Source organism: Acidovorax sp. A1169 (assembly GCF_030704685.1).
Taxonomy (GTDB): domain Bacteria; phylum Pseudomonadota; class Gammaproteobacteria; order Burkholderiales; family Burkholderiaceae_C; genus Acidovorax.
On sequence record NZ_JAUZDX010000002.1, the window covers coordinates 557,424 to 601,244 of the forward strand.

A 43,821-nucleotide genomic window follows, 5' to 3' on the forward strand; every position below is an offset into this window, starting at 1 on the left:
AGGTAGCGCTGGTCCTGCGAGGTGAGGATGCCCACGAGCTGGTCCACGTCGCAGTCGAGCTCCACCACGCGCGGCGTGCTGTTGGCAAAGACGATGCAGGGTTTGCGGCCATGCACTTCGCGAAAGTACAGCGTGGCGTAGTGGTTCATGAACTGCTGGCGGTTGATCAACGCCACGGGGCGCGTGCCGTCCACCACGGCCAGCGCATGCAGGTCCACGCGCTCCTGCAGCAGGGCGGCCACCTCGTCGTTGCTGGTGGCCGGTGTCACAGTGGGAGCCTGCACCACCATCAGGCTGCGCAGAATGCCCGGGCGCGCCGTCTGGCCCAGGTGCGGCAGCACGGCGACGCGCCGGTCCTGCAGCACGTCGAGCGCCGGGCCGTCGATGGCCTCGCGCGGGGTGCGCGCCGGGCGCCCCAGCACCCAGCCCTGGCCGTAGGGGATGGCCAGGTCGCGCAGGGCGCGCAGGTCGTCGCGCGTTTCGATGCCCTCGGCGATCAGCGTGGTGCCGAAAACGTCGGCAATGCCTTTGATGGCCTGCAGCATCTGCAGGTTCTCGGGGTGCTCGCTGATGTCGTGGATGAAATAGCGGTCGATCTTCACGAAGTCGGGCTTGACCTCGGACCACAGGCGCAGGCTGGAGCGGCCGTCGCCAAAATCGTCGAGCGCCAGGCGTGCGCCGCAGGCATGCACCTCGCGGATGGCTTCGCGCAGCGCGGGCATGTCGGTAACGCGCTCGTGCTCGGTGATCTCGAACACCAGCATGCGTGCGCTCACGCCGAAGCCGCGCACCGCCTCGCCCAGGCGGCGCTCGCCGCACAGGGCCACCGCATGCACCAGCGCATCGGCGCTGATGTTCACGAACAGACGGCCGGGCGCACCATGGTCGCCCCAGTCGCGCAGCGCCGTGAAAACGCACACCAGCTCGAAATCCAGCAGCAGGCCCTCGCGCCGCGCCAGGTCCAGCAGCACGTCGGGCGTGTGCAGGGCCGAGCCCTCGGGGCCGCGGATCAGGGCCTCATGGGCGAAGATGCTGCCCTCGCGCAGGTCCCCGAGCGGCTGGAACACGCAGTACAGGCCGCCATCGCGCATCAGCCGCGCCAGCGGTCCCGACCCCAGCCGTGCGGCGGGCGACAGCAGCGCGAGCATGCGGTCGAGACGTTCTTGCTTGGGATGCGCCATGGTTGCAATTTGTCACTTCTAGGGGGTTCACCATACCGGGCGGGTGTGACAGTTGTGTTACAGCGGCCCCAGGTTTACACCGGCCCGCCCGAGGCCACGCACAATGTGCACCATGCCCGATATCTCTCTTCCCCAACCCGGTCTGTTGCCTGACTTTCACACCGATCCCCGCGGCTTTCTGCGGGGCCTGTTCGACGTTGCCGTGCGCAGCGCCCAGCCCCTGCACGGCATGCGCGCCTGGCTGCCCGCGCCCCCGCGTAGCCGCACCCTGGTGCTGGGGGGCGGCAAGGCCGGTGGCGCCATGGCCCAGGCGCTCGAAGCCCTGTGGCCGAACGACGCGCCGCTGTCGGGCCTGGTGGTCACGCGCTACGGGCACATCCCGCCCCGGCCCGAAGGCCTGGTGCAGCGCATTGAGGTGGTCGAGGCCGCGCACCCCGTGCCCGACGCCGCCGGCGAGGCGGCCGCACAGCGCCTGCTGGCGCTGACCGAGGGCCTGACCGCCGACGACCTGGTGCTGTGCCTGATCTCGGGCGGGGGCTCTTCGCTGCTGACCCTGCCGGGCGAGGGCCTGACGCTCGATGACAAGCAGCGCATCAACCGCGCGCTGCTGGAGAGCGGGGCCGACATCGCCGAGATGAACTGCGTGCGCAAGCACCTCTCGCGCATCAAGGGCGGGCGGCTGGCGGCGGCCTGCGGGCCGGCGCGCGTGGTCACGCTGACCATCAGCGACGTGCCGGGCGACGACCCTTCGGTCATCGCCAGCGGCCCCACCGTGCCCGACGCCACGACCTGCGCCGATGCGCTGGCCATCCTGGTGCGCTACGGCATCGAGGTGCCGCACCAGACCCTGCAGGCCCTGCGCGACGGTGCGCTGGAAACCCCCAAGCCCGGCGACGCCGTGTTCGAAGGCCATGCCGTGCACCTGGTGGCCACGCCCTGGCAGGCGCTGGAGGCAGCAGCCGCAGCGGCGCGCGCGGCGGGCGTGGACGCCGTCATTCTCTCGGACGAGATCGAAGGCGAGTCGCGCGACGTGGGCAAGGTGCATGCGGCCATGGCGCGCTCGGTGGCGCGCCGGGGCCAGCCGTTCACGAAGCCCTGCGTCATCCTCTCGGGTGGCGAAACCACGGTCACGGTGCGCCCGCGCGCGCCCGATGCCCCGCGTGGTCGCGGCGGCCGCGCCGGGGAGTTCTGCCTGGGGCTGGCCAAGGCGCTGCAGGGGGAGCCGTCGGTCTGGGCGCTGGCTGCCGATACCGACGGCATCGACGGCGTGGAGAACAACGCGGGCGCCTTCGTGGTACCCGACACCTTGCACCGCGCCCACACGGCGGGTGCCGACATCGAAGACGCCCTGCAGCGCAACGACGCCTGGGGCTACTTCGCGGCCCTGGGTGACCTGCTGGTCACCGGGCCCACGCACACCAATGTGAACGACTTCCGGGCCATCCTGGTGCTGTAGTCAGCCAGGCAGCCCAGACCGTGGGCCGCCGCTGAGACGTCTTCTGTGCACAACTGCTTACAGAAGCCGGACGGATTGCCCCGTCACCTTGTGCGGGGTCTTTCCGGGCCTGGCAGGCCGCGTGCATGGCGCTGGTTTGATCTTGCTCAATGTGCCCGCTGCCCCGGCGCGGCACAGTTCGGGCCATGCTGCCCTCTTCGCTTCTTTCCCTGCCTGCACAGTTCCAGGTCGCTGCGGCCGGTGACGTGCTGCGTCACCGCCACCAGACGTTGGACACCGCCGTGCACCTGGAGCGCGGGCGTGTGCTGCTGGGGGTGTGCGAGCGCGGCCAGATGCGCCACCAACTGGGTGTGGTGGAGGCGCCGTTCTGGCTTGACGCCGCCTCGGCGCTGCTGGGGGAGCCCTGCGCGGTGGACATGGTGGCGCAGACCCAGGTGCAACTGCGCCATCTGCCGGTGGAGGTGTTTCGCAGCCACTGCGAAGCGCTGCCGCCTGCCGCGCAGGCCCTGTTGCGCGACATGGCCACGGGCTACCTGCAGCAGTCGGGCCTGGCGGTGAGCCGCCTCGCGCAGGACGCCCAGGCGCGCTGCGCGCAGTGGCTGCTGCAGAACGCCGAGCCGGACACGGGCGGCGCCATGAGCGTGACGCTGCACCAGCGCAAGCGGCTCATCGCCGCCCAACTGGGCATCGCCCCCGAGACCTTCTCGCGCGTGATGCGCCACTTGCGCGAGCACGGCCTGGTGGCCGGCACCGGCAACGTGCTCAGGCTGCCCCAGCCGATGGCGCTGCAGTCGGTCGCAGGCGGCTGAGCCGGTACGACCAGCCTTCTGCGGGCAGGCAGCGGTGCGGGCAGCCCGCAGCGCATGAAACTGGCGAGAGGGATGAAGGCGCGAAGCGCCTCAGGGGGAGCACCACCACTAGGGTTTTTCCTTGGGGGCATGTGAGGGTTCCACCCAAGCCCCTGTGGGCGGGTGCTGCGTATATTCGTTGGAAGCCCTGTTGTTTCCCACAGTTCCCATGCCCGCCTCCCTCATCGTCCGCACCTGCAGCCCTCCTCACCGGGACAGCGCATGACGCCACCCGCGAACCCCGTCGCTGCTGCGCAAGAGCCGGCCTTGAGCCTGCCGGGCTCCCTGGTGCTGCGGCTGATGGCGGTGGCCGCGCTGGTGGTGGTGCTGGCGAGCGCGGCGTCGGTGTGGCTGGTCTCGCGTGCCGCAGGCCAGGAGGCCATGCGCCGCGTGGTCGGCCAGCAGACCGACGAGGTGGAGGTGGTGGCGCGGCTCTTGGCCAGCAAGATCGAGCAGAGCCAGAAGGTGCTGCGCACGGTGGCACAAGGCATTACCCCGGCCATGCTCGAATCACCGTCGTCGCTGGACTGGCTGCTGCAGCAGGGCCTGCCTGCGGTGGGCTTTTTCGACGCGCTGCAGGTGGCCCGCAAGGATGGCGAGCTCCGACTCAACATCCGTGGAGGCCAGTTGATCAAGGCCGCCGATCTGGACCCGGCGGAGCGCGATGCCCTGCGCCGCACGCTGATCGATGGCAAACCCCAGGTGTCTGAGCTGATTGCCGGGCGCACCAGCAATGCGCGCATCCTGTTCACGCTGCCGCTGCACAGCGAAGAGGGCGCCGTGCTGGGTGTGGTGGCCGGGGCGCTCAGGCTGCAGTCGCAGGGCCTGCTGCCGCAGTCCATGGCGCTGCCGGCGCGCGATGACTCGCGCCTGGTGGTCTTCACCCGCGACGGCACCATCCTCTCGCACACCGACCCCGCGCGCATCATGGGCCAGGTGCGTGACGAGCCGGGCCTGGCCCCCGTGTTCGCCGAGTGGCTGCGCCGCGCGCAGCCCGTGGTCGGGCGCGGTGTCACCGAGGTGCAGCCCGACCACATCGTGAGCGTGGCCGGCATGCCGCTGCCGCAGTGGTTCGTGGCCCGGGTCAGCAATTCGCAGGCGCTGCTGGCGCCGTTGCAGGGAGCCCAGCGCGATGCGTGGTGGCTGGCCGCTGCCGTGATTGCCCTGGGCGTGCTGCTGCTGGCCACGGCCATGGCCTGGATGGCACAGCCCCTGGCCCAGCTGTGCCGGGGCGCGCAGCAACTGCTGCGCCACGATGCTCGGGGCGCCATCGAGTGGCCCGGTGGCAGGGGCGAGGTGGGCGCGCTGGTGCGGGTGTTCGACGGGCTGGCGCAGCAAAGGCGCCAGCAGGACCACCTGCACGCGCTGCTGCACGGGCAGTTCCAGGCCATCCTGGAGAACGCCTCGGTGGGCATTGTCATCACGCGCCATGGCGTGCTCGAAGTGGTGGGGCGGCAGGCCTGCCTGACCCTGGGCTACGCCGAGGGTGAACTGCAGGGCCGGCCGGCACGCACGCTGTATGGCTCTGACGCCGACTATGCCCGCCTGGGTGAGCGCGTGCAGTCGGCCTTCGCGGCGCATGGCACCTTCGATGGGGACGTGTGCTTCGTGCGCAAGGACGGCAGCCCCGTCTGGGCGCGCGTGCAGGGCCGCAAGGTGAATTCGGAGGCCCTCGGCGGAGGTACCGTGTGGATGCTGGAGGACATCACCGCCGCGCGCGAGGCCCAGTACCAGCAGGCCTGGGAGCTCACGCACGATGCCCTGACCCAGTTGCACAACCGCTCGGCCTTCGACCACCGACTGGCCCTGCTGCTGGCCGAGCGCTCGGCACGCACGCGAGCCACCGGTGCGGCGGGCACGGCGGTGGACGATGCACCCGACGACGGGGTGATGCTGTTCCTGGACCTTGACCATTTCACGCTGGTCAACGACGTGGCGGGCCACGATGCGGGCGACGACGTGCTGCGCCACGTGGCCCGGCTCATCGAGACCCAGGTGCGCCAGGTGGGCTGGTCTGCGCGCCTGGGCGGCGACGAGTTCGCCGTGGTGCTGCCCGGCTGCCCGCTGGCGCGCGGCCAGGCCGTGGCCGAACAGCTGCGCGCCACGGTGCAGGCCTGGGAGCCGTCCTACCAGGGGCGCAGCTTCACACTGGGTGTGAGCATCGGCCTGGTGGTGCTCGACGCCCACCTGCACGACGTGGCCTCGGTGCTGAATGCAGCCGACATGGCCTGCTACGACGCCAAGCGCGCCGGACGCAACCGGGTCGAAACCAGGCATGCGCGCGACATGACCTCATCGGGCCGGATGGCCCTGGGACCGTATTGATACCCCTCAGCCGCTGAGCTTTCCGAGCGCGCGCAGCACGTTCTCGGCCGTGGCGGGCGCGGTCAGCTGCACCGGCGCGCGGTCGTCATCGCCCGCGCCGCGCGCAGCCGCCACGGCATTGCGCAGCGCCTCGTAGACGCTGATGGCCAGCATGAAGGGCGGTTCGCCCACGGCCTTGCTGCCGCCCACGTTGTCCTCGCGGTTGGCCTCGGGCCACAGGTTCACGCGGAAATGCGCCGGGATGTCGCCCGTGGCCGGGATCTTGTAGGTGCTGGGGGCGTGCGTGGCCAGGTAGCCCTTGTCGTTCCACACCAGCTGTTCGGTGGTGAGCCAGCCCATGCCCTGCACGAAGCCGCCCTCGATCTGCCCGATGTCGATGGCCGGGTTGATGCTGTGGCCCACGTCGTGCAATATGTCCACGGCGATCACGCGGCTCTCGCCGGTCAGCGTGTCGATCACCACCTCGGTGCAGGCCGCGCCGTACGAGAAGTAGTAGAACGGCCGGCCCGTGAGCGTGGTCTTGTCGTAGTGGATCTTGGGCGTGCGGTAGAAGCCGTCGCTCCACAGCTGGATGCGGTTGGCGTAGGCCTCCTTAACCACGTCGTCGAAGGCGCGCACCTTCTTGGGCGAGATCACCTGCCCGCCCGCGAACTGGATGGCGCCCGCGCCGCAGCCATCGAGCCCGCAGACATAGGCCGCCAGGTTGTCGCGCACATGGCGCGCGGCGAACTGGGCCGCGCGGCCGTTCAGGTCGGTGCCGCTCGAAGCTGCGGTGGCACTGGCGTTGGGCACCTTGCTGGTGTCGCTGGCCGTCACCAGCACGCGCTGCAGCGGCACGCCCAGCTCGTCGGCCACGATCTGCGCCACCTTGGTGTGCAGGCCCTGGCCCATTTCGGTGCCGCCGTGGTTCACCTGCACGCTGCCGTCGGTGTACACGTGTACCAGCGCGCCAGCCTGGTTGAACAGGGTGGCCGTGAAGCTGATGCCGAACTTGACCGGCGTGATCGCCAGCCCGCGCTTGAGCACCGGGTTGGTGGCGTTCCATGCCGCAATCGCTGCCTGCCGCTGGCGGTAGTTGGCGTCGCGCTCCAGCTGGGGCATGAGCTCGTGCAGGATGTTGTCCTCCACGGTCATCTGGTAGTGGGTGACGTTGCGGGCTTCGCTCGCGTCGCGGCCGTAGAGGTTGCGCAGGCGCACGTCCTGCGCGTCCAGACCCAGGGCGCGCGCGATGTCGCCCAGGATGGCCTCGATCACGATCACGCCCTGCGGGCCGCCGAAGCCGCGGAACGCCGTGTGGCTCTGGGTGTTGGTCTTGCAGCGGTAGGAGGCGATCTCCACGTCGCTCAGGTAGTAGGCGTTGTCGCTGTGGAACACGGCGCGGTCGGCCACGGGGCCCGACAGGTCGGCCGAGAAGCCGCAGTTGGCCGCCATGTGCAGGTTCAGCCCGGTGATGCGGCCCGTGCCGTCAAAGCCCACGTCGTAGCGGTAGGCGAACGGGTGGCGCTTGCCGGTGACCATGAAGTCCTCGTCCCGGTCCAGGCGCAGCTTGATGGGGCGGCCCAGCTTGTTTGCGGCCACGGCGGCCCACACGGCCAGGTGCCCGGCCTGCGTCTCCTTGCCGCCAAAGCCCCCGCCCATGCGCCGGCACTCCACGCGCACCGCGTGGTTGTCGATGCCCAGGGCATGCGCCACCCAGTGCTGCACCTCGCCCGGGTGCTGGGTGCTCGAATAGACCCACCACTGCTTCTGCTCCAGCGGCATGGCGTAGGCGATCTGGCCTTCGAGGTAGAAGTGCTCCTGCCCACCGACGTCGAAGGTGCCTTGCAGGCGGTGTTCTGAGCCGGCCAGGCCGGCCGCCGCATCGCCCCGGCGCACGAACACCGGGGGCAGCACATAGCTTTCGGCCGCCAGCGCGTCCTGCACCGTAAGCACGGCCGGCAGCGGCGTGATGTCGAGCTTCACGGCGCGCACGGCGCGGCGCGCCTGCATCACCGTGTCGGCCACCACCAGGCCGATGACCTGGCCGATGTGCTGCACCGTGTCCATGGCAAACACCGGCTCGTCGTGCGCAAAGGCGGCCAGCATTTTGTCGCCCGGCACGTCGGCCGACAGCACCACGCCGCGCACGCCGGGCAGGGCCAGGGCGGCGCTCGCGTCCACGCCGTTCAGGCGTCCGTGGGCCACGGTGGAGAGGATGGGCGAGGCGTACAGCGTGCCCTTGATCTCGGGCAGGTCGTCGATGTAGTGGGCTGCACCGGCCACCTGGGCGCGTGCGCTTTCATGGATGTGCGAATGGCCCATGGCCCGCAGGGTTGCGGGGGGCGTGGGCGCCAGGGGAGCCGCCACGGGCTGGTCGGCGTGCGCATCGGCCTGCACCACCACCGGGTCGTCCACCGCGTCGCGGCTCACGGGAGAGGGGTCACGCTGGTTCATACGCTGGCCTCCATCCGGAAGTTTTCCACGCTCACCGCGTCCTGGCCCTGGCTTTCGAGCCAGAAGCGCTGCAGCAGGCTGCCCAGCACGGTGCGCCGGTAGGCGCCGCTGGCACGCATGTCGGAGATGGGGCTGAACTCGGCCTGCAGGGCAGCGGCGGCGTGCTTCACCGTCTCGGCGCTCCAGGGCTGGCCGGTGAGGGCGGCTTCGGTCTGCCGCGCGCGCGCCGGGGTGGCGGCCACGCCGCCCGCGCCGATGCTGGCTCGGCGCACCACGCCGGCCTCGATGTCGAGATTCATCACCAGGCACACGGCCGAGATGTCGTCGTCGAAGCGCTTCGATATCTTGTAGGCCCTCAAGGCCTCAGTCACGCCCGGGCGAGGCACCACGATGCGCACCAGCAACTCGTCGGGCGCCATCACGTTCTGGCGGTAGCCGGTGTACAGGTCTTCCAGCGCCAGCGTGCGCTCGCCGCGCGTGCTGGCCAGCACGATCTGGGCGCGCAGGGCGATCAGCAGCGGCATGGAGTCGCCGATGGGCGAGCCATTGGCCACGTTGCCGCCCAGCGTGCCCGAGTTGCGCACCGGCAGGCCCGCGAAGCGCGTGGCAAAGGTGTGCAGCTGCGGCCACTGGCGGGTGAGGGCGGCAAAGGCATCGGTCAGCGATACCGCTGCGCCGATGGTGATGCGTTGCGTGTCTTCATCGAGCTGCAGCAGCTCGGCAGTGCGCGTCACGTCCAGGATCTGCGCGTACTGCTTGTGCATCTTGGTGACCCACAGGCCTACGTCGGTGCAGCCGGCCACCACCTGGGCACCGGGGTGCGCAGCGCGTGCGGCGAGCAGGGCGGGCAGGGTGGTCGGGGCCAGGTAGGCCGTGCCGTCCGCCGCAGGCGGCTGCAGCAGTGCCAGCTGGCGCAGCAACTGCGCTTCGTCCACGGCCACGGGGGGCAGGGCGGCCATCTGCTGGGCCGCGTCGAGGATGGGGCGGTAGCCCGTGCAGCGGCACAGGTTGCCCGAGAGTTCCTCCTGCGCCAGCTCGCGCGTGATGGGCTGGCCCTGGCACACATGGTTCTGGTACATGCCGAACAGGCTCATCACGAAGCCCGGCGTGCAAAAGCCGCACTGCGAGCCGTGGCACTGCACCATGGCCTCCTGCGCGGGGTGCAGGGTGATGGGCTTTTCCACCGGCGCGGCCGGGCCGGCGGGGCGGATCAGCGGGTCCTCGGCCAGGTCTTCTACCGTCCACAGTGCCATGCCGTCCACCGAGTGGGCCAGGCGGATGCAGCTGTTCACGGCGCTGTAGTGCAGCTTGCCATTGCGCTCTTCACCCAGCACCACCGTGCAGGCTCCGCAGTCGCCCTCGCCGCAGCCTTCCTTGGTGCCCGTGCAGCCCAGGTCCTCGCGCAGCACTTCCAGCAAGGTGCGGTCGGGCGGTACGTCGTGCAGCGCCGCAGGCTGGCCGCGGCGGATGAAGCGGAGAGGTCGGGGGGTCATCGTCATGCGTGGGGTGCTCAAAAACGGGCAAATCGGTCAGAACCAGAGCGTATGCGCGCCTGCAACAGACCGCATATGCCAGAGCGTATAACGAGGATGCCTGTCGCGCTATGACTGCGCGCCCACCGGGGGCAAAAAAAGGCCGCTGCCCCACACCCCGTGGGCGCCGGTCGGCTGCCCTGGCACCGTGGCGGCTGGCTACACTGGCGCGCACACCGCACCATTGCAGCTTTCCACCGTCGCACGCCACCGCGCCCCCTTTCTGCCCATGCCCGCCGCAACGCCTTCCCGTCCACCCGCCGCCACGCTGGACCAGCCGGTGTACGAGGCCGTGCTCGACGCCGTCATGCACGGCCGGCTGCGCCCCGGCGAGCGCCTGGGCGAGCCCGCGCTGTGCGAGCGCTTTGGCGTGAGCCGCACGGTGGTGCGCCAGGCCCTGCACCGGCTGGCCGAGCTGCGCATCCTGGACATCGTGCCCAACAAGGGCGCGACGGTGGCCCGCCCCGGCCCGAAGGAAACGCGCGACATCTTCGCCGCGCGCCGCGTGGTCGAGGCCGGCATCGTGCGCATGGTGGCTGCGCGCATCACGCACGGCGAGCTGCAGCGCCTCAAGCAGCGCATGCGCGCCGAGCACGAGGCCCTGCACCAGCAGGACCATGCGCGCTGGGTGGCGCTGGCGGGGGGCTTTCACCTGGCGCTGGCGGAACTGTCGGGCAATGCCGAGCTGCAGCGCATCCTGACCGAACTGATGACGCGCTGCTCGCTCATCGTGGCGCTGTACGAGGCGCCCGGGGAATCCACCTGCGAGCATGCAGAGCATGAGCAACTCGTGGAGCACCTTGCCCTGCGCGATGGCAGCGCCGCCGCCGCCGCCATGGACCGCCACCTGCTGGCGCTGGAGGCCCGGCTGCGCCTGCCGGACGAGGGCATGCCGCCGATCTTGTGAAAATCGTATACGTCTCTTGGATGGATGAGCGTTGATTTGATAAATTGGTTAAAATTTCGTATACGATTTTTTTCTTGGCCATGGACATCGACTTTTCGAAGATAGACGCCTACCAGCGCTACAAGCTCATGGCCAGCCTGATCGTGCCGCGCCCCATCGCGCTGATCACCACGCTGGGCGAGGACGGCACGGTGAATGCCGCGCCGTTCAGCATGTTCAACATGCTGGGCGAGGACCCGCCGGTGGTCATGGTCAGCATCAACCGCCTGAAGGACGGCCTGCTCAAGGACACGGCGGCCAACATCCTGCGCACCGGCGAGTTCGTGGTGCACATCACCGACGAGGCCATGGCTGCGCAGATGCACGCCTGCGGCGACAGCCTGCCGCCACACCAGAGCGAACTTGTGCACGCCGGCCTCACACCCGTGCCCTCGCGCAGCGTGGCGCCGCCGCGCATCGCCGAGGCACCCGTGGCCTTCGAGTGCGTGCTGCACGAAACGCTGGAGACCGCCAGCCGCTACGTCTTCATCGGCCGCGTACAGTGGCTGGGCGTGCGCGAAGGCCTGGTGGACACCGAACGCTGGCGCGTGCGCCTGCAGGACTTCCATCCCGTGGGGCGCTTTGGCGCCAGCTTCTACGTGAAGACCGGCGAGCGCTTCGCCATCGGTGCGGACACCCCAGCGCAGGCGCGCACCACCGCGATCGACGAGATATGAGTCCGACCGCTTTCCGTGAGCAGGACCACGCCGCCATGCGCCTGGCCATCGAGGCCTCGCGCCAGGCGTTGGCTTCGGGCGACAACCCCTTCGGCGCCACACTGGCTTCGCCCGAAGGGCAGGTGCTCCATACCGCCCGCAACAACCAGAACACCACGCGCGACTGCACCGGCCACGCCGAAATGGTGCTGGTGCGCGAGGCCTCTGCGGCGCTCGGCCCCGAGGCCCTGCGCGGCGCCACCGTGTTCGCGAGCGGTGAGCCCTGTGCGATGTGCGCCGGTGCCATGTTCTGGGCCGGCATCGCACGCGTGGTCTATGCCGCAAGCCAGCAGGACATCGCCCAGGCGCTGGGCGGGCCGCAACTGGCCACCCCGTGTGCCGATCTGCTGGCGCAGGCGTGCCCACCCGTGGCCGTGCAAGGCGGCCTGCTGCGCGCAGAGGCGGCAGCCGCATTGCGCGGGGCTTGACCCCGGGCCTGCGGGCCTGCACAGGGATTTCCAGGGGCACGGCGCAGCGGTTGTGCGGTGTACAGTGCGCCGACACTTTTTGCCCACCCCGAAACGCCCCCACTCCCCACACCGCGCGGCGCAGCGCATCCATCGTGCGCAGCGGCATACGTGATGGCGTATGACAAGAATGCAGGCCCCTGTATGCGAGACCACGCCCTTTTCGACAAGATAGACCTCCATCTCATAAGGGTCTTGCACACCGTGTTGACTGAACGCAGCGTATCGAGGGCCGCCGTCCGCCTGGGCATGCACCAGCCGGCGGTGTCGGCCGCGCTCAAGCGGCTGCGCGACCTGGCGGGCGATCCGCTGCTGGTGCGCTCGGGTGCCAGCATGATGCCCACCGACGCGGCGCTGCGCATGGTGGAGCCTGCAGGCGCCATTCTGCGCTCGGCCGAGGCCCTGTTCTCCGATGCGCGCGGCTTCGATCCGCGCACCGCCACGCGCACCTTCCGCGTGGCCGCCAGCGACTACCTCGACCCCTACTTCCTGCCGCAGCTGGTGGCGCGCATCAAGGTCGAGGCGCCGATGTGCCCCATCGAAATCCTGCCGCTGTCGGGCGACACGCACTACCACGCCCACCTGGCGCAGGGCGACGTGGATGTGGTCATCGGCAACTGGCCCCAGCCCCCGGACGACCTGCACATGGGCCGCCTGTTCGGCGATGAGGTGGTGTGTCTCGTGAACCGCGACCACCCCGCCGTGCGCCGCGGCTGGGACGCCGAGAGCTGGCTGGCCGCCGAGCACATCGCCCCCACGCCCACCCACCCCGGCGCGCGCGGCGTGATCGACGTGCACCTCGACGGCCTGGGCCTGGCGCGCAACATCACCGCGCGCTGCGCGCACTTCAGCGCCATACCGCCCATCGTGGCATCGAGCTTGCTTGTGCTGACCACCGGGCGCCAGTACTGCGAGCGCTATGTGGACCACCTGCCTCTGGCCATACTGCCAGCCCCCGTGGAGTTTCCGCGCCTCATGTACTACCAGCTGTGGCATGCCCGCACGCACCATTCCGCCGCCGCCGTGTGGCTGCGCGACTGCGTGAAGGCGGTGGCTGCCTCGCTACGAAAAAAATAGCTTTACGGTCATGCTGAACAAGCGATGGCAGGCAGTTTTATCCCTATAACGACCCACCAAACTGAGAGACAATCCACCGCATGAGTTCACCACCTCTTTCCAATGCCCCGGGCTTGGCGCCCCGGCTGCAGCTCACGGGCATCACCAAGCGCTATCCCGCAGTGGTGGCCAACAACGGTGTCTCCCTCACGGTGCAGCCCGGTGAGATCCATGCCGTGCTCGGCGAGAACGGCGCGGGCAAGTCCACGCTGATGAAGATCATCTACGGCTCGGTCAAACCCGACGAAGGCAGCGTGCACTTCAACGGCCAGGCCGTGCAGGTGCGCAACCCGCAGGAGGCACGGGCCCTGGGCATCGCCATGGTGTTCCAGCACTTCAGCCTGTTCGATACGCTGACCGTGGCCGAGAACGTCTGGCTGGGCCTGGACAAGAGCCAGGACCTGGCCGAGGTGACTCAGCGCATCACCGCCAAGGCGGCCGAGTACGGCCTTGACATCGACCCCCTGCGCCCCGTGCACACGCTGAGCGTGGGCGAAATGCAGCGCGTGGAGATCATCCGTGCGCTGCTCACCAACCCCAAGGTGCTGATCCTCGATGAGCCCACCTCGGTGCTCACGCCCCAGGCGGTGGAAAAGCTCTTCGTGGTGCTGCGCAAGCTCGCGGCCGAGGGCTGCAGCATCCTCTACATCAGCCACAAGCTGCACGAGATCCGGGCGCTGTGTACCGCCTGCACCGTGCTGCGCGGCGGCAAGGTCACCGGCGTGTGCAACCCGGCCGAGGAATCGAATGCCTCGCTCTCGCGCCTGATGATCGGTGCCGAGCCGCCGGCGCTGGAACACCGCGAGGTGCAGACCGGCGCCACCGTGCTCAACGTGCAAGGCCTGTCGCTGCCGCGCGCCGACCAGTTCGGCGTGGACCTGGTGGACCTGGCCTTCGAGGTCAAGGCCGGTGAGGTGGTCGGCATTGCCGGGGTCTCCGGCAACGGGCAGAAGGAATTGCTCTACGCGCTGTCGGGTGAAGACCAGCGCGCCGAGCCGGCCAGCATCCAGGTGTCCGGCCAGAACGCCGGCCGCATGGGCCCGAGCCGCCGCCGCGCTCTGGGCCTGCATTTCGTGCCCGAGGAGCGCCTGGGCCGCGGCGCCGTGCCCACCATGGGCCTGGCGCACAACCTGCTGCTCACGCGCACCAATTCGGTGGCGGGCAGCGGCTGGATCAAGGTGGGTGCGCTCGAATCGCATGCGCGCGCCATCATCGAGCGCTTCCACGTCAAGGCCGGTGGCCCGCATGCGGCCGCCAAGTCGCTGTCGGGCGGCAACCTGCAGAAATTCATCGTGGGCCGCGAGATCGACGCCAAGCCCCGGCTGCTCATCGTCTCGCAACCCACCTGGGGTGTGGACGTGGGCGCGGCCGCGCAGATCCGCGGCGAAATCCTGGCGCTGCGCGATGCCGGTTGCGCCGTGCTGGTGGTCAGTGAGGAGCTGGACGAATTGTTTGAAATCTGCGACCGCCTGCATGTCGTGGCCAAGGGCCACCTATCGCCCTCGGTGCCGCGCGCCGAGGCCACCGTGGAGCGCATCGGCGAGTGGATGAGCGGGCTGTGGCATGCCGACGTGCAGGGTCACCTAGCGCAGGCCGCAGTGGCCGCTGGCGGGGAGCACCACCATGCTTAAGCTAGAACCACGCCCCCAGGCCTCGCGGCTGTGGACCTTCGGCTCGCCGCTGCTGGCGCTGGCCATTACCGTACTGATCGGCGTGGTGCTGTTCGCCGCGCTGGGCAAAGACCCCGTGCGTGCGCTGCAGATCTTCTTCTGGGAGCCGATCAAGACGCCCTACGCCATCGGCGAGTTGATGGTCAAGGCCACGCCGCTGCTGCTCATCGCGCTCGGCCTGGCCGTGTGCTTTCGCTCCAACGTCTGGAACATCGGCGCCGAGGGCCAGTTCGTCATCGGCGCCGTGGCGGCCGGCGGCGTGGCGCTGCTGGCCGAGAAGACCACCGGGCCCTGGATCGTGCCGGCCATTTTGCTGGCCGGTGTGCTCGGCGGCATGGCCTGGGCGGGGCTCACGGCGCTGCTGCGCGACAAGTTCAACGCCAGCGAGATCCTGGTCAGCCTGATGCTGGTCTACGTGGCCACGCTGGTGCTCGGCTACCTGGTCTACGGCCCGTGGAAGGACCCCATGGGCTACAACTTTCCACAAACCAAGACCTTCGAGCGCGTGACGCAGATCCCGCGCCTGATGCAGGGCTCGCGCATGTCCATCGGCCTGCTGCTGGCCCTGGCCGGTGCTGCCGCGCTGTGGGTGTTTCTGTTCCGCACCCGCGCGGGCTTTGCCCAGCAGGTGGGCGGGCTGGCGCCGGCGGCGGCGCGCTACGCGGGCTTCTCGTCGCGCCGTGCGCTGTGGGTGGCGCTGCTGATCTCGGGCGGCGCTGCCGGTCTGGCGGGCGCGCTCGAAGTGGCCGGCCCCATCGGCCAGCTCACGCCCTATGTGCCGGCGGGCTACGGCTTCGCGGCCATCATCGTCGCCTTCGTCGGGCGGCTGCACCCGGTGGGCATGATCCTCTCGGCGATTTTGATGAGCATGTTCTATATCGGCGGCGAGCTGGCGCAGTCGCGCATGGGCCTGCCCAAGTCGCTCACGGGCGTGTTCCAGGGCCTGCTGCTGTTCACGCTGCTGGCCTGCGACACGCTGATTGCCTATCGCGTGCGCTGGGTCGGCACGAAAGGGGTGAAGGCATGAACCACCACCACCGCCTCTGCGTGAATCTCTCGGTCAGGAAGGAAGCTTGATATGGAATCCTATGCACTGCTCATAGGCGCCACGCTGAGTGCGGGCACCGTCCTGGCCATCGCGGCGCTGGGCCTGTTGATCAACGAGAAGGCCGGCATCGTCAACCTCGGCGCCGAGGGCATGATGCTGTGCGCCGCCATCGCCGGCTTCGCCACCGTGGTACACACCGGCAACAGCTGGCTGGGCTTCGCGGCCGGCATGGCCGCCGGGGCCTTGCTGGCCGCCATCTTCGGCGTGCTGGTGATCTGGCTCAACACCAACCAGTACGCCACGGGGCTGGCGCTCAGCCTGTTCGGCGTGGGCTTCTCGGCCTTCCTGGGCATCAGCTACGTGCAGGCCAAGCTGCCCGAGATGCCCAAGTACGCCATCCCCGGTCTGTCCGAGGTGCCGCTGCTCGGGCCGGCGCTGTTCCAGCAGCACCCGGTGGTCTATCTCACCATGGTGCTGGTGGCAGCCCTCATCTGGTTCCTGTACCGCTCGCGCGCCGGACTGGTGCTGCGCTCGGTGGGCGAGTCGCCCGAGTCGGCCCACGCGCTGGGCTACCCGGTGCGCCGCATCCGCCTGGCGGCCGTGGTGGCCGGCGGCGCGCTGTGCGGCCTGTCGGGGGCCTACATCTCCACCGTCTACACCCCGCTGTGGGTGGAGGGCATGGTGGCTGGCCGCGGCTGGATCGCGCTGGCGCTGACCACCTTCGCCACCTGGCGCCCGGCGCGCGTGCTGCTCGGGGCCTACCTGTTCGGCGGCGTGACCATGCTGCAGTTCCATCTGCAGGCCACGGGCGTGCAGGTGGCCAGCCAGTTGCTGAGCATGCTGCCCTACGTGGCCACCATCGTGGTGCTGGCCCTGATTTCGCGCAACCCGGCGTGGATCCGCATCAACATGCCCGCCTCGCTGGGCAAACCTTTCTACCCGGGTTCGTGAATACGGACGAATGCCTTCCCGTGGGGCACGTGCTCGGCTTGGATCTTGCATCCTGCCGGGCGCTGAAGCCTTTCGGGCTGCATGTCCCCCAAAAACCTTTGGTTACCGCCCGGTAGATCACCCCATAATCGCTGTTTTCGTTCCCCCGCTGTTGCAACACTTTCTTTCTTCTCTTCAAAAGGAACCGACATGACTGATCTGCAGAAACGCTCCCTGCTCAAGGTGGCTGCGCTCTCCGCTGTAGCCGCTGCCGCACTGGTGGGCTGTGGCAAGAAGGAAGAGCCGGCCGCTGCGGCGCCTGCGCCCGCCCCGGCGCCCGTGGCCTCTGCGCCCGCGCCCAAGCCCGAGCCACTGAAGATCGCGTTCGCCTATGTCGGCCCCGTGGGCGACGGCGGCTGGTCGTTTGCCCATGACAATGGCCGCAAGGCCATCGAGAAGGAATTCGGCGACAAGGTGGTCACCAGCTTCGTCGAGAGCGTGCCCGAATCGGCCGATGCCGAGCGCGTGCTGCGCGACCTGGCCGGCCAGGGCAACAAGCTGATCTTCGGCACCACCTTCGGCTACATGGAGTCCATCCAGAAGATCGCCCCCGACTTCAAGGACGTGAAGTTCGAGCACGCCACCGGCTACAAGACCGCCGACAACGTGCGCACCTACGACAGCCGCACCTACGAAGGCGCCTACATGGCCGGCGTGATCGCCGGTGCCATGACCAAGACCAACACGCTTGGCGTGGTGGGCTCGGTGCCGATCCCTGAAGTGATCCGCAACATCAACAGCTTCACGCTGGGTGCGCAGTCGGTCAACCCCAAGATCAAGACCAAGGTGGTGTGGGTCAACGAATGGTTCAGCCCGCCCAAGGAAACCGAAGCCGCCACCTCGCTGATCAACGGCGGCGCCGACGTGCTGTTCCAGAACACCGACTCGCCCGCCGTGCTCAAGACCGCCCAGGAAAAGGGCAAGCGCGCCTTCGGCTGGGACAGCGACATGACCGCCTACGGCCCCAAGGCCCACCTGGCATCGGCCGTGATCAACTGGGGCCCGTACTACATCAAGGCCACCAAGGACGCGCTGGAAGGCAAGTGGGCCACGGGCCAGAGCTGGTGGGGCGTTAAGGAAGGAGCGATCGACATCGTTTCCATCGCCGAAGACGTGCCCGCCGACACCAAGACCAAGGTCGAAGCCATCAAGAAGGGCCTGGCCGACGGCAGCTTCCAGATCTGGAAGGGCCCCATCGTAGGCCAGGACGGCAAGGAAGTGGTCGCCAAGGACGCCGTCGCCGACGACAAGTTCCTGAGCGGCGTGAACTTCTACGTCAAGGGCGTGGAAGGCAAGATCCCCGGCGGCGACAAGAAGTAAGCAGCCCCGTCACCAGGCCCTGGCGGCCTGGTCCAGGAAAGGGAACGTGCGCGGCACGTTCCCTTTTTCGTTGGGGCCGTACAGAATGTCCACAGGGCTGCACGCCGAGCCCTTGAAAAACAAAAAGCATTCCCATGATCGAAACCACCCTCTGGCACCCCGTGGCCCTGTCGCACGCAGTGGAGCAGGCGCCCCTGGCTGTGCAATTGCTGCAGCATGCCCTCGTGCTCTGGCGCGATGCCCAGGGCCAGGTGCAGGCCTTCACGGACCGCTGCCCGCACCGGGGCGCGCGCCTGTCTTTGGGCCGGGTGCAGGGTGGCCGCCTGGAGTGCCCCTACCATGGCTGGCAGTTCGCGGCCAACGGGCAGTGCGTCCATGTGCCGGCCCTTCCGCAGTTCACGCCGCCCGCCGCGCACTGTGCCCTGCGCCATGGCGTGCTGGAGGCCAACGGCCTGGTCTGGGTGCAGCTCGCAGCGGGCGATGCCGTGCCGCCCGCCTTCGAGGCCGAGGGCGATGCCCGCCTGCGCAAGCTCAACTGCGGCCCCTACGACGTGGCGACCAGCGCCCCGCGCATCGTCGAGAACTTCCTGGACATGGCGCACTTTGGCTTCGTGCACGACGGCTGGCTGGGCACGCGCGAGGCCACGGCCATCGACGACTACCGCGTCGAGCCCACGCCCACCGGCCTGCGCGCCACGGGTTGCAAGGCCTGGCAGCCGCAGTCCAACCTGCACTCGATGGCGCCAGCCCAGGTGGAGTACACCTACGAGGTCACGGGCCCCTACACCGCAGTGCTGACCAAGGTGCCTGAAGCCGGCACCACGGCCGTGGCCGACTGGCGCGAGTCCATCGCGCTGTTCGTGTGCCCGCTCACGCCCGAGACCAGCCGCGTGTGGTTCCGCCTGGCCGTGGCCGATTTCGAATCGCCCGACGAGAAGCTGCAGGCCTTCCAGCACACCATCTTCACCCAGGACCAGCCGGTGCTGGAGTCCCAGACACCGCAACGCCTGCCGCTGGACCTGCGCGCAGAGTTGCATACCGCCGCCGACAAGGCATCATCCGCCTACCGCCGCTACCTGCGCGCGAGCGGCATCACCTTTGGAGTTTGCTGATGTTCAAGGTTCCCCCCATTCCCGCCGCGCGCATCCCCGAGCTGCTGCGCGCCATGCCCAAGGCCGAGCTGCACATCCACATCGAGGGCTCGCTGGAGCCCGAGCTGATCTTCGCGCTGGCGCAGCGCAACGGCCTGTCGCTGCCCTACGCCGATGTGCAAGCGCTGCGCAGCGCCTATGCCTTCACCAACCTGCAGAGCTTCCTCGATATCTACTACGCGGGCGCCAGCGTGCTGCTGCATGAGCAGGATTTTTACGACATGGCGCGCGCCTACCTGGTGCGCGCCGCAGCCGACAACGTGCTGCACGCCGAGCTGTTTTTCGACCCGCAGACGCACACCGAACGCGGCGTGGCCATGGAAACCGTGATCAACGGCCTGCACCACGCCTGCGTGGATGCGCGCAAGGACCTGGGCATCAGCGCCACGCTGATCCTGTGCTTCCTGCGCCACCTGAGCGAGGAGTCGGCCTTCGAGACGCTGGAGCAGGCCCAGCCCTTTCTGGACAAGATCGTCGGCGTGGGCCTCGATAGCAGCGAGGTCGGCAACCCGCCCGAGAAGTTCGCGCGCGTGTTCGCCCGCTGCCGCGAGCTGGGTCTGCACCTGGTGGCCCATGCGGGCGAGGAGGGGCCGCCGGCCTACATCTGGAGCGCGCTCGACGTGCTCAAGGTCGAGCGCATCGACCACGGCGTGCAGGCCGTGCACGACGCCGCGCTGATGCAGCGCCTGGCGCAAGACCGCATCGCCCTCACCGTGTGCCCGCTGTCCAACCAGAAGCTGTGCGTGTTCCCCAACCTGGGCGACCACAACCTGGCGAAGCTGCTCGATGCCGGCCTGGCCGCCACGGTCAATTCGGACGACCCGGCCTACTTCGGCGGCTACATCAACGACAACTTCACCGAGGTGTTCGCCGCCACCGGCATGACGGTGCGCCATGCCTACCAATTGGCATTCAACAGTTTTGAAGCCAGCTTTGCGGGCAACGCCGACAAGCGCGTGTGGGAGCACAAGCTCAAGGAGCGCTTCGAGCGCTTCATGGAGCACGACTACTGAGAGACCCGGCGGCAAGGCCCAGAGAGGCCGAAACCGGGTGCCGCGGCCTGCAGAAACCCAGGGTAAATCCTATAATTCAATTTTCTGTAAGCATTTGTTGGCTCCCATGAAGGTGCTGGCATTGCTGAATGCGGCCCCTGGGGGCCGTATTTTTTTTGTGCAACCCACGCCCGTTCCTGACCGGAGTCTTCCCCATGTTTCTCAATCAGCTGTCCATCGGCAAGCGCCTGACCCTGGTGCTCGGTGCGATCCTTGCCCTGTTCCTGCTCAGTTCCATCGTGGCCGTGCTCCGGCTGGGCCAGCTCGGCACCGAGATCGACACCATGGTCGACGACAACATCAAGACCGAGCGTGCCGGTGCCGACTGGCTGCGCCACACCACCTCGGGCGTGCAGCGCGCAGCGGCCATCGCCAAGAGCAGCGACGCGGCCCTGATCCCGTATTTCGCACCGGCCACTGCGGCGTCGATCAGCCAGACCAACGAGCTGCAGAAGTTCATCGAATCGAAGATGGACACGGCCGAGGAAAAGCAGCTCTTCACCAAGGTGGGTGAGCTGCGCAAGAGCTACCTCGCTGCGCGGGAAGAGGTGAGCAAGTTCAAGCAGGCCGGCGATGCGGAGAACGCCAGCAAGGTGTTCACCGAGCGCTTCGAGCCCACCTCGCGCGACTACCTGGCCGGTGTGCAGCAGATGGTGGACGCGCAACGCGCCCAACTGGATGCCGCAGGCAAGCGCGCCGAGGGACTGCGCGCCCAGACCACCCTGCTGCTGCAGGTGTGCACCGCCATCTCGCTGCTGCTCGGTGCCCTGCTGGCCTGGCTGCTGGCCATCAGCATCACCCGCCCCCTGCGCCAGGCCGAAGCCATTGCCGAAGCCATCGCCGGCATGGACCTGACCGGTGCTCCCCAGGCCAGCTACGCCAACGACGAGACCGGCCATCTGCTGCGCTCGCTGGACGTGATGCGCAGTGCGCTGCACGGCTCGCTGCAGCAGGTGCGCGGCGTGGTGGACAGCATCTCCACCGCCAGCACGCAGATCGCCATCGGCAACCAGGACCTGAGCGCGCGCACCGAGCAGACCGCCGCCAACCTGGAGGAGACGGCCAGCTCCATGGAAGAGCTCACCAGCACAGTGCGCCAGAGCGCCGACTCGGCCGTGCAGGCCAACCAGATGGCCGCGTCTGCCGCCCAGGTGGCGCAGCGCGGTGGCGAGGTCGTGGCCCAGGTGGTGAGCACCATGGACGCGATCAACGCCAGCAGCAAGAAGATCGCCGACATCATCGGCACCATCGACGGCATCGCCTTCCAGACCAACATCCTGGCGCTGAACGCCGCCGTGGAAGCCGCTCGGGCCGGTGAGCAGGGCCGAGGCTTTGCCGTAGTGGCCAGCGAAGTGCGCAGCCTGGCCGGGCGCAGCGCCGAAGCGGCCAAGGAGATCAAGACCCTGATCGGCCAGTCGGTCGAGAAGGTCGAATCGGGCGCTGCGCTGGTGCAGAACGCTGGCAGCACCATGGGCGAGATCGTGAGCTCCGTGCGCCGCGTGACCGATATCCTCGGCGAGATCAGCGCTGCCGCATCGGAGCAGAGCCAGGGCATCAGCCAGGTGAACGTGGCCGTCAGCCAGCTCGACCAGATGACGCAGCAGAACGCGGCGCTGGTGGAGGAATCCACAGCCGCTGCCGAGAGCCTCAAGGACCAGGCCGCGCGCCTGGCCGAGGTGGTGGGCGCCTTCCGCCTGGGGGCGCCATCGGGCGCCCTGCGACTGCGCTGAGGAAGCGTCGCGCCCGCGCTTGCGCGGCCCGCTGGCTACAATACTGCCCTTGCAAAGGCTGCTGTCCCGGCAGCCTTTTGCTTTTTCTGTCATCGGGACCATGTAGAGGACTACCATGTACAAAAACCTCGCCACCGCACTGCGTGCGGTCTGTGTGAGTGCGCTTTTCGGCGCCGTTTCCATCTCCCCCGCCTTTTCTCAATCCCTTGGCCAGCCAGCGGCCGCAGCGCCCAAAACCGGGCCGGTCAAGGCCGGCTTCGTCTATGTCTCGCCCATTACCGAGGCGGGCTGGACGAAGCAGCACGACGATGGCCGCAAGGCCGTGGAGGCGGCGCTGGGCAACCAGGTCAAGACGACTTTCGTCGAGAACGTGGCCGAGGGGGCCGACGCCGAGCGCGTGATCCGCGACCTGGCGGCCACGGGCCACCAGATCATCTTCACGCCCAGCTTTGGCTACATGGAGCCCACGCTCAAGGTGGCGCAGGACTATCCGAACGTGAAGTTCGAGTCCATCACCGGCTACAAGACGGCTGCCAACGTGGCCGTGGCCAATGCGCGCTACTACGAGGGCCGCTACCTGGCCGGCATCGCGGCGGGCCGCATGAGCAAGACCGGCGTGGCCGGCTATGTGGCGGGCTTTCCCATTCCCGAGGTGCTGCAGGGCATCAATGCCTTCACGCTGGGCATGCGCTCGGTGAACCCCAAGGCCACGGTCAAGGTGGTCTGGCTCAACGTCTGGTTCGACCCGCCCAGGGAGCGCGACGCCGCCATGGTGCTGTTCAACCAGGATGTCGACGTGATCGCCTTCCACACCGGCTCCACCGCCGTGATGGCCGCCGCGCAGGAGCGCGGCAAGATGGCCGTGGCCTACCACTCCGACATGCGCGGCGCGGGGCCCGACGCGCAGATCATCGCCGTCACCCACCAGTGGGGTCGGTACTACACCGAGCGAGTGCGCGCCGTGCAGGCCGGCACCTGGAAGAGCGGCACTGTCTGGGGTGGCGTGCGCGAGGGCATGATCCGCGTGGGCGACTTCGGCCCCAAGGTGCCTGCCGCCGTGCAGCAGGAGGTGCTGGCCGCGCAGAAGGCCGTGGGCGACGGTACCTTGCACCCTTTCCGTGCCGGCAAGGCGCCGGTGCGCGACAACGAGGGCAACGAGGTGATCGCCGCCGGCCATGTGCTCGGTGATGCGCAGATCCTCAAGATGAACTGGCTGGTCGACGGCGTACAGGGCAAGCTGGCCCACTGACCCCGCCTTGCCCAAGGGCGCATATCCACTATAGGCACACGCATATGCAGCGGCGCGCCGCTGCCGCTAAGCTTGCGCCCATGCGTGTCTACCGTTCTGCCCTTTTGCGTTTCGCCGACGATGGCTCGGCCCTGTATGACGAGGACGGCCTGCTGGCCATCGCCCCCGACGGCGCAGGCCGCCAGCGCGTCGTGGCCGCGGGTGCCTGGACGGCGCTGGCACCCACCTACGGGCAGGGTGCGGTCGAGCACCTGCCGGGCCGCATCATAGCGCCCGGCTTCGTGGACATGCACATCCACTTCCCCCAGACCGACGTGATCGGCGCGCCGGCAGACGGGCTGTTGCCCTGGCTGGAGAACTACACCTTTCCGCACGAGTCGCGCTTCGTCGACCCGGCCTATGGCGCGCAGGTCGCCGGCTTCTTCGTCGAAGAGCTGCTGCGCAACGGCGTGAGCACGGCGCTGACCTTCGCCACCTCGCACCCCGCCAGCGTGGACGCACTGTTCACCGAGGCGCAGCGCCAGCAGCTGCGCCTGATCACCGGCAAGGTGCTGCAGGACCGCCACTCGCCCGATGGCGTGCGCGACCTCACCGAGCAGAGCCTGATCGACACCGAGGCACTGATCCGGCGCTGGCACGGCGTGGGCCGGCTGGGCTATGCCATCACGCCGCGCTTTGCGCCCACCAGCACGCACGAGCAGCTCCAGGGCGCGGGCGAACTGGCGGCGCGCCACTCCGACGTGTGGATCCAGTCGCACGTGGCCGAGAACCTCGATGAGGTGCGCTGGGCGCGCGAGCTGTTCCCGGCCTCGCGCAGCTACCTTGCGGTGTACGGCGACTACGGGCTGATGCGCGAGCGCGCTGTGTATGCCCACTGCATCCATTTCGACGACGACGACCGGGCGCTGATGCGCGACACCGGCACCGTGGCAGCGGTCAGCCCCACCAGCAACCTGTTCCTGGGCAGCGGCTTCTTCGACTATGCAGGCGCCGACCGCGTGGGTTTCGGCTACGGCCTGGCCAGCGACGTGGGCGGGGGCACCAGCTTCAGCCCCTTTCGCACCATGCTGGCCGCCTACTACGTGGGCCGCGAGGGGCAGACCAAGCCCGGCCTGAGCCTGTCGCCCCAGCAGCTGTGGTGGCAGCACACGGCGGGCGCCGCAAAGGCCCTGGGCCTGGGTGGCGTGGTGGGCAACCTGCAGCCGGGCTGCGAGGGCGACTTCGTTGTCATCAACCCCGCCGCCACCCCGCTGCTGGCGCGCAAGACCGCCCAGGCGAACAACCTGGACGAACTGCTGTTCGCGATGATCGTGCTGGGCGACGACCGCCTGGTCGAGCGCACGGTGATCAGCCAGTCGTTGCCGGATGTGCAGGCTGCAGGCACCTGATCGGCGGCCCGGCGTCTGGGACCATGTTGCATAACCTGTCCTGCACCGCTTCCTTTCTTGTACTGGCGGTCGGCCTGCTGGCCAGCGGATCTGCCTGGGCCCAGTTGGCGAGCGACAGCACCGCTGCACAGCGGGCGCAGGAAGCCTGCCGCTCCGAGGTGTCGAAGTTCGAGGAGGCCATCGGTTTCATTCGCCGCTCGCAGGGCAACCAGGCGGCAGCGGACCTCAAGGAGAAGCTGCTGCCCGCCAAGCTGGAGAGCGAAATCCTCTTCAAGGAAGGCTACTGCGGCCTGGCGCGCCACATCCGCGAGAAAAAGCTGAGGTGAAGTGCCCGGCGTGCGGGGCAGTGGTGATGTGCTTCCTGGCAGGAAGCATGCAAAAACGCCCGTGTCCGTGGGGTGACGCGCGGGGCGGTGACAGTGTCCTGCCTAGAATACGGCGCAGGAGTTAACCCAATGAGCATCAAAAGCGACAAATGGATCCGCCGCATGGCGGCCGAGCACGGAATGATCGAGCCCTTTGAACCCGCGCAGGTGCGCGAGGCCGAAGGCCGCAAGATCATCAGCTATGGCACCAGCAGCTATGGCTACGACATCCGCTGCGCGCCCGAATTCAAGGTCTTCACCAACATCCACAGCACGGTGGTGGACCCGAAGAATTTCGATGAAAAGAGCTTCGTCGACTTCCATGGCGACAGCTGCATCATCCCGCCCAACAGCTTTGCGCTGGCGCGCACCATGGAGTATTTCCGCATTCCGCGCAATGTGCTCACCATCTGCCTGGGCAAGAGCACCTATGCGCGCTGCGGCATCATCGTCAACGTCACGCCGTTCGAGCCCGAATGGGAGGGCTACGTGACGCTGGAGTTCTCCAACACCACGCCGCTGCCGGCCCGCATCTATGCCGGGGAGGGCTGCGCGCAGGTGCTGTTCTTCGAAAGCGATCCGGACGACGTCTGCGAAGTCTCTTACAAGGACCGGGGCGGCAAGTACCAGGGCCAGGTCGGCGTGACCTTGCCGAAGGCCTGATCCCGGGGGCGGTGCCCGGCCGGGCCGCCGCCGGGTGGTCCCGTCCTACAGGGGCACTGCACTTCGGCTGAAGTGCAAGCGTTGGTAAGTTGCCTAACATGGATGCATGCCTGCGGATGTTCGCAGGGTCCGTGTGAAGGAGTCCAACATGATCGATTTTGTTGAACCGTCCGCACCCCGCGCCACGGCGGGTGCCGACCTGCCCAGCCTGCCCCATCTTGCACCAGCCCGCCATGCCGACCTGGGCGAGGCCGACATCCATTACTGGCCTTGCGAGGTGCTGGATGCCTTCATCCTGCACATGGCCAAGCGTGGCCACTGCGTCAACACGGCCATGATGCTGGGCCACCCGCCCTATGCGCAGGAGCAGTTGGCCATCGCGCGCCAGCACCATGACGGCGAACTCGATGGGCTTGCCGACCGCCTGGGGAGCTATTTCGGCGCCGGCCCGGCCTCGGGCTCCACGCACACCCTGTTGCGCCCCTGGCCCTTGGCCTCGTAGAGCGCCGCGTCGCTGCGGCGCAGCATCTCCTGGACATTGTCCTGCCCGTCGCGCAGGCTGGATATGCCGGCGCTCACCGTGATCCGCCCCACCAGAGGGTACTCCTGTGCCGCCATGGCGTCCACGATGGACTGGGCAATGGCGCGGGCGCCTTCCACGGCAGTGTCCGGCAGTACCACGGCAAACTCCTCGCCACCGAGCCGCGCGATCACATCCGACGCGCGCAGGCGCTGCTGCAGCGTCTGTGCGAGCCGGCGCAGCACTTCGTCGCCCGCGTCGTGCCCGAAGCTGTCGTTCACGCGCTTGAAGTGGTCCACGTCTACGCTGACCAGGCTCAGAGGCCTGCGGCTGCGGCGCGCCAGGGCCAGCGCGAACTCCATCTTGCTGTCAAAACCCCGGCGGTTGAGCAGGCCGGTGAGTGCGTCGGTGCGTGCCTGCAGGTCCAGCGCGCGGTTGGCCGCCTCCAGCTCCAGGGTGCGCATGCGCACCTGGTCTTCCATGGCTTCGTGGGCCACCATGAGGCGCTGCGTCATGCTGCTGAGCGCGGCGGACAACTGGTGCACGTCACGGTTGTGGGTTACCAGGGGAATGGTGGCTCCGGGCTTGCCCGATTCCACGAGGCTGGCGGCATCGGCCAGGGCGTAGAGGTCTTCGCTCAGGCGGCGGGCCGCGATCCAGGCGATGGCTGCGGCCAGCCCTGCGGTCAGCAGGCCGATTGCCAGTGCCATGCGCACCGCGCGGTCGGCGTCCGCAAACGCGATTTCCACCGGTTCCCGGGCCACGATGTGCCAGCCCAGGTCGCTTGCCGCGTTGCGCGCTTCCATGCGCACGCTGGCGGTCAGGTAATTCTTGCCATCGGCCCAGGGCACCACGGTCGCAGACAGCGCGCCCGATTCCCGCGTGGCCGCGGTCAGTGGCACGGGCAGATGCTGGCCGCCGGCTTCGAGCTGGCTGCGGTATTCCTGGGGCGAGAAAATGAGTTTGCCGGCGCGGTCAAAGACGAACAGGTCCACCGAGGCGCCCTGTATACCGATGGGGGCCAGGCTTTCAAGTACCTCGCGCGTCCACTCCCAGCTGCCGTGCATTCCCAGCACGCCCGCGGTGGCCCGCCCCGCGTGGATGGGGGCGGCGAAGTCCACGAAGCGGTAGGGCTCGCCCGAGGCGTTGGGCGGCAGCAACTGCTCCAGCAGCTTGGCCGGGTGCACGTCGCCCACGTGCATCTCCTGCAGGCCGGCGATGAACCAGGGGCGCTCGCGCACGCTCTGGCCTTCCAGAAGTCCCTTCGTGGCGGCCCGTACCACGCCCTGGGCATCGGCCACGCCGATCCACAGGCTGTGCGGATCGATGGCCTGGGTGCGCGCCAGCAGTTGGTGCACTTCGGGCGAATCGAGCCCCTTTTCCCATATGCCGGGCGCATCGGCCAGTACCTTCACGGCCCTGCTGCGCTCCAGCAGGCCGTTGGCAAGCTGGCGGCTGGCGTTATCGGCCACGGTGCGCAGGGCATGGCCGGCATCGCGTTGCACGCGCCGCTTGAGCAGTTCGCCGAAACCCAGGGAGAGCAGCACGGCCAGCCCGATCACCAGCAGTGCAAACACCAGTGAGATCTGGGTGCGCAGGCTCTGGCCACGAAAACGGGTGGGGGTGCTCATGGGGTGCCGCTCCCGGGCTGGGAATGTGTTCCTGATCGCGTGTTTTCGCCCATGTCCGAATGCGCGGTGCGGGTGGCGCGCAGCACCAGGCGGGCGGCCGCCAGGTCCCAGCCTGCCCAGCCGCAGCTCTTGAACAGCACGGGCCCGGTGCGGGGGCGCGCGCCTTGCCGCACCACGTCCTGCAGCGTGGGCAGGCGCGCCACGTCAAGTCCGGCCTGCAGCAGGTCGCCGGCCTCGTGCCCGGCATCGGCCGTATCGACCACCACCGTGCCATGCTGCGCCATCCACTGGCACAGCCCGGGCGACAGTTCTGCCATGGTGGGGGTGTAGGCGCCGACCGCCGCGATGAAGGCATCGGGCCGGGGCTGGGCGCTCAGGACCACGGCCGTGCCCGGGGTGCATGCGGCCACCAGCGGGCAATGTGCCAGGGCCGCGTCGGCGTCCTGCACCACCCGGGCCTGGGCACCGAGGGCGCGGGCCGCCTGTGCCAGGGCCTCGGCACTGGCCGCGCTGCGCGATGCCACCCAGACCTCGCGCACGCCGAGCACTTCCACAAAGGCCTGCACATGGGCCAGGCCTTGCACGCCGGCGCCCACCACCAGCAGCGGGCCCTGCGGCACCTGCGCCAGGCGCTGCGCTGCCAGCAGCGAGACGGCGGCCGTGCGGCGTGCCGTGACGGTGGGGCCGTCCAGCACCACGCGGCGCTGGCCGCTGGCCACGTCGAACACCACCACATCGCCCTGGATGGTGGGCTGGCCGCGCGCCGCATTGCCGGGGGTGAGGGTGATCAGCTTGGCCATGGCCACCGCGCGGTCGTTGGCCGGCATCACGAACAGGCTGGCGCCGCCTGCCAGTGCCAGCACGCTGCGGGGCGGCACCTGGATGCCGTCGTCCGCCACCAGGGCGGCTATTTCATCGGCCAGCGCTGTCCAGTCCAGCAGGTCGGCGGTGGCCTGGGGCCCCAGGGTGGCGGAGGGTTCAGAAAGCAGGGCGGGGCGCATACCTGGACTGTACACAGCATGCGCGGCCGGTGGCACAGGGCGTACCCGGCGGTCAGTGGGTGGCGCCTGCGCCCAGGACGATGTCCTGCCGGGCGAGGACGGCCGCCCACAGCGCGGCATGCAGGCCGCGCACCATGTCGCGCAGCGCCAGGTGGGGCGCGCCCTGTCCGGGCAGCCAGGGCACGTGCACGAAGCCACCGCGCATGCCGGCGACGCCTTCGCGCGCCAGGTGGTGCATCAGCCCGTAGAGCACATGGTTGCAGACGAAGGTGCCGGCCGTCTGCGATACCTCGCAGGGCACGCCGGTCTGCTGCACCGCGCGCAGCATGGCCTTGACGGGCAGGCTGGCAAAGTAGGCGGCCGGGCCTCCGGGGGCCACGGCCGTGTCGACGGGCTGCGCGCCCTGGTTGTCGGGGATGCGCGCATCGTCCACATTGATGCCGATGCGCTCGATCGACAGGGCCGCCCGTCCTCCCGCCTGCCCCAGGCACACGGTGAGCGCCGGCTGCAGTTGCCGGTGCAAGGCCGTCAGCCGCTGCAGCGCCAGCCCGAACACGGTGGGCAGTTGCGCAGCCACCACGGTGTGCCCGCCGATGCGCTGGCCCTGCAGGGCCTGGGCCAGCAGCCAGCTGGGATTGATGGCATCTGCGCCGAAAGGATCGAACCCCGTGAGCAGGATGACGGGATTGCTTGCGCCGTGCGGGGTGTGGGGGTGGTGCAGCATGGGGTGGGGCGCTCACGTACGAGAAACAGACTGCATGGTAGCGCGCTGCTCTCCTACTTGTGCTGGCCCCCGGGGAGGGCGCGCCGCGCGTAACATGCTGTCCATGCCCCCGTCCGTTGGGGGTGCTGGAGAACAACGATGAAATGGGAAGGCAATCGCGAGTCCGACAATGTGGAGGACCGCCGGGGTGGCGGGGGTGGTGGCGGTTCGCCTATCTTTGGCGGGCGCAGCATTGGCATCGGCACCATCGTCATCGCCCTGGTGGGCGGTTGGGTGCTGGGCATCAATCCGCTGACCATCCTGGGCATGCTCAGTGGCGGTGGCCCGCCCGCGCAGGTGCAGCAGCAACAGCAGGGGCCAGCCCAGCGCCCGCCGGCCGACGACACCATGGCGCGCTTCGTCTCCACCGTGCTGGCCGATACCGAGGACGTGTGGCAGGGCGTTTTCCGCCAGGGCGGGGGCACCTACCAGGAGCCCCGGCTGGTGCTGTTTCGCGGCTCTACGCCCACGGCTTGCGGCGCGGGCCAGGCGGCCATGGGGCCGTTCTACTGCCCGGCCGACCAGAAGGTGTACATCGATCTGGGTTTCTACGAAACCCTCAAGAACCGCCTGGGTGCGCCCGGCGATTTCGCGCAGGCCTACGTGATCGCGCACGAGGTCGGCCACCACGTGCAGAACCTGCTGGGCATCAGCGGCAAGATGGACCAGATGCGCGGCCGCGTGAGCAAGGCCGAGTACAACGCCCTGTCCGTGCGGCTGGAGCTGCAGGCGGACTGCTTTGCCGGCGTGTGGGCGCACCATGCGCAGGCGGCCCGCAAGATCCTGGAGCAGGGTGATGTGGAAGAGGCCATGAACGCGGCCGCCAAGATCGGCGACGACGCCCTGCAAGGTGCCGGCGGCGGCCGGGTGGTGCCCGAGAGCTTCACCCACGGCAGCAGCGCGCAGCGCCAGCGCTGGTTCAACGCCGGACTGCAGAACGGCAGCGTCAAGGGTTGCGACACCTTTGCCGCCCGCAATCTGTGATGGACATCGCTGCACAGGCCTGCGGTGAGGTTCGCGGGGGCTGAACGGTCCCTCCCTCTTTTTTTGCGTACGCCATGCCTCCCGAGTCGCTGTCCCATCCGCCTGTAGCCGGGCAGGGGCCCTCACCGGGCGCTGCCAGCCGCCCGCCCTCGGGCGCGGCGGCGGCATGGTCTGCCGCTGCCGTCACGGTGCCCCATGCGGTGGGCCTGGGCCTGCTGGCCTTCGCGCCGCTGGCAGGCGGCTACTCGCTGGCGGCCCTGGCCCTGTGGTCGGCCGCCTTGCCTGGGTTGCTGCTCACCGTGCTGGCGCCACGCCCGGGGGTCGTCTATGCGCCGACCACCGTGGTGGCCCTGCTGTTCGCCGCCGTGGTGGCCACGGCCTACGGCGCAGCCGGCACACTGGGCCTGACGGCGCGCCAGGTGCTTGCCGTGAGCGGTGCCACCGTGGCGCTGGCGTTCGGCTTTCAGTGGCTGCTGGGGGTGCTGCGCCTGGCCTCGGTGGCGCGCTTCCTGCCGATTTCGGTGACCCATGGCTTTGCGGCGGGCGTGGGCCTGTCCATGGTGGTGGGGCAGTTGCGCAATGGCCTGGGGGCGGGCGCCGGGTGGGGTTGGGACCTGCGTACCCTGTGGCACTCCGTGGCCGCCCTCGCGGTGGTGGGCCTGGCGGTGCTGCTGCGCCGGCGCTGGCCGCGCATGCCGGGCCTGCTCACGGCCGTGGTGCTGGTGGCACTGGCCGTGGCCGTGGCGGGCCTGTGGGGTGTGGGCATGGGCAACGTGTTCGCCCCGGCCGTCAGCCAGAGTGCCTTTGCCGGGCCGCTGTGGCCCGACTGGACGGGCATTCCCTGGCTGGAACTGGCGCACCGGCACGGCTCGGCGCTGGTGGTGCTGGCCCTGCTGATGGCCCTGGTCAACAGCCTGGAGATCCTGGTCTTCAACCAGGAGCTGGAGCTCGACCACGGCCTGCGCGGCAACCCCAACCAGGCGCTGCGGCGCGAGAGCCTGCTGGGCGTGCTGTGTGGCCTTGTGGGCATGATCCCCGCGTCCACCAGTGCCTCGCGCTCGCGCATCGTGCTGGCGCAGGCCGGTGCCTCGGCCAGCGCGCCGCGCTGGCATGCCGGCATCATGCTGGTGGTGGCCTTCACGGGCGCCTGGTGGCTGCACTGGGTGCCCATGGCCTGCCTGGCCGGCGGGCTGGTGCTGGCCGGGCTGATGCAGGTGCCCGGGCTGCTGTGGTCGCCAGGCTACGCGCGCCGCTCCAGCGTGACCTGGGCGCAAAGCTGGCTGGTGGCGCTGGTGTTCGCCGTGCTGGGCGGCGTGGGTGCCCTCGTGGCGGGGCTGGTGGTGGCCACCTTCGTGCTGCTGCGCGACTCGGCGTCCAAGGTGCTGCGCCACGTGCGGCTCGATGGGCAGTTGCGCTCGCGCCGCCTGCGCCGCGCGGGCTCCGACACCTGGCTGGCGCCGCGCATGAACCAGGTGGCGGTGTTCGAGCTGCAGGGCGTCATGTCCTTCGGTGTCGCCGCGCACCTGGCCGAGCAGGTGCGCCTGATGCTGCAGCCGCGCCACCGCTGGGTGGTGCTGGATGCCAGCCGCGTGCCGGCCTGGGACAGCACGGCCCTGGCCCAGCTGCGTGCGCTGGTGCGCGACCTCTCGCAGCAGGGCGTGGCCTGCGCCGTGGCGGCGCTCGACCCTGTGGCGGCCGAGCACGCGGGCGCCGGCGTTCGCACCTTCGCCGATGGCGACCGGGCCCTGGAATGGGCGGAAGCCGCCATCCTGGCCGAGCGGCCCGAGCACGAGCGGCCTGTTTATCCCGAGCAGGATGTGCTCGGCGAGATCGGTGAAGGCATGGCCGCCGAGGCCCGGCTGGCGCTGGAGGCCCTGCTGGAGCCACTGCCCATGGCAGCCCACGGGGTGGTGTTCAACGCCGGGGACACCGACCGCGACCTGCTGGTGGTGCAGTCTGGCCACATCACCCTCGTGACCCAGTGGCCGCCCGAGCGCGGCCTGCGCCTGGCCACCGTGGGGCCGGGCATGGCCTTCGGGGAGATGGCATTTCTCAACGGCGCCGCCCGCACCGCCAGCGCCGGGGCCGAATTGGGGCCTGCGCAACTGGCGCGGCTGTCGCGCGCGCACTTCGACGCCTGGGCGCACCGCTACCCCGAAGCGGCGCTCACGGTGATGAACAACATCGCCCAGATCGGTGCCCGCCGTCTGGCGGTGACCACGCGCCAGCTGCGCGCCGTGCTGGAGTGAATTCCTGAATATTGCCATCTGTGAATTGATGGTTATTGGTTTGGTGCTATCGAATTAAAAGCACCAAAGCCAGTCCTCTGGCGGCATGGCTCAGTGAATACACCCTTGCTTACCACCCCCATGGTGTGTTTGGGCCACCGGTGCGACAATAGAGGGCTAAATGACAAGTTCTTTTTCCAATCTATCGCTGGCCGAGCCGCTCTCGCGCGCCGTGGCCGAAATGGGCTACGAGTCCATGACGCCCATCCAGGAGCAGGCCATTCCGGTCGTGCTCACCGGCCAGGACGTGATGGGCGCAGCCCAGACCGGCACCGGCAAGACGGCGGCCTTCTCGCTGCCACTGCTGCAGCGCCTGCTCAAGCACGAGAGCAGCTCCACCTCCCCGGCCCGCCACCCCGTGCGCGCCTTGGTGCTGCTGCCCACGCGCGAACTGGCCGACCAAGTCGCCCAGCAGATCGCGCTGTACGCCAAGTACACCAAGCTGCGCAGCACCGTGGTGTTCGGCGGCATGGACATGAAGCCCCAGACCCTGGAGCTCAAGAAGGGTGTCGAGGTGCTGGTAGCCACCCCCGGCCGCCTGCTGGACCACATCGAAGCCAAGAACGCGGTGCTCAACCAGGTCGAGTACGTGGTGCTCGACGAGGCCGACCGCATGCTGGATATCGGTTTTCTGCCCGACCTGCAGCGCATTCTGTCCTACCTGCCCAAGCAGCGCACCACGCTGCTGTTCTCGGCCACGTTCTCGCCCGAGATCAAGCGCCTGGCCAGCAGCTACCTGCAAAACCCCATCACCATCGAGGTGGCCCGCCCGAACGAGACGGCCTCCACGGTGGAGCAGCGCTTCTACAGCGCCAACGACGATGACAAGCGCCGTGCCATCCACCAGGTGCTCAAGACCCGGGGCATCAAGCAGGCCTTCATCTTCGTGAACAGCAAGCTCGGTTGCGCCCGTCTGGCGCGCAGCCTGGAGCGCGAAGGCCTCAAGACCACCGCGCTGCACGGCGACAAGAGCCAGGACGAACGCCTGAAAGCCCTGGAGGCCTTCAAGAAGGGCGAAGTCGATCTGCTGGTGTGCACCGACGTGGCCGCCCGCGGCCTCGACATCAAGGACGTGCCGGCGGTGTTCAACTTCGACGTGCCCTTCAACGCCGAAGACTACGTGCACCGCATCGGCCGCACGGGCCGTGCCGGCGCGTCGGGTCTGGCGGTCACGCTGGTGTCGGGAAGCGATGCCCGTCTGGTGGCCGACATTGAAAAGCTCATCAAGAAAAAGATCGAGCTCGAAGCCATCGAGTACGAAGAAGACCAGCCGCGCGGCCGCATCAACGACGGCCGCCGTGCCTGGCGCGAGGCGGGCGAGACCGGTGACGGGCGCGATGCCATTGCCCCCGCCGCTCCACGCCGCGAACGGGAGCGCGAGCACCGTCCGGGCCGCGAGCCACGCGAACAGCACCGGGGCTTCCGTCCTGCGGTGGCATCGCGCGACCCGTTCTTCGAAAAACCCTACGAATCCAGCGCGGCTGCCGATGCAGCTCCTGCCTGGGAATCCGCCAAGTCGGCGCCGCGCAGCAGCGTGTCGGCCAACATCAAGCCCAAGCGCAAGGTGGCGGCGCTGTTCAAGGCGGTAGCTCCTGCCACTGAAGACCAGGCACAGGCCGTCACCACCGACTGAAGCGCAGGCCGGTCACGCCATCAGCCTGGTTGCTGCGATTGCTCGCAGTGCACCTGCAGCAGTTCGCGGTCGGCCAGCGTGGCGCCAAAGCGCATGGCGCTCAGGCAGCCGCCCCACACGCAGCCCGTGTCCAGCGCCAGGGTGTCCGGTCGGTCCAGTAAACCCAGCGTGGACCAGTGCCCGAAGGCCAGCAGCGCACCTGCCGCCCGCCTGCCCGGCACGTCGAACCAGGGCATCAGGCCCTCTGGGGGCTTTTGCGCGCTCTCGGTGCTCTCGAAATCCATCACCCCATCGGCCGAGCAAAAGCGCAGCCGCGTCATTGCGTTGACGATGGTGCGCAGGCGGTCCATGCCCGTGAGCGCGGGGTCCCACCGGTCCGGGCCGTTGCCGTACATCTGGTGCAGAAAGTCCGACAGCCCCGGGCCGCGCAGTACCTGCTGCACTTCGCCCGCCAGGGCCAGGGCCTCGTCCACCGTCCAGGCGGGCAGCAGGCCGGCGTGCACCATCGCCAACCGCTCGCCGGCATGCAGGTGCGTGCGCATCAGCGGCTGCTGGCGCAGCCAGTCCAGCATGGCATCGCGGTCATCCGCCTTGAGCACCTGCTCCAGCGTGTCCTTGCGCGAGGGCTTGCGTGCCCCATGGGCGGCGGCCAGCAGGTGCAGGTCGTGGTTGCCCAGCAGCGGGCGCAGCGCATCGCCCTGCTGCATGCAGCGGCGCAGCACGGCAGCCGACTCCGGGCCCCGGTTCACCAGGTCGCCCAGCAGGTAGACCGTGTCGCGGCTCGCGGAAAAGTCGATCTCGTCCAGAAGGCGCCCGAGCGCGCTATCGCAACCCTGAATATCGCCAATACAGTAAAGTGCCATCGTGTTCCTATGCCCTGAATCATGGATTTTCTGCTGATTGCGCTGCTCACGCTGCTCAATGGCGTATTTGCCATGTCCGAGCTGGCGCTGGCATCGAGCCGCAAGTCGCGCCTGGTCGCCATGGCCGAGGGCGGCGACAAGGGGGCGCAGGCCTCGCTCACCCTGCTGGAGAACCCCACCCAGTTCCTGTCCTCGGTGCAGGTGGGCATCACCTCCATCGGCATGCTCAACGGCATCATCGGCGAGGCCGCGTTCAGCGATGACCTTGCGCGCTGGCTGCTGGCGCTGGGCATGCCCGAGCGCGCATCCGGCATCACGGCTACGGCGCTTGTGGTCACGGTGATCACCTTCATCACCATCGTCTTTGGTGAGCTGGTGCCCAAGCGCATCGGCCAGCTCTATCCCGAAACCGTGGCCCGCCTGGTGGCCCGGCCCATGACCTGGGTCGCCCTGGTGGCCAAGCCCTTCGTGCGGCTGCTGTCGCTGTCCACCCAGGGCGTGCTCGGCCTGCTGCGCATCGACAACAACGCCGGCCGCGCCGTGACGGAGGAAGAGATCGTGGCCAGCCTGGAGGAGGGGCGCGATGCCGGGGTGATCGAGCACCACGAGCACCAGATGGTGCGCAATGTGTTCCGCCTCGATGACCGGCCGCTGACCTCGCTGATGGTGCCCCGCACGGACATGCAGTGGCTCGATGCCCGGCTCACCGTGGCCGAGGGCCTGCGCATGGCCGGCACCGGTGGTGACCATGGTGCCCATTCCTGGTACCCCGTCTGCCGGGGCTCGCTCGACGAGGTGGTGGGCCTGATCAGCGTGGCGCGCCTGCTGGAGCTGGGCGTGGAGGCCCCCGGCGCCATCGAGCAGTACGCGCTGCCGGCCGCCTTTCTGCCCGAGACCCTCAGCGGCATGGAGCTGCTGGAGCAGTTCCGCGCACGCTCGGGCCGCATGGTCTTCGTGGTGGACGAATATGGCGTGGTGCAGGGCATCATGACGCCGCGCGATCTGCTGGAGGCGATTACCGGGGAACTGCAGCCCGGGGCGGCCACCGATGCCTGGGCCTCACAGCGCGAGGACGGCCTGTGGCTGCTCGACGGCCTGATGCCCGTCAGCGAACTCAAGGCACGGCTCGATATTCGCGATTTACCCGGGGAGGAGCGTGGCCGTTACAACACACTGGCGGGATTGCTGATGGCTGAATCAGGACGTTTGCCGGCAGTGGGCGAACGCATTGCCTGTGCAGGGTGGATATTCGAGGTGCTTGGTCTGGAGGGCCGGAGAATCGACCGCGTATTGGCGCAAATGGACCCGGCCGACGGGTCTGGTTGATTACCTGGACGTCTGAAATGATTTTCACGGGCGTGAGGTTTCAACGCCTTGTCACGAATTTTTTGGCAAACTCGGAAAATTTTGCCCATTATTCCTATAATGGGGCCTTCTAGTCCACCCAGCAGCCTTACATACCATGACAACCAGCTACAAAGAACTCCTCAAGCAACGCGACGCCCTGGAACAGCAAATCGGTGAAGCCCGCAAGCGCGAGTTGTCGGATGCCGTGTCGCAGGTGCGTGCGCTGGTGGCGGAGTTCGGCCTCACCGCACAGGACGTGTTCCCCAGTGGCCGTGCACGCAGCGCCAGTGCCGGCACCAAGGTGGCCCCCAAATACCGCGATCCTTCCACGGGCCAGACCTGGACGGGCCGTGGCAAGGCCCCCAAGTGGATTCAAAACGAGAACCGCGAAAAGTTCGCCATTTGAGCGATTGAATCTATTGGACAGCGGCCTGTTGCCGCGTTGCATAAAAAAAGCCCGCCTCTGCGGGCTTTTTGCGTGGTACGCACCATAAACGTGCGATCCGGCTGGTGGCGTGGAGAAGCGCCCGTGGCCGATGCCTGCTCAGATGGGGGCTGCGGCGATCTCGCGCAATACCTGGGCTGTGAATTCGTCGGCCGGGAAGAATGATTCCACGGCCAGCTCCTGCAGGGTTACGTCCACCGGTGTTCCAAATATGGTGGTGGTGCTGATAAACGAAAGTGTTCCCCGGGCGCTCTGAAAACAGAAGGGCATTACCACACCCAGCAATTCCCCGTCGAGCACCAGGGGGCTCGATTCCTCGGGCGTGGGGTATTCCAGCAGCTCGGCCTGAAGTGCGATGAGCACCGGGTCGGCCGTGGCCTGTATCTGCTGGCGCAGGCGCTCGAACAGGTGGGCCCGCCACTGGGCCAGGTTGGCGATGTGCGGGGCCAGGCCCTTGGAGTGCAGGCTCAGGCGGAACACGTTCACCGACCCCTCCAGCAGTTCGGGGCTCACGTGGTTGGTCAGCAGCGCCTGGGCGGCGCGGTTGGTGGCCACGATGTTCCAGCAGCGATCCAGTGCAATCGCGGGGCAGGGCTCGTGGCCCTTGAGCACCAGTTCCACCGCCTTGCGCGCGGCAGCCAGGGCCGGGTCGTCCAGTGCGCGCTCGCGGTACATGGGCGCATAGCCAGCGGCCACCAGCAGGGCATTGCGCTCGCGCAGCGGGATGGCCAGGCGCTCGCACAGCCGCAGCACCATCTCGCGGCTGGGGTTGGTGCGGCCTGTCTCCATGAAGCTCACATGGCGGGTGGAGATGTCCGCCTCGTCGGCCAGCTCCAGCTGGCTCAGGTGGCGCTGTTGGCGCCAGGTGCGCAGGTGGTCGCCGAACGAGGCGGGCCCCGGCGGGCTGCTGCGGTGGCCCCCGGCCGCAGGCCGGTGGGGCAGGGTGGGGCGCGGGGGGCGGTGGGTGCTGGTCATGCCCTCCATCCTAGGGCCAGTTGGCATGCCGGCCATTACCTGGCATGTCATCGACGCGGTGCAGCCCGGCCGCGAACATGGAGGCTCCTTCAACCCGAAAAGATCCCAAGGAGTCCACCATGTCCGTTCTGTCCTCTCCCTCGTTCCTTCGTGCCGTGGTCTGGTTCGATGCCGCCACGGGCGTGCTGCTGGCCGCCCTGCACCTGGCGCTGACCGACACGCTTGCCGAGTGGCTAGGGCTGCCGGTGGGGCTGGTCTCGGCCAGTGGCCTGGCGCTCATTGCCTATGCGGTTCTGGCCATGGCGATTGCCAGCCCGCGCAACGCCCCCCGCGGCCTGCTGTGGCTGTTGATCGTGGGCAATGCGGCGTGGGCCCTGGCCAGCCTGGGATTGCTGCTGTCAACGGCCATCGCGCCCAGCGTGTGGGGCCAGGCCTACCTGGTCGTGCATGTGGTGTCGGTGGGCCTGCTGGCCGAGCTGCAATGGTTTTGTGTGCGCCGCCTGGCAATGCCTGCAATGGCTTGAATGCTCTGTATTCAATAGCAGTTGGTGCTCTGGAGCATGTATCGAAGGGGCCCTGCAAGGCCCCTTTTTCATGGTGATGGGCAGCAGTTGCCGCCTCCCTGCATACCCCCAACGTTGGCTCCGCCACGTGGGACTGACAGAATAGGCCTTGTCGCTTACACAGGAGTCAGCCATGGCCACATCGAACAAGTCGTCGCCCCAGCCCGCCCGCCACGCGTTTGCCAACACGCTCAAGAGCTTCAAGACCGCGTCTGGCAAGACCGGACAGTTCTATTCCCTGCCAGCCCTGGCCAAACAGTTTCCGCAGATCAACCGCCTGCCGGTGTCCATCCGCATCGTGCTCGAATCGGTGCTGCGCAACTGCGACGGCCGCAAGGTCACGGCTGAGCATGTGCACCAGCTCGCGCACTGGGCGCCCAAGGCCGAGCGCAAGGACGAGATCCCCTTCGTCGTATCGCGCGTGGTGCTGCAGGACTTCACTGGCGTGCCACTGCTGGCCGACCTGGCCGCCATGCGCAGCGTGGCCGCCAGGCTGGGCAAGAACCCCAAGAAGATCGAGCCCCTGGTGCCCGTGGACCTGGTGGTGGACCACTCCATCATGGTCGACTACTACGGCAAGAAGAATTCGCTCGACCTGAACATGAAGCTCGAGTTCCAGCGCAACCGTGAGCGCTACGAGTTCATGAAGTGGGGCATGCAGGCCTTCAGCACCTTCGGCGTGGTGCCGCCGGGCTTCGGCATCGTGCACCAGGTGAACCTGGAGTACCTGGCGCGCGGCGTGCACAAGACCAAGGCAGGTGTGCACTACCCCGACACCCTGGTGGGCACCGACAGCCACACCACCATGATCAATGGCATCGGCGTGGTGGGCTGGGGCGTGGGCGGCATTGAGGCCGAGGCCGCCATGCTGGGCCAGCCCGTGTACTTCCTCACACCCGACGTGGTCGGCTTCGAAATGACGGGCCAACTGCGCGAGGGTGTGACCGCCACCGACCTGGTGCTCACCGTGACCGAGCTGCTGCGCCAGCACAAGGTGGTGGGCAAGTTCGTCGAATTCTTCGGCGAGGGCACGCGCACCCTGGCGCTGCCCGACCGGGCCACCATCGGCAACATGGCACCCGAGTACGGCGCCACCATGGGCTTCTTCCCGGTGGATGAGAAGACCATCGACTACTTCCAGGGCACGGGCCGCACCAAGGCCGAGATCGAAGCCTTCGAGGCCTACTTCAAGGCCCAGGGCCTGTTCGGCGTGCCGCTGGCCGGCGAGATCGACTACTCGCAGGTCGTCAAGCTCGACCTGGGGAGCGTCACGCCCAGCCTGGCCGGCCCCAAGCGCCCGCAGGACCGCATCGAGCTGGGCAAGGTCAGCAGCCAGTTTGCCGACCTGTTCAGCAAGTCCAATGCCGAGAACGGCTTCAACCGCCCGGCCGAGCTGCTGCTCACCCGCCACCACATCCACCGCGGCCAGGACCTGGTGCAGGATGCAGCGCCCAAGGACAAGCCCGCGCCCGCAGGCGCACCCCGCTCCGTGGCCGAGATGGAGGGCAACAAGCCCGCGCTGGCCACGGCCCATGCTGACGCAGCGGCCACCATGCCCACCAAGGGCGCCGACCCCACGGTGGGCAATGGCGACGTGCTGATCGCCGCCATCACCAGCTGCACCAACACCTCCAACCCCAGCGTGCTGCTGGCCGCCGGCCTGCTGGCCAAGAAGGCAGTGGAGGCGGGGCTCAAGGTCCAGCCGCACATCAAGACCTCGCTGGCCCCCGGCTCGCGCATCGTCACCGACTACCTCACCGAGACCGGCCTGCTGCCCTACCTGGAGAAGCTGGGCTTTGCACTGGCGGGCTACGGCTGCACCACCTGCATCGGCAATGCGGGTGACCTCACGCCCGAGCTCAACGAAGCCATCACCAGCAATGACCTCATCTGCGCGGCCGTGCTCTCGGGCAACCGCAATTTCGAGGCGCGCATCCACCCCAACCTCAAGGCCAACTTCCTGGCCAGCCCGCCGCTGGTGGTGGCCTATGCCATCGCCGGTACGGTGCTCAAGGACCTGATGACCGAGCCCGTGGGCAAGGGCAAGGGTGGCCGCGACATCTACCTGGGCGACATCTGGCCGACAAGCGAGGAAGTGCACAAGCTCATGAAGTTCGCGATGAACGGCAAGGCCTTCCGCGAGAACTACGCCAAGGTCGCCACCGACCCCGGCAAGCTCTGGGAAAAGATCAAGGGCGTGAGCGGAAACTCGTACACCTGGCCGGCCAGCACCTACATCGCCGAGCCGCCGTTCTTCGCCCAATTCACGCTCGAGCAGGGCGCCGCGACGGCCTCCGCGGTGCACGGCGCGCGCATCATGGCGCTGTTCGGCGACTCCATCACCACCGACCACATCTCGCCCGCAGGCTCCATCAAGGCCACTTCGCCCGCCGGCCAGTGGCTGCAGCTCAACGGCGTGCAGAAGGCCGACTTCAACAGCTACGGCGCGCGCCGCGGCAACCACGACGTGATGATGCGCGGCACCTTCGCCAACGTGCGCATCAAGAACCTCATGCTCCCGCCCACGGCCGATGGCTCGCGCGAAGAGGGCGGGGTGACGGTGTTCCAGAACGAGGGGCCTCTGCAGGGCGAGAAGATGTTCATCTTCGACGCGGCCATGCAGTACATGGCGCAAAAAACGCCCACGGTGATCTTCGCTGGCGAGGAGTACGGCACCGGGTCGAGCCGCGACTGGGCCGCCAAGGGCACGCAACTGCTGGGCATCAAGGCCGTGGTGGCGCGCAGCTTCGAGCGCATCCACCGATCCAACCTGGTGGGCATGGGCGTGCTGCCCCTGCAGTTCAAGGGCACGGACTCGTGGGAGTCGCTGGGCCTCACCGGCAACGAAACCATCAACGTGCTGCCCGACCCTGCGCTCACGCCTCAAAGCGACGCCACCCTGGTGATCCGCCGGGCCGACGGCACCAGCCAGGAGGTGCTGGTCACGCTGCGCATCGACACCCCGATCGAGGTGGATTACTACCAGGCGGGCGGTATTTTGCCGTTCGTGCTGCGCCAACTGCTCGAAGGCTGAGGGCCGACGGCACCTGGGCGGCCGCGTTCGCGCCGCCCAGGCATGCCCCAGGTGGTTCCGGCGGATTTGAGCGGGGATCCAGCCTGAGATTGTGGCGTGCATACCGCGCGCTGCGGCAGAAACCGTCGCTGGCGCTTACAGGCCGATACACTGGAGAGGTGCAGCTGACGCCCCACCACCCACAGCTCCTATGAAATCCCCGGTCCACCGCCCGGAGCGGACGCTCGTCTCGGAGGCTCCCGCCGTCACGGTGGTGCTGGCCGTGGCGGTGCTTGCGCTGGTGATGGTGTCACTGAGCGGCATCCTGGGAGAGGGCGTGGGCCTGCAGCATGGGCTGGAGCCCTTCATGGAGTTGGTGGCCATCCTGCTGGCGTTGTTGGTGGTGTCGGTGTCCCTGCACACGCTCGACGCGCAAGGCCAGGGCCGTGCGAATGTGCTGGTCGCCGGTTTCGGGGTAGCAGCGGTCTGCAATTTTCTGCATGGCGTGCTGGCCCACGCCACGCCGCAACCAGCTTCGCCCCTGGCGGCGGACATCGCGCTGTGGCTTGGCTCCTGGGTGCGCGTGGCCGAGTGCGCTGCGCTGGTGCTCACGGCACTGCGCGTCTCCCTGCCCGGGCCTGCCAAGGTGTGGGCCGTGGCTGCGGGTGCGTTTTCCCTGGTGCTGGTGTGGGCGGCTGCGGGGCCGCTGACGCAGTGGTTTTCTGCGGCCTCGGGCGGCATGTTTCCGGCGTTGATGGCCGGATTGCTGTGCGCAGGTCTGGTAGGGGCTGCCGTGCGACTGCACGGGGATGTGCAGGGCGACAACCGCACGCGGGGACGCCTGCTTGCATGGGCTGCGGCCACTTTCGCGGTCGCGGAGCTCCTGGTGGGGCTCTCCGGAGTGGCGCAGGTCGGCTGGGCCAGCCTGCTGGCCATTGGCGTGCGTGTGGTGGGCTATGCCCTGCTGTACCAGGCCGTGTTCGTGGCGGGCATGCGCCAGCCCTTCGATCGGCTGTACCAGGCCGAAGCACAGTTGCGCGAAAGCGAAACGCGCCTGCAATTGCTGGGCCGCAACCTGCCGCTGAGCGTGCTCTACCAGGTGGTGCGCGAAGCCGATGGCCGCATGCACTTCGTGCACATCGGCGATGCCATCGAGCGCCTGAACGGCCTGCGCCCTGAAGATGTGCTGCGTGATCCTGACGTGCTGTACCAGCAGATCCTCCCCGAAGACCTCCCCGCGCTCGAGGAGGCCAGGGACCAGTCGCTGCGCAGCATGGGGCCCATGGAGGCCACCTTTCGCATGCGCGTGTCTTCGGGGGCGGTGCGCTGGATACACCTGAGCTCATCGCCCCGCCCCCTGGATGGCGGGCGCGTGATCTGGGATGGCGTGCAGAGCGACATCACCGCAGAGCGCGAAGCCGAACAGGCGGCCCACGCGCACGAGGTGCAGATGGCCAACATGCTGCGCCAGGTGCCCGGCGGCGTGGCCCGGCTGGACCGCGAGTACCGCGTGCTCTATGTGAACGAGCAACAGGCCCGGTGGCTGCACCGCACACCCGAGCAGTTGCAGGGGCAACTGCTTGCGGACGTGATTCCCGCAGCGGTCATGGCGCGCATGCAGCCCCAGCTGCAGAAGGCCTTTGCCGGAGAGACGGCGGTTTTTGAAAACCGCATCGACGCACTGGACGGCCCGCAGTACCGCCACACCACCCTGGTGCCCGAATCCATCACGGAGCAGGGGGTGGTGGCCGTGGTGGTCTTCGCCTACGACCTGACCGAGCTCAAGCGCATCGAGACCGAGCTGGCCCAGCAGAAGGCCCACCTGGCCCGGGTGGTCAACGCAATGCCCGACATGGTCTTCCTCAAGGACGCGCAGGGTGTCTACCTGTCCTGCAACCCGGTGTTCGAGCGCTTTGCGGGCAAGCCCGAGCGCGAGATCATCGGCTGCACCGACTACGATATTTCCCCTGCATCGGCGGCCGAGCAGTTCCGCGCGTATGACCGCCGTGCGATGCAGGCCTGGCAGCCCCTGGTCTACGAAGAGCAGCTGACCTTTGCGGAAGACGGTTACCAGGGGTATTTTGAAACCATCAAGACGCCCATCCGCGACCTGCATGGCCGCGTCACGGGCATTCTGGGCGTGTGCCGT

35 protein-coding genes (1 of these 35 cut by a window edge) are annotated in these 43,821 nt (G+C 68.4%); 27 read left to right on the forward strand and 8 right to left on the reverse strand.

Annotated features, from left to right (window positions below; all coding sequences use genetic code 11):
* Positions 1 to 1,181, reverse strand: partial view of a phosphodiesterase gene (locus QYL93_RS05835; protein WP_057201424.1) — the 5' portion only. The gene continues 691 nt to the left of window position 1, outside the view; 1,181 of the gene's 1,872 nt are visible here — the first part of the coding sequence; its start codon is at positions 1,179 to 1,181; the stop codon falls past the left edge of the window.
* A 112-nt stretch (positions 1,182 to 1,293) separates the two neighbouring features.
* On the opposite strand from QYL93_RS05835, the gene QYL93_RS05840 reads away from it, so the two are divergent.
* The 3 genes from QYL93_RS05840 to QYL93_RS05850 all read left to right on the forward strand — a co-directional run bounded on the left by QYL93_RS05840 (position 1,294) and on the right by QYL93_RS05850 (position 5,810).
* Complete coding sequence (locus QYL93_RS05840; RefSeq protein WP_305742755.1) at positions 1,294 to 2,637, forward strand: glycerate kinase; 1,344 nt, start codon at positions 1,294 to 1,296, stop codon at positions 2,635 to 2,637.
* A 185-nt stretch (positions 2,638 to 2,822) separates the two neighbouring features.
* Complete coding sequence (locus QYL93_RS05845; RefSeq protein ID WP_305742756.1) at positions 2,823 to 3,446, forward strand: Crp/Fnr family transcriptional regulator; 624 nt, start codon at positions 2,823 to 2,825, stop codon at positions 3,444 to 3,446.
* 261 nt (positions 3,447 to 3,707) lie between these two features.
* The gene (locus QYL93_RS05850) at positions 3,708 to 5,810 is read left to right on the forward strand and encodes a diguanylate cyclase domain-containing protein (RefSeq protein WP_305742757.1); all 2,103 of its coding nucleotides are present in this window, start codon (positions 3,708 to 3,710) and stop codon (positions 5,808 to 5,810) included.
* 6 nt (positions 5,811 to 5,816) lie between these two features.
* Here QYL93_RS05850 and xdhB read toward each other — a convergent pair whose 3' ends face one another.
* The gene (xdhB, locus tag QYL93_RS05855) at positions 5,817 to 8,243 is read right to left on the reverse strand and encodes a xanthine dehydrogenase molybdopterin binding subunit (RefSeq protein ID WP_305742758.1); all 2,427 of its coding nucleotides are present in this window, start codon (positions 8,241 to 8,243) and stop codon (positions 5,817 to 5,819) included.
* Positions 8,240 to 9,736 (reverse strand): xanthine dehydrogenase small subunit, encoded by a 1,497-nt coding sequence (xdhA, locus tag QYL93_RS05860; protein ID WP_370876943.1) that lies wholly within the window; start codon positions 9,734 to 9,736, stop codon positions 8,240 to 8,242. The genes xdhB and xdhA overlap by 4 nt, the downstream gene beginning before the upstream one ends.
* 268 nt (positions 9,737 to 10,004) lie before the next feature.
* On the opposite strand from xdhA, the gene QYL93_RS05865 reads away from it, so the two are divergent.
* The 16 genes from QYL93_RS05865 to QYL93_RS05940 all read left to right on the forward strand — a co-directional run bounded on the left by QYL93_RS05865 (position 10,005) and on the right by QYL93_RS05940 (position 26,148).
* Positions 10,005 to 10,682, forward strand: a complete 678-nt coding sequence (locus QYL93_RS05865; protein WP_305742760.1) for a GntR family transcriptional regulator — start codon at positions 10,005 to 10,007, stop codon at positions 10,680 to 10,682.
* A gap of 80 nt (positions 10,683 to 10,762) precedes the next feature.
* Positions 10,763 to 11,398: a flavin reductase family protein gene (locus tag QYL93_RS05870; protein WP_305742761.1), complete on the forward strand. Its 636-nt coding sequence runs from the start codon at positions 10,763 to 10,765 to the stop codon at positions 11,396 to 11,398.
* The gene (locus tag QYL93_RS05875; RefSeq protein WP_305742762.1) at positions 11,395 to 11,865 is read left to right on the forward strand and encodes a nucleoside deaminase; all 471 of its coding nucleotides are present in this window, start codon (positions 11,395 to 11,397) and stop codon (positions 11,863 to 11,865) included. Before QYL93_RS05870 ends, QYL93_RS05875 begins: the two co-directional genes overlap by 4 nt.
* A 183-nt stretch (positions 11,866 to 12,048) precedes the next feature.
* On the forward strand, positions 12,049 to 12,981 hold the full coding sequence (locus tag QYL93_RS05880; RefSeq protein WP_305742763.1) for a LysR family transcriptional regulator: 933 nt from the start codon (positions 12,049 to 12,051) through the stop codon (positions 12,979 to 12,981).
* 80 nt (positions 12,982 to 13,061) lie between these two features.
* Entirely contained in the window at positions 13,062 to 14,651 is a 1,590-nt protein-coding gene (locus tag QYL93_RS05885; protein ID WP_305742764.1) for an ABC transporter ATP-binding protein, read from the forward strand.
* Positions 14,644 to 15,717, forward strand: coding sequence for an ABC transporter permease (locus tag QYL93_RS05890; protein ID WP_305742765.1), 1,074 nt, complete (start codon positions 14,644 to 14,646; stop codon positions 15,715 to 15,717). The genes QYL93_RS05885 and QYL93_RS05890 overlap by 8 nt, the downstream gene beginning before the upstream one ends.
* Positions 15,718 to 15,768: 51 nt before the next feature.
* Positions 15,769 to 16,689 (forward strand): ABC transporter permease, encoded by a 921-nt coding sequence (locus QYL93_RS05895; protein WP_305742766.1) that lies wholly within the window; start codon positions 15,769 to 15,771, stop codon positions 16,687 to 16,689.
* Positions 16,690 to 16,878: 189 nt separating this feature from the next.
* Positions 16,879 to 18,048, forward strand: coding sequence for a BMP family ABC transporter substrate-binding protein (locus tag QYL93_RS05900; RefSeq protein ID WP_305742767.1), 1,170 nt, complete (start codon positions 16,879 to 16,881; stop codon positions 18,046 to 18,048).
* 134 nt (positions 18,049 to 18,182) lie between these two features.
* The gene (locus QYL93_RS05905) at positions 18,183 to 19,160 is read left to right on the forward strand and encodes an aromatic ring-hydroxylating dioxygenase subunit alpha (RefSeq protein WP_305742768.1); all 978 of its coding nucleotides are present in this window, start codon (positions 18,183 to 18,185) and stop codon (positions 19,158 to 19,160) included.
* A complete protein-coding gene (locus tag QYL93_RS05910) occupies positions 19,160 to 20,212 on the forward strand; it encodes an adenosine deaminase (protein ID WP_305742769.1) in 1,053 nt (350 codons plus the stop codon). Before QYL93_RS05905 ends, QYL93_RS05910 begins: the two co-directional genes overlap by 1 nt.
* A gap of 194 nt (positions 20,213 to 20,406) precedes the next feature.
* Entirely contained in the window at positions 20,407 to 21,981 is a 1,575-nt protein-coding gene (locus QYL93_RS05915; protein WP_305742770.1) for a methyl-accepting chemotaxis protein, read from the forward strand.
* A 115-nt stretch (positions 21,982 to 22,096) separates the two neighbouring features.
* Entirely contained in the window at positions 22,097 to 23,230 is a 1,134-nt protein-coding gene (locus tag QYL93_RS05920; RefSeq protein WP_305742771.1) for a BMP family ABC transporter substrate-binding protein, read from the forward strand.
* Between the two features lie 80 nt (positions 23,231 to 23,310).
* A complete protein-coding gene (gene guaD / locus QYL93_RS05925; protein WP_305742772.1) occupies positions 23,311 to 24,618 on the forward strand; it encodes a guanine deaminase in 1,308 nt (435 codons plus the stop codon).
* Between the two features lie 23 nt (positions 24,619 to 24,641).
* Positions 24,642 to 24,944 (forward strand): hypothetical protein, encoded by a 303-nt coding sequence (locus tag QYL93_RS05930; protein WP_305742773.1) that lies wholly within the window; start codon positions 24,642 to 24,644, stop codon positions 24,942 to 24,944.
* 129 nt (positions 24,945 to 25,073) lie between these two features.
* A complete protein-coding gene (dcd, locus tag QYL93_RS05935) occupies positions 25,074 to 25,646 on the forward strand; it encodes a dCTP deaminase (protein ID WP_110539270.1) in 573 nt (190 codons plus the stop codon).
* A gap of 148 nt (positions 25,647 to 25,794) precedes the next feature.
* Positions 25,795 to 26,148 carry a hypothetical protein gene (locus QYL93_RS05940; protein ID WP_305742774.1) on the forward strand — a complete coding sequence of 118 codons (354 nt, stop codon included), beginning with the start codon at positions 25,795 to 25,797 and terminating at the stop codon, positions 26,146 to 26,148.
* Here QYL93_RS05940 and QYL93_RS05945 read toward each other — a convergent pair.
* The 3 genes from QYL93_RS05945 to pcp are packed head-to-tail and all read right to left on the reverse strand — an operon-like array spanning position 26,079 to position 29,522.
* On the reverse strand, positions 26,079 to 27,797 hold the full coding sequence (locus QYL93_RS05945) for a sensor domain-containing diguanylate cyclase (protein WP_305742775.1): 1,719 nt from the start codon (positions 27,795 to 27,797) through the stop codon (positions 26,079 to 26,081). The two genes, QYL93_RS05940 and QYL93_RS05945, sit on opposite strands and share 70 nt — an antisense overlap.
* A complete protein-coding gene (locus QYL93_RS05950; protein ID WP_305742776.1) occupies positions 27,794 to 28,798 on the reverse strand; it encodes a delta(1)-pyrroline-2-carboxylate reductase family protein in 1,005 nt (334 codons plus the stop codon). Before QYL93_RS05950 ends, QYL93_RS05945 begins: the two co-directional genes overlap by 4 nt.
* 52 nt (positions 28,799 to 28,850) lie before the next feature.
* On the reverse strand, positions 28,851 to 29,522 hold the full coding sequence (gene pcp, locus QYL93_RS05955) for a pyroglutamyl-peptidase I (protein ID WP_305742777.1): 672 nt from the start codon (positions 29,520 to 29,522) through the stop codon (positions 28,851 to 28,853).
* Between the two features lie 138 nt (positions 29,523 to 29,660).
* Between pcp and QYL93_RS05960 the strand changes: the two genes are divergently transcribed.
* From QYL93_RS05960 to QYL93_RS05970, 3 genes are all read left to right on the forward strand, one after another.
* Entirely contained in the window at positions 29,661 to 30,545 is an 885-nt protein-coding gene (locus QYL93_RS05960) for a neutral zinc metallopeptidase (protein ID WP_305742778.1), read from the forward strand.
* A gap of 74 nt (positions 30,546 to 30,619) precedes the next feature.
* Complete coding sequence (locus tag QYL93_RS05965; RefSeq protein ID WP_305742779.1) at positions 30,620 to 32,794, forward strand: SulP family inorganic anion transporter; 2,175 nt, start codon at positions 30,620 to 30,622, stop codon at positions 32,792 to 32,794.
* A 160-nt stretch (positions 32,795 to 32,954) separates the two neighbouring features.
* Positions 32,955 to 34,466 (forward strand): DEAD/DEAH box helicase, encoded by a 1,512-nt coding sequence (locus QYL93_RS05970; RefSeq protein ID WP_305742780.1) that lies wholly within the window; start codon positions 32,955 to 32,957, stop codon positions 34,464 to 34,466.
* Positions 34,467 to 34,486: 20 nt separating this feature from the next.
* Here the strand turns inward: QYL93_RS05970 and QYL93_RS05975 are convergent, their stop codons facing one another.
* Positions 34,487 to 35,329: a symmetrical bis(5'-nucleosyl)-tetraphosphatase gene (locus QYL93_RS05975; RefSeq protein ID WP_305742781.1), complete on the reverse strand. Its 843-nt coding sequence runs from the start codon at positions 35,327 to 35,329 to the stop codon at positions 34,487 to 34,489.
* Positions 35,330 to 35,350: 21 nt separating this feature from the next.
* On the opposite strand from QYL93_RS05975, the gene QYL93_RS05980 reads away from it, so the two are divergent.
* Positions 35,351 to 36,655: a hemolysin family protein gene (locus QYL93_RS05980; protein ID WP_305742782.1), complete on the forward strand. Its 1,305-nt coding sequence runs from the start codon at positions 35,351 to 35,353 to the stop codon at positions 36,653 to 36,655.
* A gap of 136 nt (positions 36,656 to 36,791) precedes the next feature.
* The gene (locus QYL93_RS05985; RefSeq protein ID WP_057201395.1) at positions 36,792 to 37,082 is read left to right on the forward strand and encodes an H-NS family nucleoid-associated regulatory protein; all 291 of its coding nucleotides are present in this window, start codon (positions 36,792 to 36,794) and stop codon (positions 37,080 to 37,082) included.
* Between the two features lie 138 nt (positions 37,083 to 37,220).
* On the opposite strand, the gene QYL93_RS05990 is transcribed toward QYL93_RS05985, so the two are convergent.
* Positions 37,221 to 38,096 (reverse strand): helix-turn-helix domain-containing protein, encoded by an 876-nt coding sequence (locus QYL93_RS05990; RefSeq protein ID WP_305742783.1) that lies wholly within the window; start codon positions 38,094 to 38,096, stop codon positions 37,221 to 37,223.
* A gap of 119 nt (positions 38,097 to 38,215) precedes the next feature.
* Here QYL93_RS05990 and QYL93_RS05995 point away from each other — a divergent pair, with 119 nt between their 5' ends.
* From QYL93_RS05995 to QYL93_RS06005, 3 genes are all read left to right on the forward strand, one after another.
* Positions 38,216 to 38,620, forward strand: coding sequence for a hypothetical protein (locus QYL93_RS05995; RefSeq protein WP_305742784.1), 405 nt, complete (start codon positions 38,216 to 38,218; stop codon positions 38,618 to 38,620).
* Positions 38,621 to 38,792: 172 nt separating this feature from the next.
* A complete protein-coding gene (locus QYL93_RS06000) occupies positions 38,793 to 41,693 on the forward strand; it encodes an aconitate hydratase (RefSeq protein ID WP_305742785.1) in 2,901 nt (966 codons plus the stop codon).
* 190 nt (positions 41,694 to 41,883) lie between these two features.
* Positions 41,884 to 43,821: PAS domain-containing sensor histidine kinase (locus QYL93_RS06005; RefSeq protein WP_305742786.1), on the forward strand; the 1,938-nt coding region annotated here is incomplete at its 3' end.

Excerpts from the sequence above, each read along its gene's own strand:
- QYL93_RS05840 (WP_305742755.1), top strand. The coding sequence starts at position 1,294 with ATGCCCGATATCTCTCTTCCCCAACCCGGTCTGTTGCCTGACTTTCAC.
- QYL93_RS05845 (WP_305742756.1), top strand. The coding sequence starts at position 2,823 with ATGCTGCCCTCTTCGCTTCTTTCCCTGCCTGCACAGTTCCAGGTCGCT.
- QYL93_RS05850 (WP_305742757.1), top strand. The coding sequence starts at position 3,708 with ATGACGCCACCCGCGAACCCCGTCGCTGCTGCGCAAGAGCCGGCCTTG.
- xdhB (WP_305742758.1), bottom strand. The coding sequence starts at position 8,243 with ATGAACCAGCGTGACCCCTCTCCCGTGAGCCGCGACGCGGTGGACGAC.
- xdhA (WP_370876943.1), bottom strand. The coding sequence starts at position 9,736 with ATGACCCCCCGACCTCTCCGCTTCATCCGCCGCGGCCAGCCTGCGGCG.
- QYL93_RS05865 (WP_305742760.1), top strand. The coding sequence starts at position 10,005 with ATGCCCGCCGCAACGCCTTCCCGTCCACCCGCCGCCACGCTGGACCAG.
- QYL93_RS05870 (WP_305742761.1), top strand. The coding sequence starts at position 10,763 with ATGGACATCGACTTTTCGAAGATAGACGCCTACCAGCGCTACAAGCTC.
- QYL93_RS05875 (WP_305742762.1), top strand. The coding sequence starts at position 11,395 with ATGAGTCCGACCGCTTTCCGTGAGCAGGACCACGCCGCCATGCGCCTG.
- QYL93_RS05880 (WP_305742763.1), top strand. The coding sequence starts at position 12,049 with ATGCGAGACCACGCCCTTTTCGACAAGATAGACCTCCATCTCATAAGG.
- QYL93_RS05885 (WP_305742764.1), top strand. The coding sequence starts at position 13,062 with ATGAGTTCACCACCTCTTTCCAATGCCCCGGGCTTGGCGCCCCGGCTG.
- QYL93_RS05890 (WP_305742765.1), top strand. The coding sequence starts at position 14,644 with ATGCTTAAGCTAGAACCACGCCCCCAGGCCTCGCGGCTGTGGACCTTC.
- QYL93_RS05895 (WP_305742766.1), top strand. The coding sequence starts at position 15,769 with ATGGAATCCTATGCACTGCTCATAGGCGCCACGCTGAGTGCGGGCACC.
- QYL93_RS05900 (WP_305742767.1), top strand. The coding sequence starts at position 16,879 with ATGACTGATCTGCAGAAACGCTCCCTGCTCAAGGTGGCTGCGCTCTCC.
- QYL93_RS05905 (WP_305742768.1), top strand. The coding sequence starts at position 18,183 with ATGATCGAAACCACCCTCTGGCACCCCGTGGCCCTGTCGCACGCAGTG.
- QYL93_RS05910 (WP_305742769.1), top strand. The coding sequence starts at position 19,160 with ATGTTCAAGGTTCCCCCCATTCCCGCCGCGCGCATCCCCGAGCTGCTG.
- QYL93_RS05915 (WP_305742770.1), top strand. The coding sequence starts at position 20,407 with ATGTTTCTCAATCAGCTGTCCATCGGCAAGCGCCTGACCCTGGTGCTC.
- QYL93_RS05920 (WP_305742771.1), top strand. The coding sequence starts at position 22,097 with ATGTACAAAAACCTCGCCACCGCACTGCGTGCGGTCTGTGTGAGTGCG.
- guaD (WP_305742772.1), top strand. The coding sequence starts at position 23,311 with ATGCGTGTCTACCGTTCTGCCCTTTTGCGTTTCGCCGACGATGGCTCG.
- QYL93_RS05930 (WP_305742773.1), top strand. The coding sequence starts at position 24,642 with ATGTTGCATAACCTGTCCTGCACCGCTTCCTTTCTTGTACTGGCGGTC.
- dcd (WP_110539270.1), top strand. The coding sequence starts at position 25,074 with ATGAGCATCAAAAGCGACAAATGGATCCGCCGCATGGCGGCCGAGCAC.
- QYL93_RS05940 (WP_305742774.1), top strand. The coding sequence starts at position 25,795 with ATGATCGATTTTGTTGAACCGTCCGCACCCCGCGCCACGGCGGGTGCC.
- QYL93_RS05945 (WP_305742775.1), bottom strand. The coding sequence starts at position 27,797 with ATGAGCACCCCCACCCGTTTTCGTGGCCAGAGCCTGCGCACCCAGATC.
- QYL93_RS05950 (WP_305742776.1), bottom strand. The coding sequence starts at position 28,798 with ATGCGCCCCGCCCTGCTTTCTGAACCCTCCGCCACCCTGGGGCCCCAG.
- pcp (WP_305742777.1), bottom strand. The coding sequence starts at position 29,522 with ATGCTGCACCACCCCCACACCCCGCACGGCGCAAGCAATCCCGTCATC.
- QYL93_RS05960 (WP_305742778.1), top strand. The coding sequence starts at position 29,661 with ATGAAATGGGAAGGCAATCGCGAGTCCGACAATGTGGAGGACCGCCGG.
- QYL93_RS05965 (WP_305742779.1), top strand. The coding sequence starts at position 30,620 with ATGCCTCCCGAGTCGCTGTCCCATCCGCCTGTAGCCGGGCAGGGGCCC.
- QYL93_RS05970 (WP_305742780.1), top strand. The coding sequence starts at position 32,955 with ATGACAAGTTCTTTTTCCAATCTATCGCTGGCCGAGCCGCTCTCGCGC.
- QYL93_RS05975 (WP_305742781.1), bottom strand. The coding sequence starts at position 35,329 with ATGGCACTTTACTGTATTGGCGATATTCAGGGTTGCGATAGCGCGCTC.
- QYL93_RS05980 (WP_305742782.1), top strand. The coding sequence starts at position 35,351 with ATGGATTTTCTGCTGATTGCGCTGCTCACGCTGCTCAATGGCGTATTT.
- QYL93_RS05985 (WP_057201395.1), top strand. The coding sequence starts at position 36,792 with ATGACAACCAGCTACAAAGAACTCCTCAAGCAACGCGACGCCCTGGAA.
- QYL93_RS05990 (WP_305742783.1), bottom strand. The coding sequence starts at position 38,096 with ATGACCAGCACCCACCGCCCCCCGCGCCCCACCCTGCCCCACCGGCCT.
- QYL93_RS05995 (WP_305742784.1), top strand. The coding sequence starts at position 38,216 with ATGTCCGTTCTGTCCTCTCCCTCGTTCCTTCGTGCCGTGGTCTGGTTC.
- QYL93_RS06000 (WP_305742785.1), top strand. The coding sequence starts at position 38,793 with ATGGCCACATCGAACAAGTCGTCGCCCCAGCCCGCCCGCCACGCGTTT.